Below are 57,671 nucleotides of genomic sequence, written 5' to 3' on the forward strand. Positions count from 1 at the left end.
GCCCAAGATGAGGGCACCTGAGGCAACATCTCGCACGGGCCCGTAAATCATGCAGCCCCGGAGGGCCCCCACCGCCCCGCACCCGACCCGACACCCCCGCCCAGCGCACCCCCGCAACCCCCGGCCAGGGAGGCGGACCTCAGCCGTCGTTCTCGGCCAGGCGCTTGCGTTCAGCGGCCGCCTGGGCCACCCGGCCGCGAGTGGCGAACCAGCCGGCGACCAGACCGGCCGCGAGGATCGGGATGATCATCACCGTGCGCCGGCCGACGCCGCCGTCGTACCACATGAGCACGATCACGCCGAGCAGGAAGGCGATCGTGACGATGTCGGTGACCGGCGTGCCGGGAAGCCGGAACTTGGGGCGCTCCAGCAGGCCCCGCCGGGACTGGCGCACGAAGGCCAGGTGGCAGAGCATGATCATGCACCAGGCGCTGACGACGCCCAGCGCGGCGATGTTGATGACGATCTCGAACGCGTCCTTCGGCAGCCAGTAGTTGAGGCCGACGCCGAGCACGCCGACGCACGACGTGAGCAGGATGCCACCGTACGGCACCTGATGACGGTTCATCAGGCCGGTGAACTTGGGGGCCGAGCCGGACATCGCCATGGAGCGCAGGATGCGCCCGGTGGAGTACAGGCCGGAGTTGAGGCTGGACATGGCCGCGGTCAGGACGACCAGGTTCATCACGTCGCCGGCCGCCGGGACGCCGACGTTCGACAGGACGGTCACGAACGGGCTTTCGTTCGCGGAGTAGCCCTTCCACGGCATCAGGAGCGCGAGCAGGACGACGGAGCCGACGTAGAAGACGCCCACGCGCCACATGATGGAGCGCACAGCCTTCGGCACGATGCGCTTCGGGTCGCTGGTCTCGCCCGCGGTCACGCCGACCATCTCGACGGCGGAGTAGGCGAAGACGACGCCTTGCAGGACGACGACGACGGGGAGCAGACCGGCCGGGAAGATACCGCCGTTGTCGCTGATGACGCTGAGGCCGGGGGTGTGCCCGTCGACCTTGTGGCTGGTGGCCAGCAGGAAGATGCCGATGCACATGAAGGCGATGAGCGCCGCGACCTTGATGATCGAGAACCAGAACTCCAGCTCGCCGAAGATCTTCACCGAGATGAGGTTGACCGCGAGGACGACGGCGAGCGCGATGAGCGCCATCACCCACTGCGGAACGCTGGTGAACAGGGACCAGTAGTGGGTGTAGAGCGCAATGGCGGTGACGTCCGCGATGCCGGTCGTGGACCAGTTGAGGAAGTACATCCAGCCGGCGACGTACGCGCCCTTCTCGCCGAGGAATTCGCGCGCGTAGCTGACGAACGAGCCGGAGGACGGGCGGTGTACGACCATCTCGCCGAGAGCGCGCACGACGAAGAAGGCGAACAGGCCGCAGACGGCGTACGCGATGGCCAGCGCGGGCCCGGCGGAGGCGAGCCGACCGCCCGCGCCGAGGAAGAGGCCGGTGCCTATCGCGCCGCCTATCGCAATCATGTTCACATGGCGGTGCTTGAGGCCCTTGCTATACCCGGCGTCCCCGGCGTCCACCGGTGGCGCACTTCCCCCGTCCGGAGGTTGTGGCGTGTCGTCCTGGACGGTTTCGGTGCGCACAGTTGTGTCTCGCCTTCGGTCAGGTGATGTCGTGCTGTCACCCGTGCCCCGCGCGTCACACGGGGCGGGTCAGCGGCACACCTTCCCCCCGTGGCCGCACACCTGTCTGTGTGCTGGATCACACTGCGGCGGCGCGCTCGATGGGTTGCGGGCATATGTCGAGAATCGGACGCGCGGAACCTCAAGGACGCCTCAAGTGCGAGCAGGCCGCAGTGGACGCTCGGACCCGTGTGACCGTTAGCGAGATCATTCCGCCAGGGCCCCTTGGGGCGGCGACGTCCCCACGGTGCTCGATCTCCCCATATCGGCCCGCCAGTTCACCGGTGGGCCAACACGGAAGGACCGACCCACACACCCCGCCGCCCGGCACCCGGCCGGGCGCTGCTGCGCAAGTACCGGGCGGCGCTGGCACCCGGCGGCGCCGTGCTGATCTGCGAACTGCTGCTCAACGACGAACGCACCGGCCCGCTCGCCGCCGCCACGATCCTCCTCGCAGCCCGAAAGGCATGCCATGCCCACGCGTACGTCTCCGCCCGGCTATGACCGGGCCCGGCACGGAGCGCACCGGCTCAAGTCCGCCGACGTCATCGCCGACCCGACCCGCTACAAACACCTGGTGGTCGGCTACCGCGACTGACCGAGCCGCCGGGGCGGCCTCAACCCGCTGCCGCCTGCGCACTCTCGGTGTGCGGTGCCTTTCACAACCCCGGTGAGACAGCAATACTGTTCAACATGTATGAGTCCGCGACCGACCTCACCGTCGATGAGCTGGCCGCCCGCGCGGGCGTCACGGTCCGCACCATCCGTTTCTACAGCACCCGCGGACTCCTGCCCCCGCCCGAGATCGGCCCCCGCCGCATCGGACGCTACGGTCCGGACCACCTCTCCCGGCTCGCGCTCATCGAGGAGTTGCAGCACCAGGGCATGACGCTGGCGGCCATCGAGCGCTATCTGCGGCAGCTGCCGCCCGATCTCAGCGCCCATGACCTCGCCATCCACCGCGCGCTGGTCGCCACCTGGGCGCCCGACCAGGCGGAGGAGGCGACGCTGCGCCAGCTGGAGCGGCGGGTGGGGCGCGAGCTGACCGGGCAGGACCTGGACCGCCTCGCGGCGATGAACGTGCTGGTACGGACCGAGGACCCGGACGTCTTCCAGGTCGATCCGGGCCTGCTGCACCTCGGGGTGCGGCTGCTGGACGTACCGATCGCCCTGGAGACGATCCTGGCGGCCCGTACGGTCCTGCTCCAGCACACCCGCTCGGCGGCGCGCGAGCTGACGCGGCTCTTCCATGACGAGGTGTGGGGCCCGTATCGGGAGCGGGAGCCGGACGCCGAGCGGGTGGCGGCGGTGAAGTCGCTGTCGGCACATATGCAGCCGCTGGTGATGCAGGCGCTCATGACGGCCTTTCAGAGGTCGCTCAAAGAGGAACTCCGCGCGACATACGCGGAGGAGTGAGCGGAGGGTCAATACGGCAACGGGAAATCCCCATTCCCGGCCGGTGACTTCGCAGCCCTACGTACGGAAATGGCGTCTGGGTTGCATGCATGGAAAACCCTTTACCGAGTCTTTGAACAAGGTGAAATTCGGTTATTCGCGGACGTGAGATGTAGATTCCTTCACGTGTTGCGCACTATTCTGCAGACAGCACACGGCCCCGCCGTGTCCGCATTCCATCGGGAAGGCACTCCCGGCGATACGCCGCGCGCGCGGCATTCGCGTCACCGACCTCGGCGCACCCCCGGCCGGGACCGGCTTCCGTTCTCGTCCCGGCCCGCGGGTCGCCGAACTCCCCTGACGCGCGGCATCGGCTCCGGCGCCGGGGAATCGGGCCCGGCCGGCGGTGCTGCGGGAGCGCTCCCGCAACAAGTGGGCGCTGACCTGTGACGCGACGGCCGGTACACCCGTCCTCTTCAGTGCCGGCTGATGACCGCCTGCTTCCTTCTCGCTCCACCTCTGTCGCCACAGCAGCGCGGAGGAACGGCCCGCCCGCGTTCCTCCCTTCACCCTGGACCACCGATGCCCCCGATAACCGACACCGCTCCGAGCAGACCCGTCACGCAGGCGGTCGCGCAGACGCGACTGGATTCACTCACGGGTCTGCGCTGGTACGCCGCGCTGCTCATCTTCTGCTACCACTTCGCCCACGAGTCGAAGTACACGACCTCGGCGCACCGCTCCGAGATACTGAACAAGATCACGCTGGGCGGCCCCTCCGCGGTCTCGCTGTTCTTTATTCTGTCCGGATTCGTACTGGTCTGGTCGGCTCGAATCGGGGACAAACCGGGCAGTTTCTGGAGACGGCGGTTCGCCCGCATCTACCCCAGCCATGCCGTGACGTTCCTCGTGGCCGCGCTGCTGCTGGTGTGGGAGGGGAAGCCGCTGGTCTCGTCCATCGCCCTGGGAAACCTGACCCTGACTCAGTCGTGGATACCGAACCGCGCTGACTGGTGGTTCGGCTTCAACGGCGTCTCCTGGTCACTGAGCTGCGAGTTCTTCTTCTACTTCAGCTTCCCGTTCCTGGTCCCGCTGCTCCGCCGCCTCTCCGCCCGCGGCCTGTGGGCCACGCTGATCGCCGGAAACCTCGCCGTCATACTGGTCCCGTTCCTGGCGGACTTCGTGGAAGGCGCGACGGGCTGGAACTCGAAGTACTTCATCTACATGCTGCCGCCCGTGCGCCTCGTCGAGTTCGCGATCGGCATCGTCCTCGCGCTCCTCGTCAAGGGCGGCCACTGGCGCGGCCCCGGAACGGTCATCAGCTTCATACTCTCGGGCGCAGCCGTCTTCGTACTGTCGCTCGACGTTCCCTACATATTCCATTGGAACGCGTGCACCGTGATTCCTTACACCTTCCTTATAGCCGCATTGGCCCGCAACGACATCCGGGGCAAACGGTCCCTCCTCCGCCATCCCGTCCTGGTGTACCTGGGGGAGGTTTCCTTCGCCTTCTACCTCACTCACGAAATGGTCATATTCGGCCTCAACTACTTCCTGGCCCCCCGCCCCCTGTCACCACTGGCCCAGGGCACCCTGGTCATGGCGATCTCCTTGGCAGGCGCCATCGTCCTCCACACCTACGTGGAGAAACCCTGCGTGAAACTCCTCACGCCACGCCGCCGGGCCCGACCACAGCCGGCGTGAACGGCGCCTCGGCATGGGCCGCCGGCCGAAACGCGGCCCACGCCGAGGCGCCGTTCTTCGGTTCGTTCACTCGTCCGTGAACCGCTCCCCCGCCTCCGCCTTCGCGAGCAGCAGGGCCGGCGGGGCGAAACGGTCGCCGTAGGTTTCCTGGAGTCGGCGGGCGCGGGTGACGAAGCCGGGGAGGCCGCCGGGGTAGCCGTTGATGTACTGGAGTACGCCGCCGGTCCAGCCGGGGAAGCCGATGCCGAGGATGGAGCCGATGTTGGCGTCGGCGACCGAGGTGAGGACGTTCTCCTCCAGGCAGCGGACGGAGTCGAGCGCTTCGGAGAACAGCATCCGCTCCTTCATGTCCTCGAAGGGGATCGGGGCCGCGCCGGGGCGGGCGAAGTGTTCGCGCAGGCCGGGCCAGAGGCCCGTGCGCCTGCCGTCGGCGTAGTCGTAGAAGCCCGCGCCGCCGCTGCGGCCGGGCCTGCCGAACTCGTCGACCATGCGGTCGATGACGGCGTCGGCGGGGTGCTCGGTCCAGGCGCCGCCCGCCTCCTCCACCGCCCGCCGGGTCGCGTCGCGGATCTTGCGCGGCAGGGTGAGGGTCAACTCGTCCATCAGGGAGAGGACCTTCGCCGGGTAGCCGGCCTGGGCCGCGGCCTGTTCCACCGAGGCGGGGTCGGCGCCCTCGCCGACCATCGCGACGCCCTCGTTGATGAACTGGCCGATGACGCGCGAGGTGAAGAAGCCGCGCGAGTCGCCCACGACGATCGGCGTCTTGCGGATCTGCCGCACCAGGTCGAAGGCGCGCGCCAGCGCCTCGTCCCCGGTCCGGCCGCCCTTGATGATCTCGACGAGCGGCATCTTGTCGACGGGCGAGAAGAAGTGCAGGCCGATGAAGTCACGCTGCCGCTCGACGCCCTCGGCGAGGCCGGTGATGGGGAGCGTGGAGGTGTTGGAGCACAGCAGCGCGTCGGGTTCGACGATGTGCTGGATCTCCTGGAAGACCTTGTGCTTGAGGGCGGCGTCCTCGAAGACGGCCTCGATGACGGCGTCGCACCCGGCGACGTCCCGCGGGTCGGCGGTGGGGGTGATGCGGGCGAGGTGCGCGTCGCGCTTCGCCTCGGTCGTACGGCCGCGGGCGAGCGCCTTGGCGAGCAGCTTCTCGGAGTACGCCTTGCCCTTGGCGGCGGCCTCGGGGGTGATGTCCTTCAGTACGACCTCGATGCCCGCGCGGGCGCAGGAGTAGGCGATGCCCGCGCCCATCATCCCGGCGCCGAGAACGGCGACCTTGCGGACCGTACGCGGCGCGGGTCCGGCCGGGCGGCTGCGGCCGGAGTTGACGGCCTGGAGGTCGAAGAAGAACGCCTGGATCATGTTCTTGGCGGTCTGGCCGGTGACCAGGTCCACGAAGTAGCGGGCCTCGATGGTCTGCGCGGTCTCGAAGTCCACCTGGGAGCCCTCGACGGCGGCGGCCAGGATGTTGCGCGGCGCCGGGTAGGGCGCGCCGCCGGTCTGCTTGCGCAGATTGGCGGGGAACGCCGGGAGGTTGGCGGCGAGGCGCGGGCTGGACGGGGTGCCGCCGGGGATCTTGTAGCCCTTGACGTCCCAGGGCTGGTGCGACTCGGGATGGGCGGCGATGAAGGCGCGGGCCTTGGCGAGCAGTTCCTCCGGGGTCGCCGCCACCTCGTGGATCAGCCCGGCCTCCAGTGCGCGCCGGGGTGCGTACTGCGTCCCCTGGAGGAGCACCTTGAGCAGCGCGTCGGCGATGCCGAGGAGCCGTACGGTGCGGGTGACGCCGCCGCTGGCGGGCAGCAGCCCGAGGGTGACCTCCGGCAGGCCGATCTTGGAGCCCGGCGCGTCGAGCGCCACGCGGTGATGGCAGGCGAGCGCGATCTCGTAGCCGCCGCCGAGGGCCGCCCCGTTGATGGCCGCGACGACCGGGACGCCGAGCGTCTCGATGCGGCGCAGGTCGTGCTTGATCCGCATGCTCCCGTCGAACGTCCGCTGGGCCTCGTCGGGCCCGACGGCGATGAGTTCGCGCAGGTCGCCGCCGGCGAAGAAGGTCTTCTTGGCGGAGGTGAAGACGACGCCGCGCACGGTCTCCCGCTCGGCCTCCAGCCGGTCGGCGACGGCGTGCAGGGACGCCTGGAACGCCGCGTTCATGGTGTTGGCGGACTGCGCGGGGTCATCGAGGGTCAGGGTGACGACGCCGTCGCCGTCCTGGTCCCAGCGGATGGTGCTGCTCTGGGTCATGTCACGGTCTCCGTAAGAGGTTCGGGTGCGGGCGGCGGTCGGCGCCGTGCCGGGGGTCTGGCGCGGGCTCTTACAGGCGCTCGATGACGGTGGCGATGCCCATGCCGCCGCCGACGCAGAGCGTGATGAGGCCGTACCGCTTGTCCTGCCGCTCCAGCTCGTCGACGAGCGTGCCGAGGATCATCGCGCCGGTCGCGCCGAGCGGGTGGCCCATGGCGATCGCGCCGCCGTTCACATTGATCTTGTCGAGCGACAGCCCCATCTCGCGCGCGAAGCGCAGCACCACGGCCGCGAAGGCTTCGTTGATCTCGACGAGGTCGATGTCGTCGATGGTCAGACCGGCCTTGGCCAGCGCCTTGCGGGTGGCGGGCGCGGGTCCGGTGAGCATGATGGTGGGCTCGGTGCCGGAGACGGCCGCGGAGACGATACGGGCGCGGGGCGCGAGTCCGTACCGCTCGCCGACCTCGCGGCTGCCGATGGCGACGAGGGCCGCGCCGTCCACGATGCCGGAGGAGTTGCCCGCGTGGTGGACATGGTCGATCCGCTCGACCCAGTGGTACTTCTGGAGCGCGACGGCGTCGAAGCCGCCCGCGTCCCCGATCGCCGCGAACGACGGCTTGAGCGCGGCCAGCGACTCGGCGGTGGTGCCGGGCCGGATGTGCTCGTCGCGGTCGAGGACGAGGAGGCCGTTGCGGTCCCGTACGGGCACGACCGAGCGGTCGAACCGGCCGTCCTTCCAGGCGGCCGCGGCGCGCTCCTGGGACAGCGCGGCGAAGGAGTCGACGTCGTGCCGGGAGAACCCCTCGACGGTGGCGATGAGGTCGGCGCTGATGCCCTGCGGCACGAAGTCCGTGGCGAAACCGGTCATGGGGTCCGCGAACCAGGCGCCGCCGTCGGAGGCCATCGGCACGCGCGACATCGACTCGACGCCGCCCGCCAGCACCAGGTCCTCCCAGCCGGAACGGACCTTGGCGGCGGCCATGTTGACGGCTTCGAGCCCGGAGGCGCAGAAGCGGTTCTCCTGTACGCCCGCGACGGTGTCGGGCAGCCCGGCGGCGATGGCCGAGATCCGGGCGATGTCGGAACCCTGATCGCCGACCGGGCTGACGACGCCCAGCACGATGTCGTCGATGGCGGCCGGGTCGAGGCCGGGGAAGCGGCGGCGCAGCTCGTGGATGAGGCCGACGACCAGGTCGACGGGTTTGGTGCCGTGCAGCGAGCCATTGGCCTTGCCGCGGCCGCGCGGGGTGCGGATCGCGTCGTATACGTACGCTTCGGTGCTCAAGGTCTCGGGCCTTTCGGGAGGGATGAGGGTCAGGGGGCTCGGAGAAGCGGAGGCCGGCCGACGCTCCCTTCATGATCTCGGTGGTGCCGCCGTGGATCGTCTGGATCCGGCCGTTGGACCGGACCGTGGGACCGGACCGTTGGGTCCGGCCGTGGGATCCGGCCGTCGGATCCGGCCGTGGGACCCGGCCGTTGGGTCCGGCCGTGGGACCGGGCCGTTGGATCCGGGCCGTTGGATCCGGGCCGTTGGATCCGGCCGTTGGATCCGGCCGTGGGACCCGGCCGCCGGTGAACGCGCGGGGGACGTACGTACGGCCCGCCGCGCACCGCCCCCGGCGGGCCCCGCCGCTCAGTGCCGTTCAACGCCGCTCGCTATCACGTGAAGTCGCTCAGGGCCGGTCGAGGTCCGGCAGTTCCCAGTCGCGGGCCACCTCCGCGGTGTCCGCGCCGGGCTGGGCGGGCGGCCTGCGCACGGTGCCGGGCGTGGCCGAGAAGCGCGGGGCGGGCGCGGGCTGGGTGATGCCGCCGTGGTCGACGAACGTGCCGCGGGCCGCGAGGTGCGGGTGGTCGGGGGCCTCGCGCAGCGAGAGGACCGGGGCCACGCACGCGTCCGAATCGGCGAACACGGCGGCCCACTCCGCGCGCGTACGGGCTCGGAACCGTTCGGCGACGGCGGTGCGCAGCTCCGCCCAGCGGGCGAGGTCGTCGCGGGCGGGCGCCTGGTCGGCGAGGCCGAGGAGTTCCATGAACTCGGCGTAGAAGCGCTTCTCCAGCGCGCCGACCGCCATGTATCCGCCGTCGGCGGTCTCGTACGTGCCGTAGAACGGCGCCCCGCCGTCCAGCAGGTTGGCGCCGCGCCGGTCCTGCCAGCCGCCGGCCGCCAGCATGCCGTGGATCATCGCGGTGAGGTGTGCGGTGCCGTCGACGATGGCGGCGTCCACGACCTGGCCCGCCCCGCTGGTACGGGCGTGCTGGAGCGCCGCGAGCACGCCGATGACGAGGTAGAGGGAGCCGCCCGCGTAGTCCCCGAGGAGGTTGGCGGGGGCGGTCGGGGGGCCGTCGGCGGGGCCGATCATGCCGAGGGCGCCGGTGATGGCGATATAGCCGATGTCGTGGCCGGCGGTCTCGGAGAGGGGCCCGTGCTGGCCCCAGCCGGTCATCCGGCCGTAGACGAGCCGCGGGTTGCGGGCGAGGCAGTCCTCGGGGCCGACGCCGAGCCGTTCGGCGACGCCGGGCCGGTAGCCCTCGATGAACACGTCGGCGCGCTCGGCGAGTTGGAGCGCGGCGCGGGTGCCGGCCGGCGTTTTGAGGTCGAGGACGACGGAGCGCTTGTTGCGGTTGGTGATGTCGAAGGCCGGGTCGATGGCCAGGCCGGCGCCGTCGGGACGGTCGACGCGCACGACGTCGGCGCCGAGGTCGGCGAGGAGCATGGCGGCGAACGGGCCCGGCCCGATTCCGGCGAGTTCGACCACGCGCACTCCGGCGAGCGGGCCGGTGAACGGATCGCTGAGCGGACCGCCGAGCGGGCCGCCGTGTGTCGCTGTCATCCAGCCCCCAGCCATATGACACAACCGCTGTAACACTTGTGATGTTAAGAACGCGTTCCACTTTCCACAAGCCCCCGAAGCCACGCCGCGCGTACGGCGAAATCCCACCGCGGTGAGCCGCCTTGGCCGCCCCGAAGCCCCGAAGCCCCGAAGCCCCGTCACCCCGCGTCCGGTTCCAGCCCGCCGCCCGCCACAGCGGGCGGAGCGTCCGGCACGAGGTGGTCCCGGCCGCCCGCCCGGTCCGTGAGGCGGGCGAGACGGCTCGGCACTCCGAAGCCGACCAGCACGATCACCACCAGGGTCAGCCCGAAGGTCAGCACGGCGAGCGCCCGCCCCAGCTCCATGCCCTCCGCCAGCCGCGCGCCGAGCACCGGCGCGACCGCGCCGCCCAGCGCGCCCGTGTTGTAGACGAAGCCGAGCGACGCGGCCCGGGTCTCGGTGGGGAAGTGGCCGGCGATGTACTTCGGCAGAATCCCGGAGATGCCCTGGCTCAGCGCGAGCAGGAAGAACAGCAGCACCCCGAGCACCACCAGGCTGTCCCGCACCGCGAAGACCGGGAAGACGAAGGCCAGCGAGGCGAGCAGGGTCCAGGCGTACGCGCGCCGGGTGCCGATCCGGTCCCCGACGAAGCCCGCGAGGACGCACCCGGCCATCGTGCCGAACCCGGCGTAGAACATCACGTCGGCGACCTGCGCGGGGCGGTAGCCCAGCTCCGTCTTCAGATAGGTGGGCAGCAGCGCCTGGACCGGCCAGCTGTAGAGGAAGGCGCAGAACACGGTGATCATCAGGGACACGTAGAGGATCCAGCGCCGACGGCCGCCGAGCTGCGCGCCGAAGGCGAGCAGGGAACCGGCCGCGACCGCCGACAGCCAGGGCACCAGTCCGGCGCCGACGGGCGTGAAGACGCAGAACAGCGATCCGCCGGCGGCGGCGGTCAGCGCCAGGTTGAGCGCGGCGCGGCGACGGCCGGTGAACAGCGGGCGGAACGGATTGGGCCGCGCCGCCCCCGCCGCCGCCCGCTCCCCCACCCGCGCGTGCCACTCGGCGGCCTCCGGCAGCGCGCGCCGCAGCCAGAGCGCGAGGAGCACCGGCAGCACCCCGATCCAGAACATCCAGCGCCAGCCCCAGTGCGGCACCACCCACTGGTACAGCTCGGCGGCGAGCACCGCCCCCGCCGAGAAGCCGGAGATCAGGAAGCCGGAGGCGCGGTGGCGCAGCCGGGCGGGCCAGCTCTCCAGGACGTACGTGGCGGAGGCGCTGTACTCCCCCGCCATGCCCATCCCGATCAGCAGCCGCGCCGTGAACAGGCTGCCGTACCCCCACGCGAAGCCGCAGGCGAAGGTGCCGAGGGAGTAGAGCAGAATGCTGGCGATCATGGCGGGTTTCCGTCCATGGCGGTCGCCCAGCGCGCCGAGCAGCGCCCCGCCGAGCCAGCGGGTGATGAACGCCCCGGAGACCAGGCTCGCGGCCTCGACGCCGGAGAGCCCGAACTCCGCGGCGATCTCGGTGAGTACGAGCGTGATCAGGACGAAGTCGAACCCGTCGAGCAGATACCCCGTCCAGGCCGCGGCCAGGGACTTCCACTGGGCCCCGGACACCTCGCGGTACCAGGGCGGCGCCCTCACGACAGGCCGCCCTCTTCGAGGAGTTGGCGCACGGCCTTGACGGCGGAGGCGGACAGCGGGATCTGCGGCGCGGCGGTGAGCGGGCAGTCGATGACGCCGAGCAGGTGCAGCGCCGCCTTGAACGCGCCGAGCCCCGCGGAGCTGCCGCCCATCAGCGCCGGGTCGCCCGCGTCCGTGATCGCGAACAGGGCGGCGAGCCGGTCCTGTTCGGCGGCGGCCTCGCCCCAGCGACCGGCCCGCGCCTGCCGGTAGAGCCGTACGTAGCCGTGCGGATCGACGTTGCCCAGCCCCGGCACGGCACCGTCGGCGCCGGCCAACAGGGCCCCGTCGACGGTGGTTTCGGAGCCCGTGAGGACGGAGAAGCGGCCGCGCAGCCCGCGGCGGCCCGCCTCGACGAGGAAGCGGCGCAGCGCCCCGTCGTCGCCGCTGCTGTCCTTCAGGCCGGCGAGGGTGGAGTCCTCGGCGAGCGGCAGGAGCGTCTCGGCGGTGAGTTTGGTGTGCACGGCGACGGGGTTGTCGTAGGCGAAGAGCGGCAGGTCGACGGTGTCGCGCAGGCGCCGGAAGTGGCCGGAGACCTCGGCCGGGTGCGTGCGGGTGAAGAACGGCGCGGTGGCGACGATCCCGTCCGCACCGAGCGCGGCCGCGGCGCGGGCCTGGTCGATGACGCGGGCGGTGGTCATGTCGACGGCCCCCGCGAGCACGGGCACCCGGCCGTCGACCGCCGCGACGACGGCCGCGAGCGCGGTGCGGCGCTGAGCATCACTCAGATAGGCGGTCTCCCCGCTGGACCCCAGGGCGAAGACGGCGTCCACTCCGGCATCTAGGGTCCGCTCGACCAGGGCGCCGAGGGAGGCCGTGTCGATGTCGCCGGCCGGGGTGAGGGGGGTGCAGAGCGGAGGGACGATGCCGGACAGGGGGGTGGGCAGGCGCATCGCGTGGTCCAGCTTTCCGGTAGGGGGACATCGGGAGTACGGGGAGTTTCGGCGGGCGGTGGAATTCGGCGGAATCAGGGGATCGGCGGGGTACGAGTCGGTGGAATTCAGAGGTCGCGGATGAGTTCCGCAATACCCCGATTTCCGGGACATGGGACGTCCTACCTCTGTGGCTGAATCTGAACCAGGGCCGGTCGACTGTCAAGGTTTTCGGGGCGGCGTCGGCGCGCCTTCGAGCGTTTCGCCGGACAGGCCAGGACCACGGCCGATATCCGCCGGTGTCCGCGTGCGCCCGCACCCAGCATGGGTGACATGAGCGATCAGTACGAGATACGGGCCATCGACCCGCACACCCTGGAGGAACTGCGCGTCCGCGACGACGCGGGCAACGCGCCGCGCCCCGTCACCGAGGACGGCGAGGGCGGCAGCCCGCTGCGCTGTTGTCTGAGCCGCAGCAAGCCTGGCGAGAGCCTGGCCCTGGTGTCCTACGCGCCGCTGCGCCGCTGGGCGCGCGAGACGGCCGCCGAGCCGGGCCCGTACGACGAGGTCGGCCCGGTCTTCATCCACCTCGGCGACTGCGGAGGCTGGGCGGGCGACGCGTCCGGGGCCTTCCCCGACACCATGCGCGGCGCCCGCCGCGTCCTGCGCGCCTACACCGCCGAGGGCTCCATCCTGGGCGGCCGACTCATCGACGGCGAGGGCGCCGATGCCGACCTAACGATCGAGCAGGGCCTGGCCGAGCTGTACGAGAACCCGCAGGTGGCGGCGGTACACGTACGGGCGGTGGAGTTCGGCTGCTTCTTGGTGGAGACGCGGCGCGCGTGAGGGGGGCGGGGCGCGGACCGTACGGGCCGCACGCTCTGCGTGCCTTCGGGCATCAGGCGTCAGGCATCACTGTCAGACGTCAGGGCCGCACCGGGGCCAGCGCCCGGCGGGCGCGCTCGATCAGGGCTCGCGCCGCCGGGCCGGCGGCCCCCTCGCCGCGCCAGGCCAGGGCCAGACGGCCGCGCAATTCGGGGCCCGTGAAGGTGATCGTGTGCAGCGTCGCGCGGTGGTAGGCGGCGAGGGACCCGGGCAGGATCGCCACGCCGAGGCCCCGCTCGGCGAGCTGGGCCAGGACGTTGGGATCGCCCGCCTCGAAGGCGATGCGCGGCGCGAACCCCGCGGCGGCGCACGCCTCGTCGAGGCAGGTCCGCAGGCCCGTACCGCGCGGCAGGCTGATCAGCGGCTGGTCCCGCAGGACGTCGAAGGCGAGGCCGGTCCGTCCGGCGAGCGGATCGCCGTGGCTGACGACCGCGACGATCGGCTCGTCGGTGACGGTCTCGGTCGCGATGCCCTGCGGGGCGGGGCCGGCCAGCCCGATGACCGCGGTGTCGAGGCGGCCGGCCCGGAGCGCGGCGATCAGCCGGTCGGAGTTGTCCTCGATGAGGTTGATCTCGACGCCGGGGTGGTCCTCGTGGAAGTCGGCCAGCAGATCCGGCAGTCCGAGGGGCGCGCAGGACGTCACCATCCCCACGGCGACGCGGCCGCGCAGCAGCCCGGTGAGCTCGTCGACGGCGAACCGCGCGCCGGCGACGGCGGCGAGCGCGGCGCGCGCGTACGGAAGGACGGCGGCGCCCGCCTCGGTCGGGCGCACCGTGCGTCCCGAGCGGTCCAGCAGTTCCTGGCCCAGTTCCCGTTCGAGCTGCCTGACCTGGGCGCTCACCCCAGGCTGCGCTACGTGCAGCTTGGCCGCGGCCCTGGTGAAGCTCGCCTCCTCGACGACGGTCACGAGGTACTCCAACTGCCGCAGCTCCATAAGCGCTGATTCTAGCTGGCAGACGATCCAGCTCTTGGACTTCTGGCTGCCGGTGGCCGACCGTTGACCTATCAACCGGCTGCACCTCTCAACCGGTTGCACCTCAAGGAACCTCAAGGAGACGCCCATGACCACCGCACGCGAAACCGCCGCCCACCCCGAGGACCTGGCCCGGATGTTCGTGGAGCGGGCGAACGCGGGTGACGTCGAAGGGGTCGCGGCGCTCTACGAGCCCGACGCGGTGCTCGCCTTCCCGCCCGGCGGTCAGACCGTGGGGCGCGACGCGATCCGCGCGGTCCTCGAACGGCTGCTCGCGCCGCGCCCGCACTTCGAGCTGGAGGAGCCCCTGCCCACCGTGTTCAACGGCGACCTCGCCCTTACTTCGACCCGGGCGGCCGATGGCACAGGCGGCCGGGCCCAGGTGGCGCGCCGCCAGCGCGACGGCAGTTGGCTGCGCGTCCTCGACCGCCCCGAGGCGGGGTGAGCGGAATGCGCGGAGAACCCCTTCACCGCCTTCTACGAACGGGTGCGCCACGTGCCCGGCCGGCATACGCACACCCTGCCGACCGGCCACGACGTCATGGCCGAGGCGCCGGACACGCTCCTGGAGATCGTCCTCGGCACCGCGCCCCGGCCGGAGAGCGATCAACCGGGGAGCGATCGGCCGGAGAACGGTCGGCCGGGCAGGGGCGGCTGGGCAGGGGCGGCTGGGCAGGGGCGGCCGGGGCGCGAGGCGGTCCAGTAGCGTGGCCCCATGTTCGTACTGGAACTCACCTACACCGCCCCCATCGAGCGCATCGACGCCGCGTTGGAGGAGCACATCGCCTGGCTCGACGCGCATTACGCGTCCGGTGTCTTCATCGCCTCCGGCCGCAAGGTGCCGCGCGACGGCGGCATCATCCTGGCCGCCGGGGACGACCGCGCCAAGATGGCGGAGATCACCGCGAGCGACCCGTTCGTGGTGGCCGGGGTGTGCGAATACGAGATCACGCAGTTCGTGATGACGAAGACGGCTCAGGCGCTCGACGCGTACCGGCAGCAGCTGCCGTAACCCTCCGCGACACCCCGACGCGGCCTCCGCGGCTACCGGGCCGACAGCGCGAGCCGGCCGATCCGCCCCTGCTCCCCGGCCGCCCAGCAGCCGAGGTCGGGGGCGCAGTCGACGGTGTCGTACGAGCCGGAGTCGAACCCGTGCCAGGTGCGTCCGCCGTCCACGGTGATGTCGCTGCCGGCCGGGCCGACGGCGAGCGCGACGGTGCGGGTGTGCGGCAGCCAGGCAACGCCGGAACGGTACGCGGCCGGCGGCCGTGCGGACGGCGACCAGGTCGCGCCCGCGTCCCGGCTGACGGCGGCCGCCTTCGGGGACGGTTGCCCGGCTCGGTAGTCGCCGCCGACCACGATGCCGTGCGTACGGTCGCGGAAGGCGAGCGCGAAGGCGCCGCGCGCCGGGTCGCCCGCGGGCAGGGGGGTCTCGGCGACCGTCCAGGTGCGGCCCCGGTCGGCGGAGTGGAGGACGCGGGAGGCCGCCGCGCCGCCGGTGGCGATCCACGCGTCGCGGCTGCCGGCGGAGACCAGGCACTGGCCGCTCGCCGCGAACGCGGCCTCGCCCGGCCGGGCCGGGGGCATGCCGTCCGACGGCAGTACGCGCCACTCGCGGCCGCCGTCGTGCGTGGCGAGGACGCGGTACTTGCCGTCGACCGGGTCGCTGAGCGCGATGCCGTTGCGGCGGTCGAAGAAGGTCATGCAGTCGTAGAAGGCCCTGGGGTCGGCGTTACGGAAGCTCTCCGTCCAGGTAGCGCCGCCGTCCTCCGTGCGGAAGACGCGCGAGGCCGCGCCCTCGCCGATCGACAGCGCGACGGCGTGGCGGGCGTCGAACGCCTCGATGTCCCGGAACTCCAACTCGCCCGCGCCGGGCGGCGAGACATCGCGCCAGTGGCGTCCGCCGTCGAGCGTCCGCAGCACGATCCCCTTCGTTCCGGCCGCCCAGGCGGCGGAGCGGCTGACGGCGGCGAGCCCGCGCAGCCGCGCGTCCGTACCGCTCGGGGTGGCCCGCCAGGAGAGCGGGCCCGCTGTCCCGTTCCGGACGACGTCATCTGAGGCGGTCCGGGCGGGTGCGGCTTGGACAGGGCCCCCGGCACCTGCCGCCACCGCCGCCCCGCAGACCGCTGCGATCACTGCACGTCTCAATATCCCCATGGCCCTCATGGGCCGGGAAGCTAGCCGACGCCGGGTGCACCCGTCCATGGGCCGAAGGGCACGGCCGACGCACGCGGGGAAACCGCCGCGCTGCCTACTGGTACCAGCAGATCTTCACCTTCCAGTGGCCGAAGTGGTACCACTCGCAGTGCAGCGTGGGGGTGGGCTTCGGCGTGGGCGTAGGCGTCGGGGGCGTGGTGGTGGGCGGCACCGTGGTCGGAGGGGCCGTGGGGGTCGTGGGGTTCGTAGTAGGCGACGGCGTCCCGGTGGGGGTCGGCGGCCCCGTCGGGGTGGGCGCACCCGTGGGCGTGCCGGTTGGCGTCGGCTTCGGAGGCGCGCTCGACGGCGGGATCGTCGGCGCGGTCATCGTCGGCAGCGGCGTCACCGCGGAGTAGGAGGGCGCGGGGCCGGGCGGGGCCGGGGTGCGGCCGGGCTGCTCGCCGCTGCCGGAGGTCCGCTGCGCGGGCAGCCCGCCCACCCGCTCCTCTTCCCTGGAACTGTCGGTTCCGGAGCCACCGGTTCTGGAGCCGTCCGCGCTGCTGTTACCGCGGGAGCCACCGGCCCCGGCAGATCCATCGGCTCCGGAGGCCCCGTCCGTACCTCCCGTACCGTCTCCGTCGCCCGTACCGCCTGCGCTGCCTCCCCCGCCCTGCCCGGTCGCCGAGCTGGCCGCCGGGGCCGCCGCGCGCTTCTGTGGCAGAGGCCCCTGCCCGCCGGTCAGGGCGATGCCCGCCGCGACGGCGGCGCCCGCGACGGCCACCACGCCGATCCCGGCGACCGTGGCCGCGACCGGCCCGGCCTGCCCGACCTGGCCGCGCAGCAGGTGCCGTACGGACTTGGCCGCGCCCGCTCCGGTGGGCTGGCCGCCCTGTCCCGCGGCGGCGGCCGCGCCCGCCCCGGCCAGCGGGATCAGGAACTTCGCCGAGCCGCTCGCGAGCAGGGTCAGCAGCGCCGGACCGACAAGCGCGGGCAGCCTGGTGTTGGCCCGCGCCAGCAGGGCCATCCGGTTGCTGCAGTCGGGGCAGTCCGAGACGTGGGACTCCAGGCCGTTCGCCTGCTTCGCCGACGCCACGCCGCGTACGTGGGCGGGCATCCGCTCCCAGTGCCCTTCGCAGGACGCGCTCGACGGGGTGCCGGGCATGGACCGCAGGAACGCCTGGCGCATGCCCTCGCGGGCGCGGTGCAGCAGTACGGCCGTCGCCCCGCTGCCCGCGCCGATCTGCCGGCCCACGGCCTCCAGCGGCTGGTCTTCGGCCTCGGCCAGCCACAGGGCCTTGACCCAGCGGCGCGGCAGTTGTTCCATCACCTTGGCCAGCAGGTCGACGTAGGCGACGCGCTGCATCGGATCCTCGGCCGTACGGGGCTCCTCGGGCCAGGCGTGCCCGTCTTCCGGATCCTGCGGGATCTCGCGGTTCGCACGACCAACGGTGGTGGAGAGGTTTCTGACGGTGGTAGTGAGGTACGCGGGGACATTGTCGATGACGTGTCCGGCCCGCAGCCGGCGCCAGATCCGGAAGTGGGCCTCGGCCACGAGGTCCTCGGCGAGCCAGGAGTTGCCGGTGAGAGTACGCGCGTAGGCGACGAGTCTCGGGTGCTCCTGCTCGAACAGCCGCGTGTAGCCGTCCGCGTCCAGCGATATGGAACCGTCGGTCATGGTGAAACACCCCTGTCGGTGCCTCTCCTGGGGGCGGGAGTGCATGACAGGTCCGCCCGGTCTTGGAGGCATTGCATCGAGTTCGTAAGCGTAAAGGGGAAATATCCCATCCAATAATTGGGGGTGACACAGGTCACAACAGAATCGTGTGCACTGGCGTAATGAAGCGGCCGTCTAAGGGGTCGTAGAGACAAGACCCGCACCAAAAGCAAGGGAGCAGGCGTTGTCCACTGTCATCAATCAAGCCGTCCAGGTCCGCCTTATCGCGTCCGCACCGCTGGAGCGGGCGATCCCCGCCGGCCTGCGGTACGAGCCCGCCGACCCTTTCGCCGTACGCATCACCTTCCCGGCCACCGCGTCCCTCGACGGCGCGGAAGTGGCCTGGACCTTTGCTCGCGACCTGCTGGCGACCGGGCTGAACGAGCCGGTCGGCGCCGGTGATGTCCACGTTTGGCCGTGCGGCACGGACCGCACCGTACTGGAATTCCATGCCCTGGAGGGCATGGCCATGATTCAGATCGATACGACGGAACTGCGCCTCTTCCTGCGCCACTCCTACGAGTTGGTGCCCGCGGGGACCGAGAGCGGGCACCTCGATGTCGACAGCGATCTCGCGGCGCTGCTGCGGGACGCCTGACCTGATGGGCACGGCGATGACCTCGCTGACGACGGCGGCGCGCAATGTCGCCGCCGACCGGGCCACGCGCTCCGGCGGCGATCTGCACGCCGCGCGCGTCACCCGGTACGGGCTCCGGCTGCTGATCGGCGACGTGCGCGGCAAGGGGCCGCGTGCCGCCGCGGGCGCCGCGGCGCTGCTGAAGGCGTTCGACGCGGCCGCCGATGCGGCGCCCACGCTGTCCGCGCTGGCCGACGCCCTGGAGACGGCGCCCGCGTGCGAGGACGCGGCGAGCGCCGAATCAGCCGGAATACCGGAAGGGTCAGTCGTCGCGGGCCATACGGGTCATGCGGTCGACGCGGGCCATCCGGTCGACGCGAACTATGCGGGTCGTGCGGGCGGCACGGCCCATGGGCGCGACGCGCTCGGCACCGGGGGCATGGGCGGTGCGGGCCGGGTCGGACCCGGCCGGTCCGGCGACAGCGGCGAGCACTTCGCCACCGCCGTCCTCGCGCAGATCCCGGCCGACGGCGCGACGGTGCAACTGCTCAACCTCGGCCACCCCGCGCCCCTGTTGCTCGGCCCCCGGACCGTACGGCGCCTGGAGCCGAGGCGGCGCGGCCTGCCGCTCGGGCTGCGCGCGCTCAGCCCCGGCCCCGTGGCCACCGAGACGCTGCCGCTGCCCGTCGGCGCGACGCTGCTCCTGCTCACCGACGGCGTGACCGAGGCGCGCGACGCCCATGGCGTCTTCTACGACCCGGCCGCCCGCCTCGCCCGCTTCGGCGGCGCGGCCCCGGAGGAGCTGCTCGACCACCTCCTCCGTGACGTCCGATGGCATGTCGGCGGTCCGCCGTCCGACGACATGGCGCTGCTCGCGGTACGCCGGAGCCCCTCCCTGCACTGCCCGGTCCGGGCCTGCGACCGGCCCCCGCGCCGGGCGCTGGCGACCCCGTAGGCGGCGTCGCGGCACCCGGCCCCAGGGCCGCCCCTGCCCTCGGCCCTCCCCTGCCCGCCGGACTGGACGGGCTGGACGGGCTGGACGGGCTACTCGGCTATGCCCCCATGCGCCCGAGCCGGGTCATATTGGAGGTCGCCCTTGAAGACCGCTTCGTAGCCCCGCAGCAGTTCCTTCCTCTTCGTGCCGGGCGGCGCGGGCGTTTCGCATGGTCGGATTCCCCCCTGGAACGACGAACGTGAACAGACATGCTGTGCTGCCGCGAGCGCGCCAAGTCAGCCGCGGATCGGCCGACTTGAAGCGCGCCCCACGGGTCGGGGCCGCCCGGCGCCTCAGTGGCCCGTGGCGCCGTCGATCCGCTCCCGCAGCAGGTCGGCGTGGCCGTTGTGGCGCGCGTACTCGGCGATCATGTTCACGAGTATCCGGCGGAGCGAGATGGGCTCGCCGGTGCGTCGGCGGATGCCGGTCACGTCGAGGGACGCCGCCTCGGCGACGATCTCGCGGGCCCATTCGCACTCCGCGCGCCATACCGCGAAGGCCACGGTGGCATCGCCGTCGAGGTCGTCGAAGTCCTGGTTCGGTTCGTCGTCGGAGTAGTAGAGCTGAGGCACCCGCTCCCCGGCGAACTGGATCCGGAACCACCAGCGTTCGACCGCGGCGAGGTGCCGGACCAGCCCGTGCAGGCTCAGCCCGGACGGCGGGATGGCCTTCTCCGACAGCCGGTCCACCGGTACGCCGGAGCACTTGAGTTGGAAAGTCGCGCGGTGCCAGTCGAGCGACGACGTGAGCGCGGTGCGCTCGTCGCCGGTGAGCGGCGGCTCCGTCCGCGCGCCGTCGCCCCAGGTCCGCGCGTAATTCTCGACGTTTTCGACGGGAATCTCAGTCATGGTCCGAGCGTGCCAGAGACCACTGACAATTCCCCTCGGCCGCCGCCCGCCACCGCCCGCGCCCGGCCGCGCACTTGGGGTCCGTCAGGCCGTGACCGGCAGGGAACCGGCGGCGAGCAGGGCGAGGAGCAGGAACCCGGCGGCGGTGCGATAGACCATGAAACCGCCGAAGGTGTGCGCCGCGATGAACCGCATGAACCAGGTCAGCGCCGCGTACCCGACCGCCCCCGCCACGGCCGCCGCGAACAGGGCCGTCGCCACCGCGCCCGGCGCGTACCCGCCGCTGTGCGCGGCAGCCCCGCGCACCAGCCCGTACGCCCCGGAGCCGAGCACGGCGGGGACGGCGAGGAGCAGCGAGTAGCGCACCGCCGCCACCCGCCCGAACCCCGCGAACAGCGCGGCCGCCAGGCTGCCGCCCGTACGCGACGCTCCCGGCAGCAGCGCCAGGGTCTGCGCGAGGCCGATGAGGACGGTGTCGCGCCACCGCGGCTCGGGCGCGGCGCGGTCGCCCCGCGCCCAGTGGTCGGCGATCGCGAGGAGCACGCCCAGGGCGATGAGACCGAGTGCGACGAGCCGCAGGTCGTGGAAGGCGGGCGCGATCGTGTCGTGGAGCGCCGGGCCGAGCACGGCGATGGGGACGCTGCCGACGGCGATGCTCCACCCGAGGCGGGCGCCGGGGTCCGCGCGTGCGGCGGGCCGTACGAGCGAACGCCCCCACGCCCGCGCCATCGCGCCGAGGTCACGCCGGAAATAGACCAGTACGGCGGCTTCCGCGCCCAGTTGGGTCGCCGCGGCGAACGCCCCGCCGGGGGCGGGCCACCCCGTGAGCGCCGAGGCGATCCGCAGATGCGCGCTGGACGAGACGGGCAGGAACTCGGTGAGCCCCCGCACCGCCCCGAAGGCCGCCGCGTGCAACAGGTTCACGAACCGGCCTCCGGCCGTATGCCGCCGTCACCGCTCACCCCGGCTCTCCGCAGGCCCCGGGGCCCGGTCCGCCGAAGAGGCGGGGGAAGCGCGGGTTGGCGAGCGTGCCGCAGAAGCTCCCGGCGGCCGGCTGCCCGTGGAGCCGCAAGAAGGCCAGGCGGTCCTGCCCGACGACAGCGGCATCGGTCGCCGTCCGCCCGCCGCCGTGCTCTCCGGACCGCGTCAGCAGCCGTGCGACGACGCGGCCCCAATGCCCGGCCCTCTCCAGGCCGGCCGCCCGTTCGCCGGCCCGCCTCCGCAGAACGTCGCCCCGGAGCACCCGCACGCGCGCCCGTGCTCGCGCCCGCGGCAGAAGGACCGAACGCGCCCCGCCCCGCACTCCGGTCCCCCACCGAGCACCGCGCCAGACCGACCCGCCCCGCCGCCGAGCGAACAGCCGATCGACGACTCGACGCGTACGGAAAGCTCCGCTCGTACGGAGAGCTCCGCTCGTACGGGGAACTCGACGCGTACGGAGAACTCGGCTCGTACGGAGAGGTGTGACGCCCCTCCGGCCTGTACGTAGCCGCGGAAGCGCCCCGCGGCGCGCGCCCAGCCGCGCGACGGCTCCCCGGCGGGGCCCGCTCGCCCGTACGTCCGCCAACCGGCCCGCGGTCGCTCCGGCGCCGCGCTCCCTTCGGCGGGCGCTCTGCCGAGCGGCGCGTACGACGGTGCGGCGCTGCGCCGTGGCCGCCGCGCCGTCGACGGCGGCGCGGTAGGCGGTTCTTCCCTGGGCGGTGGGGCGGGCCCGGGGCGGCTCGGCTGCGGCGGCGCACCGGGGATCGTCCGGGTGGGGCGCGGTCCACCGGAGTACGGTGCCGCGCGGCGCGGCACCGCCGGGACGCGCCGGTGCCGCGCCGCGCGCACCGGCAGCACTGTCGCCGTCGCCACCGTTCGTACGGCGCCCAGTCCCCGCGCCGTCGGCGGCGGCCCGCGGGCGCGCGCCGTCGGCGTCCGGCGCACCGTTCCGGGCGGCGACGGCGGCCCGGAGTCTGGCGTAGGCGCGGTGCACGGCGCGGCGCCGCCGGGTGACGGCGAGTTCGGCGAAGAGGCGCTCGTAGCCGCGGGCGATCGGGGCGGGGTCGAAGCGGCGGGAGCCGTCGAGTGCGGCGGCGGCCATGGCGCGGCGGCGGGGCGCGTCGCCGATGAGGTCGAGGAGGGCGGAGGCGAGGGCCTGGCCGTCGCCCGTCGGCACGAGGAGCCCGTCGACGCCGTCGCGGATGATCTCGGCGGGGCCGTGCGGGCAGTCGGTGGAGACGACGGGGAGCCCGCACCGCATGGCCTCGATGATGGTCACGCCGAAGGATTCGGTCTCGGAGGCGAAGGCCGCGAGGGACGCCTGGGCGAACTCGGCCTCGATCGGGGCGTGCGGGCCCATGAGTTCGACGTGGCTGCGGAGGCCGAGCCCGGCGATGAGCAGTTCGAGGCGGTCGCGTTCCGCGCCGCCGCCGTAGATGCGCAGGCGCCAGTCGGGGCGTTTGGCGGCGACGGCCGAGAACGCCTCGATGAGGAGGTCGAACCGCTTGCCGCGGGCGAGTTGCCCGGCGGCCACGACGACCTTCGCGGTGCCGCCGGAGGGCGGGCCGGGCGGTTCGGGGACGCTGTCGGGCACGGCCAGGATCCGTACGCCCGGCAGCGCCATCCGCTCCCGGTAGGCGGCGGCGTCGGCGTCGGTGGTCGTGATGAGGGCGTCCAACGAGCGGTAGTTCCGGGCCAGTTCGCGTCGGAGCCGCTCGGGGTGGGCGTCGAGGGAGAGGTGTTCCTGTGCGATGCGCAGCGCCCGGCGGGGCCCGAAGCGGGCGAGGTGGATGTTGACGCTGGGGCGGGTGCCGATGATGACGTCGGCCGCGCAGCGGCGCAGGTAGTCCGCGGCCAGCCGCTCGGCGAGCCGGTTGTACGGGCCGAGGTGGCGCTCGGCGGCGAGGGGGGCCACCCCGGCCGCCCCAACTGCCCCGGCCGTCCCTGCTCCCTCGGCGTACGCGTCGTCGGGGCCGGCCTGGTCCGTGCCGCCCGGCGGCCGGAGGCCGGCCAGCGGCACGATCCGTACGCGCGGGTCGAGGGCGAGCCCCGGCTCGTCCCGGTGGCGGGTCATGGAGGCGATCTCCACCTGGTGCCGGTCGGCGAGGGCGGCCGCCAGGTTGAAGGTCGTGCGGTTGGCGCCCCCGATGCCGTAGGCGTTGTGCAGCAGGAATGCGATCTTCATGCGGTGTCTTTCCGGGGTCTGCCGAGCAGTCTGCGCGGTCGGGAGCCGCACCTGTGACCAGGCGATGAGGTGATCAGGAGCCCCGTACGGCCCGTCGGCCCGTCGGCGTGCTCCCGGCGCGGTGCTCACGGTGGCCGAGGCAGGTAAGCCGGCTGCGTGACCGCATTAAGAGCCGGGTAAGAGAAGCGGAACGAGCGGTGCGTACGGGACGGAGCGGACGGGGGCAGCGACGATGGGCCCGCGCCGCCTTGGCAGACTTGGCCCGGTGAATTACGCCGTGCTGCTCGCCGAGGACGACCGGGCCATCCGCCACGCGCTGGAGCGCGCCCTGGCGCTGGAGGGCTACCGCGTGACGGCGGTGGCCGACGGCGTGGAGGCGCTGGCCGCCGCGCACCGGAGCCGGCCGGACGTGATCGTGCTGGACGTGATGATGCCGGGCGTGGACGGGCTGGACGTGTGCCGGGTGCTGCGCGCCGAGGGCGACCGTACGCCGATCCTGATGCTGACGGCCCGCGTGGAGACGGCGCACCGGATCGCCGGGCTGGACGCGGGGGCGGACGACTATGTGGCCAAGCCGTTCGACGTGGACGAGGTGTTCGCGCGGCTGCGGGCGCTGCTGCGCCGGGTGGCGCCGGGCCCCACGGTCTCGGGCGCGGTGCCGGAGGTCGCGGACCTGCGGCTGGAGCCGTCGGCGCGGCGGGCGTGGCGGGCCGGGCGGGAACTGGAGCTGACCCGGACCGAGTACGACCTGCTGGAGCTGCTGGTCCGCAACGCGGGGATCGTGCTGGACCACTCGACCATCTACGACCGGATCTGGGGGTACGACTTCGGGCCGGGTTCGAAGAACCTCGCCGTCTACATCGGCTATCTGCGCCGCAAGGTCGATCTGCCGGAGCTGTCCCCGCTGATCCATACGGTGCGCGGGGTCGGCTACACCCTGCGGGCGTCCTGACCCGTGAGGCTGCGTCTGCGGCCGCGCCCCCGCCCGAGCCTGCGCACCGTCTTCGCCGCCTCGTTCGCGCTGGTGACGACGGTGGTCACGGGGCTGGTGGGCTTCCTCAGCTATGACGCGGCGGCGCATCTGGTGCGGGTCGACCAGCAGTCCGTCTTCCGGCAGGTGGTCCAGGACCTGCGCCGGCAGGTCACGCACAAGGCCCTCTTCCCCGCCGACTACGTGTCCGGGGACCCGGACCACGACGGTCCGCGGGACGATCTGATCCGCCCCACCCGTACCGTCGTCCAGGTGCTCGGGGCCCAGGGGCGGATAGCGGACACGGGGCAGCCGACGCTGCCGGTGTCCGCCACGGACCGGGCGTTGGCGGAGAACCGCCGGGCCGGGGTGGTCCGGTTCGTGGGCGGCGAGGTCGAGGGCGACGACTACCGCCAGGCCACGGTCTCGCTCGGCGGCGGCCGGGGCGCGGTGCAGGTCGCCCAGCAGCTCAGCGATACCGAGGATCTGCTCAACGACCTCCAGCAGCGCACCCTCCTGTTCGTGGCCGCGCTGATCGCCGCGTCCTCGATCGTCGGCTGGTGGCTGGCGCGCCGGATCACGGGCCGTCTGGTGCGGCTGACGGGCGTCGCCGAGGGCGTCGCGGCGACGGGGCGGCTCGACATGGAGGTGCCGGTCGGCGGGCAGGACGAGGTGGGGCGGCTGGGGCGGGCGTTCGACGACATGCTGGGGCGGCTCGCGCACTCGGAGGAGGACCAGCGCCGGCTGGTCCAGGACGCCGGGCACGAGTTGCGCACGCCGCTGACGTCGCTCCGTACGAACCTGTCCACCCTGCGCCGCTACGACCAGTTGCCGCCGCATGTCCGCGACGAGCTGCTGTCCGATCTCACGGACGAGGCGCGGGAGCTGACCGATCTGGTCAACGAGCTGGTGGAGCTGGCGGCCGGGCAGGGCGAGGCGGGGGACCCGGTGCCGGTGGCGCTGGGCGAGGCGGCCGAGCGGGCCGCCGCGTTGGCGCGCCGCCGCACGGGCCGTACGGTCACGGTGCGGACGGCGGCCCCGGCCACGGTGCTGGCCTGGCCGCCCGCCGTCCAGCGGGCGCTCTCCAACCTGCTGGAGAACGCCGCCAAGTTCGACCAGGACCGCGCCGATCCGCTGGAGATCGTGGTCTCGGGCGGGCGGGTGGACGTACGGGACCGGGGCCCCGGCCTCGACGAGGCGGACCTCCCGCACATCTTCGGCCGCTTCTACCGGGCCTCGACCGCGCGCACCCTGCCGGGCTCGGGGCTCGGCCTCGCCATCGTCCGCGAGGTCGCGGCGGTGCACGGCGGCACCGTGCACGCCGCGAACCGCGAGGGCGGCGGCGCAGAGATCGGCTTCACGCTGCCGATGACGCCCCCGGACCACCTGAGCCCGCCCGAACCCTCCTGAGGGGCGCCGGGCGGGCTCCGTGAGCTGCCGGGGGGCTCAGCCCAGGCCCGGCAGGCTGCGCAGTTCGCCGATCCGCAGCGCCTTCGCCAGCAGGACGAACAGGCCGGCCATGACCACTCCCCCGGCGGCCAGCGCCAGCACGGGAGCGCTGGAGACGTGGGCCGCGGCCAGACCGGCCGCTCCCGCGAGCACCGCGGCGAGCGTCAGCTTGCCGTACGTGCGGCAGAGCCGCTTCCCGTCGAGCCGCCCTTCCAGCCTGCGGCGCAGCAGGAGCGCGGTGATCAGGAGGCCGACGCCGTACGAGACGCCGTAGGCGGCGGCCATGCCGGTCACGGCCCAGCGCACGGGCAGCAGCTGGTGGCAGGCGGTGGCGAGGGCGACGTTGACGCCGGATATCCATACGGCCATCCAGAACGGCGTACGGGTGTCCTCGACGGCGTAGAACCCGCGGAGCAGCAGGTACTGCGCGGAGAACGGGATCAGGCCGAGGCCGAACGCCTGGAGCATGTTGCCCGCGGGCTCCGCCGAGGCCGCGTCCCCGCTGCCGTGGCCGATCAGCAGGGCCGCCAGCTGGGGCCCGAAGACCAGGAAGAAGAAGGCGGCGGGGACGATGACGACGCCGCTGACGCGCAGCGCGCGGGAGAGGTCGTCGCGCATGTCGTCGATCCGCTCTTCGGCGGCGGCACGCGTGAGGCGGGGGAGCAAGGCTGTGACCACTGAGACAGTTACAACTGCTTGGGGCAGGGTCCATATGTTCTGGGCGTAGAAATAGGCGGAGTTGCCCACTCCGCCCTGCGGGCTCTTCAGGTCGGCGGCGTTGGCGTAGTTCGTGACGACGGTCATGGCCACCTGGTTAACCAGGATGAATAGCAGGGTCCAGCGCGCGGCGACGGCGCTCCTGCGCAGCCCGGCCCCGCGCCAGTCGAACCGCGGCCGGAAGCGGAAGCCCGCCTCCCGTACGTAGGGGACCAGGGAGAGCGCCTGGAGCGCGATGCCGACCGTGGTGCCGATGCCCAGCAGCCGCACCTGGGCGGCCGTGATGTCCTGGACGCTGTCGGGCGCGGTGACGAAGCCGAGGTAGAGGCCGAACATGGCGATCAGGACGAGGTTGTTGAGCACCGGCGTCCACATCATCGCGCCGAATTTGCCCCGCGCGTTGAGGACCTGGCCGAGTATGCCGAACAGCCCGTAGAAGAAGATCTGCGGCAGCAGGAACCGCGCGAAGACCACGGTCAGCTCGTACGCCGCGTGCTGGTCCGGGGTGTCGCGCATATAGATGCTGACGATCTCCGGGGCCGCCCACACGGCGAGCGCCGTGCCCACCGCGAGCACGCACACTACGAGGGTGACCAGCCGCTGCTCGTACGCCCGCCCGCCGTCGGGCTGCTCAAGGCGGGCCCGTACGAGCTGCGGGACCAGCACCGCGTTGAGCGCCCCGCCCATGATCAGGAAGTAGAGGCTCGCGGGCACGGTGTTGGCCGTGGTGTACGTGCTGGCGAGCAGCCCCGATCCGAGCGCCGCCGCCTGGAGGAGGAGCCTGATCATCCCCGTCGCGCGGGAGATCACCGTGCCCACCGCCATCAGCGCGGACGAGCGCGCGAGCCCCTGCCCCTTGGGTTTTCCGTGCTTCATGCGGATCAACATACGGGGAGGCGCTGACAATTCAGTAATCTTGATCATGAAGCCGGGGACGCTCCGGCGCCGCGCCGACCGCGCCGCGGTCCCGCTACTCCGCGGCGACCTTCGCTCCGGCCGTGACCAGGCCCGCGGCCTCCTCGGCAGCGGAGGAGGAAACCGGCGACCGCTCCCGCGCCGGCCGGGGCACCGGAGTCTCCGCGTGCGTGCCGCCCGGTCCCTCCGGGCCCCGCGGCTCGTCCGCCCGCTCCGGTTCCTGCTTGCTGCCCTCGATGGTGAGCATGATCACGCCGGTCGCCGCGACCGCCGCGGCGGCGAGCGCCAGCAGGCCGCCCGGCAGCCCGTACCGGAACCGCTCCCCCATCGCCACTATCCCGACGGCCGCCGCGACGGCCGGATTGACGACCGTGGCCGTGGCGAGCGGCGCCGCGAGCCCCGCGCCCCGGTACGAGGCCTGCGAGAGCAGCAGCCCCGACACCGCCAGGACCACGACCGCCGCCAGGCTCGGCGCGAGGACCGACAGCGTCCCGCCGTCGGTCCAGCCCTCGGCGACGGTCTTGGTGAAGACGGACGCCATGCCGAAGACCGCGCCCGCCGCCACGGCCAGCGCCACGCCCCGGACGACCGGGCGGCGCATCCAGCGCGTCGCGAGCACCAGCAGCGCGGCCAGGACGAGCACGCCGACGGCGAGCACCGGGCGCTCGGCGGTGTCCAGGGACTCCCCGGGGCGCGCCTCGCCGGTCAGCGACATCAGCCCGGCCAGCCCCACGGAGGCCAGGATCGCGCCGCGCCAGCCCGCGGCGGCGACCCGGCGGCGGACGACGAGGGCGCCCATGGGGAGCGCGAAGACGATCGTGAGGGCCCCCAGCGGCTGCACCAGGCTCAGCGGCCCGTACGCCAGCGCCGCCACGTGCAGCGCGGCCCCGGCGCCGGTCAGGATCACCGCGCCCCACCAGCGAGGCTGGCCGAACGGAGCGTACGTACCGTGCGGGCCGGTGGCGGCTACGCGCTCCTGGACGATGGCTCCGGCCGCATAGCAGACGGCGGAGACCACGCAGAGCAGTACCGAGAGCACGAGTGGGCTCATGTCTCGCCTCGCCGGGTCCGTCGGTCAACGTTCATATCTCCAACAATGACGCGCGGCCGATGCTTCCTGCGTCGTCCGCACGGAGGGACTTGCCCCTACTCTTTCGGCAGTACGGAAGCGGGCCGCGACCCATCTTTAGTCCACTCGGAACCGTCCTCCGCTCGAATGATCATGGGGATTCCGGGGACCGCGGGCGCCCCCTAGGGATCACCCGGACCGGCCCCGGCGGCTTCCCCTCCGACGAGTCGCGCCCCACGCCCGTCGACCGAACGGCGGCGTACACCGTGTACGTGTGACCCGCGCCACTTAGGCTCTGCGTGAAACCGCCCCGCCGCCCCACCCCGCAGCCGCCCGCCCCATGTGACCCGTACACATCAACTCATGCGCGTATCCATACGTACGCGCACATCGACGCAGACGAGCCCGGAGGGACCCCATGCCGGAGCTGTTCATCGGCGGTCAGTGGACCGCGGCCGCCGCGGGCCGCACGCGCGAGATCCGCTGTCCCGCGGACGGCACGCTGGTGGCGACCGTGGACGAGGCGGGCCCCGAGGACGCGGCCGCCGCCGTGGCGGCCGCCCGCGAGGCGTTCGACCGCGGCCCCTGGCCCCGCACCCCGGCCGCCGAGCGCGGCCGGCTGCTGCTGCGCGTCGCGTGCCTGCTGGAACGCGACAAGGACGCGTTCGCCAGAGCCGAGTCCCTGGACACCGGGAAGCGGCTCGTGGAGAGCGAGTACGACATGGACGACATCGCGAACTGCTTCCGCTACTTCGGCAACCTGGGCGCCGCCGGCGGCGCCGACCGGGTCGTCGACGCCGGCAGCCCGGAGACCGACAGCCGCGTCGTCCACGAACCGGTCGGCGTCTGCTCGCTGATCACGCCCTGGAACTATCCGCTGCTCCAGACGGCCTGGAAGGTGGCCCCGGCGCTCGCCGCCGGCAACACCTTCGTCCTCAAGCCCAGCGAGCTGACCCCGCACACCGCGATCCTGCTGATGCGGGCGCTCACCGAGGCCGGGCTGCCGGAGGGCGCCGCCAACCTGGTGCTGGGCGCGGGGGCCGCCGCGGGCGCGCCCCTCACCTCGGACGAGCGGGTGGACCTCGTCTCCTTCACCGGCGGCCTGGCCACCGGGCGGCGCATCATGGCCGCCGCCGCGCCGACGGTGAAGAAGATCGCCCTGGAGCTGGGCGGCAAGAACCCCAACATCGTCTTCGCCGACGCCGACTTCGACACCGCCGTCGACTACGCGCTCATGGCGGTCTTCCTGCACTCCGGGCAGGTCTGCTCGGCCGGGGCGCGGCTGCTCGTCGAGGACGCCCTGCACGACGCGTTCGTCGACGAGGTGGTGCGCCGGGCGCGGGAGATCCGGCTCGGCGGCCCGTTCGACGAGCACGCGCGTACCGGCCCGCTGATCTCGGCCGCGCACCGGGACAAGGTCGAGGCGTACGTGGCGGCCGGACTGGCGGAGGGCGCGGTGCTGCGCCTGGGCGGCGCGCGCCCCGAGGACCCGGCGCTGAGCGGCGGCTTCTACTACCCGCCGACCGTCCTGGACGAGTGCGCGCCGGGGATGTCGGTGGTGCGCGACGAATCGTTCGGCCCGGTGCTCACCGTCGAGCGGTTCCGCGACGAGGAGGAGGCCGTCGCCCTCGCCAATGACACCGTCTACGGGCTGGCCGGGGCGGTCTGGACGCAGAGCGCCGAGCGCGCGCACCGGGTCGCCGAGCGGCTGCGGTGCGGCACCGTGTGGATCAACGACTTCCATCCGTACGTACCGCAGGCCGAGTGGGGCGGCATGAAGCAGTCGGGGGTGGGCCGGGAGCTGGGGCCGGCCGGGCTGGCGGAGTACCAGGAGGCCAAGCACATCTGGCGGAACACGGCGCCGCGCCCGCAGCGGTGGTTCGAGTGAACCCATCCGGCGGTACGTACGACGACTCATCCGACGCCCCGCACGGCCCCTCCCGCGACGCCGACCCCGACACCGGCCCCAACGCCGCCCGCGACTCCTCTCACGACGCCTCCCACGACGACGACTCGCTCGCCGAGCTCGGCTACCGTCCCGAGCTCAAGCGCACCCTGGGCAACTTCCACACCTTCGCCGCCGGCATCAGCTACATCTCCATCCTCACCGGCACCTTCCAGCTCTTCTACTTCGGTGTGAGCCACGGCGGCCCGGCCTACTGGTGGTCCTGGCCGATCGTCTTCTGCGGGCAGCTCACGGTGGCCCTGTGCTTCTGCGAGCTGGCCGCCCGCTACCCGGTCGCGGGCTCGGTCTACAACTGGGCGAAGAAACTCGGCGGCCCGCACGTCGGCTGGCTCGGCGGCTGGATGATGATGACCGCGACCATGGTGTCGCTCGCCGCCGTGGCCCTCGCGTACCAGGTCACGCTGCCGCAGATCTCCGGCTGGTTCCAGTTCGTCGGCGACGGCGCCGGGAAGACGGACGCCGCGGCCAACGCGGTACTGCTGGGCACCGTGCTCATCGCGTTCACGACCGTGGTCAACGCCTTCGGCGTCAAGCTCATGGCGCAGATCAACTCGGCGGGCGTCGCCATCGAGCTGGTCGCCGCCGTCGCGCTGATCGTGCTGCTGGCCGCGCACATCACCCGCGGCCCCGCCGCCGTGACCGAGACGAACGGGCTGGGCGGCGGCGGTTCGCTCGGCTACCTCGGCGCGTTCCTCACCGCCGCGCTGGCCTCCGCGTACGTCATGTACGGCTTCGACACGGCCTCCTCCCTCGGCGAGGAGTCCGTGGACCCCGGCCGCAACGCGCCCCGCGCGATCCTGCGGGCGCTCATCGCGTCGTTCCTGATCGGCGGGCTCATCCTGCTCTTCGCCCTGCTGGCCGTGCCGGACCTGCACGCGCGGGAGCTCTCCGTGGACGGCCTGCAGTACGTGGTGCTCAGCACCCTCGGCTCGACGGTCGGCCAGATCGTGCTGTGGTGCGTGGTCATCGCGATCACCGTGTGCGCGCTGGCCGTGCACACCGCGGGCATCCGGCTGGCGTTCGCGATGGCGCGGGACACCAATCTGCCCGCCGCCTCGCTGCTCGCCCGGGTCAGCCCGCGCTTCCAGACCCCGGTGCTGCCGGCGGTCGTCATCGGGATCATCGCGGTCGCCATCCTGGTGATCAATGTGAACCAGCCGCAGATCTTCTCGGTGATCACCAGCATCGCGATCATCATGATCTATCTGGCGTATCTGCTGGTCACCCTGCCGATGCTGGTCCAGCGGCTGCGCGGCCGGTGGGAGCCGGTCCGGGGCAAGTTCTCGCTCGGACGGTTCGGGCTGCCCGTCAACGTCCTGGCCGTGCTGTGGGGCGGCGCCATGTCGCTCAACCTCGCCTGGCCGCGGGCGGCGGTCTACAACGCGACCGGCCCGCAGCACTGGTATCTGCGCTGGGGCGCGTTCCTGTTCATCGGCGTGGTCGGCATCGGCGGCTTCGCCTACTACTGGTTCGTCCAGCGCGTACGTACGGGCGTGCTCGCCGGGCACGCCGCGGAGACGCCCGCCGAGCCACCCGCCCCCTGACCCGGAGTCTGGAGTACGGCCATGCCGCGAGAGAACCCTGTGGACCCGGCGCGCGACCCGGCCGACCGGGACGAGTTCGACTATGTCGTGGTCGGCGGCGGCACGGCCGGCGCGGTCGTCGCCGCGCGGCTCTCCGAGAACCGGGACGTCACCGTGTGCGTGCTGGAGGCCGGCCCGTCCGACGTCGGCGACGAGAACATCCTGCGGCTGGACAGGTGGATGGGGCTGCTGGAATCCGGCTACGACTGGGACTACCCGGTGGAGCCGCAGGAGAACGGCAACAGCTTCATGCGGCACGCCCGCGCCAAGGTGCTCGGCGGCTGCTCCTCGCACAACTCCTGCATCGCCTTCTGGGCCCCGGCCGAGGACCTCGACGAGTGGGCCGCGCAGGGCTGTACGGGCTGGGGCGCGGCGGACTGCTTCCCGCTCTACCGGCGGCTGGAGAGCAACGACGCGCCCGGCGACCACCACGGCCGTACGGGCCCGGTCACCATCCGCACGGTGCCGCCGCACGACCCGTGCGGCGCGGCGCTCCTCGCGGCCTGCACGGAAGCGGGCATCCCCACGACCCCGTTCAACACCGGAAAGACAGTGGTGCGCGGCGCGAACTGGTTCCAGATCAACGCCCGCGCGGACGGCACGCGCTCCTCCGCCTCGGTCTCGTATCTGCACCCGCTGCTGGGCGGCGGCCGGCCGAATCTAGAGGTGCGTACGGGGCTCCAGGCCAGGCGGCTCGTCCTGGCGGGCGACGGTGACGGCGACCGGCGGTGCACCGGGGTCGAGTACCTGGCGCCGGACCTGATCCGGACCCGTACGGTCGCGGCGCGGCGCGAGACCGTCGTCGCGTGCGGGGCCATCGACTCCCCGAAGCTGCTGATGCTCTCGGGCATCGGCCCGGCCGGGCACCTGCGCGAGACCGGGGTGGAGGTGCACGTCGACTCCCCCGCGGTCGGCTCCCGTCTCCAGGACCACCCGGAGGGCCTGGTCATGTGGGAGGCGCGGCGGCCCATGGTGACCCGTTCCACACAGTGGTGGGAGATCGGCGTCTTCGCCGACACCGAGCCGGGCCTGGACCGCCCGGACCTGATGTTCCACTACGGCTCGGTGCCGTTCGACATGAATACGTACCGGCACAACTATCCGACCTCGGAGAACGCCTTCTGCCTCACCCCGAACGTCACCCGCGCCCGCTCCCTGGGCACCGTACGGCTGCGGACCCGTGACTTCCGGGACAAGCCGCGGGTCGATCCGCGGTACTTCACGCACGAGCACGATGTGCGCGTGATGACGTACGGGCTGCGGCTCGCCCGCGCGATCGTCGCCCAGCCGCCGATGGCCGACTGGGCGGGCGCGGAGCTGGCCCCCGGCCCCGGCGCCGAGACCGACGAGGAGCTGCTGGACTATCTCCGCAAGACCCACAACACCGTCTACCACCCGGCGGGCACGGTCCGGATGGGCGCGGCGGACGACCCGGCGGCGGCCGTCGATCCGCGGCTGCGGGTCAAGGGGGTGCGGGGGCTGCGGGTCGCCGACGCGTCCGTCATGCCGTTTCTGCCGGCGGTCAATCCGTGCATCACGACGATGATGATCGGCGAGAAGTGCGCCGACATGGTGCGGGAGGACGCGCGGAGGGAGGGCTCCCGGAGGTAGGGGCTCCCGCTTCCGCTTCCGCCGTGGCTCTCCGTCGCGGCCTGCCCGACCGGCGTCCCCGGCCGAAGCGTCTCTTTGAGACAGTCGGCCCCAGGGAACGGCGTGAACCGACCGCGGGCCGTACGGCCGGGACACCCCGGCGACCTTCGGGTACCGTGCTCCGGCCGGGTCCCGCGCACGCGGCGGCCGGTTCCGGCCAACATGGGCTTTCGGCCAAGACCATTGTCCGGGCGCCGACTGGGGTAGTTACCATCGCTCGGCAGGTGGAGCATCGGTTTCGGCGGCTTCGAGGAGGACGCATGTCGCAGGACTCGCAACCCTCCAAGGCCCATGGCAGGCCACGCAAAAAGGGTCACAAGGACTATAAGGAACTACGTCGCGCGTCGGAAGCGCATCTGGCGCGTCTGGACCTGCCCGACGGGTGCACGATCGCCACGCTCACCGAGAAGCTGAGCCGGGACCGCGGCCGGCCCATCCAGCTCATGTCGGTCGCCCTGGGCGCGCAGAGCCCCTGCGGCATGTGGCTGGCCATGGACGACATGGACCTCATCGTCGTGGAGGCCAACGTCAGCGCGCTCCACCGGGACCACATCGTGGCGCATGAGCTCGCGCACATGCTGTGCTGCCACTCGGATGCCGCCGGGGCCGACTCGATGGGCATCGAGTCGTTCGTACCGCACCTCGACCCGCAGCGGGTACGGGACGTGCTCGGCCGCACCAGTTACACCACCGAGGAGGAACAGGCTGCGGAGATGGTCGCCTCGCTGATTCTGGAGCGCGTCACCCGGCCGCCGGTCGAGTCCGTCTGGGACGTGCCCTCCGATCACGCGGACGCCGTCGCCCGTATCGAGAACTCGTTGAATCCGCCGGACTGACCCGCGCACGACGCCTTGCGGCGCATCATCGATGGCAGTGTTGTGACGGCCCGGAGGACCTGTTGCTTGGTGTCAAGAGTGTCGTGTTCCCGGCGTGCGCCGCTCTCTGCGCGCTGGCCCTGCTCTACAAGCTCCGCGATGTGCGCCACCACCGGCGGGACCCGGCGCTCATCGCCCTGATCATCGCCTTCTCCTGCAAGGGGATCTCCTTCACCCTGTCCACCCCCACCGTCTCGGCGACCGTGGACCGCGCGCTGGGCGTCCCGAACCTCGGGGCGCTGGGCATCCACCTGCTGGGCGGCGTCTGCTCCAGCGCGGCCTTCCTGATCGCGATCGTCTACTGGGTCTACCCCCGCGAGGAGGCGGGCCGGCGGGCGCTGGTGCGGCTGGTGATCGCCGTGCTGTGCGCGGCGGCGATGCTGACGCTGTGGGGGGTGGCCGGATCCCAGACCCAGGGCCGCAGCGCACACTACCTCCTCCAGAACGCGCACCGCCCACTGGTCGCCGGATACCTCCTCCTCTACGTGAGCGCCTTCGGCTCCGGCATGGTCGAGATCATGCGCCTGTGCCGGCGGTACGGGCGGGTGGCCGGCCGGCAGTGGCTGCGACGCGGCCTGTTCAGTACGGGCATCGGCGCGGGGGCGTGCCTCATCTACTGCCTCAACCGCGCGGCGTCCCTGATCGCCGTCCAGTCGGGGCTGGAACCGCTCGACTGGGAGCTCCTGACGCCGGTCGCCAACGGCATCGGCATCTTCTTCCTGGTGGCGGGGCTCACCATGCCGTCCTGGGGTCCCCGGCTCTCGGACTGGCGGCGGCTGCTCGGCAACTTCCGGTCCTACCAGCGGCTGCATCCGCTGTGGCTGGCGCTGTACGGGGCGCTCCCGCACATCGCGCTCAGCCCGGAGCCGCCGACGCGGCTGGCCCGGCTCTCCCGTTTCGTGCCGCGCGACATCAACTACCGCCTCTACCGCAAGGTGATCGAGATCCAGGACGGGCTGCTCGTCCTGCGGCCGTACATGGAGCCCGCCGCCATGGCCGCGGCGGGCCGTGACGCCGAGCGGGCGGGCCTGTCGGGCGAGGACCTGCGCGCGACCGTGCACGCTACGGCCATACAGGCGGCGCTGCGCGCGAAGCGGGACAACGTGCCGGCCGGCGCGCATCCGGTGGTGCCGGAGCCGTCGTCGGCGAAGGAGGGCGACTACGCGGGGGAGGTGGCGTGGCTGCTGAGGGTGGCGAGGGCCTACAAGTCGCTGCCGCCGACCTCCCCGGCGGCCTCGGAGCCGCCCACAGACCGAACAGCTGACGAGACCCCCGCACCACCGGAGAACAGGAGCACGCGATGAGGTACCGCACGCTGGGAACCGACGGCCCGGAGGTGTCCGCGATCGGCCTCGGCTGCATGGGCATGTCCATCGCGTACGGGGTCCCCGACGAGGCGGAGTCCCAGCGGACCCTGGACCGGGCCGCCGAGCTGGGCATCACCTTGCTGGACACGGCGGACGCGTACGGGCGCGGGGCCAACGAGGAGCTGGTGGGCCGCTGGCTGGCCGGCGGCGCGCGGCGGCGCGACAAGGTGGTGCTGTCGACCAAGTTCGGGCTGCGCCACGACCCGGAGACGGGGCGCGTGGACGGCGTGGACACCTCGGCCGCGTACGTACCGCTGGCCTGCCACGCGTCGCTGCGCCGCCTGGGCACCGACCGCCTCGACCTCTATTACGTCCACCGCCGGGACCCCGGGGTCCCGATCGAGGAGACGGTGGGCGCGATGGCCGAGCTGGTGAAGGCGGGCAAGGTGCGCTATCTGGGGTTGAGCGAGGTGAACAGCAACACGCTCCGCAGGGCGCACGCCGAGCATCCGATCAGCGCGGTCCAGTTGGAGTACTCCCTGTTCACGCGAGACGTGGTGGAAGGCGAAATCCTGGACACGTGCCGCGAGTTGGGCATAGCGGTGGTCGCGTACTCCCCGCTGGGCCGCGGCATGCTGACGGGCGCCGTGACGTCCCGAGCCGCACTGGGCGAGAACGACAACCGCCGCCGCTGGCCCCGCTTCTCCGACGAGAACATCGACCGCAACCTGGCCCTGGTACGCGCCATCGGCAAGGTGGCGGACCAGATCGACTGCACCCCCACGCAGGCGGCCCTGGCCTGGCTCCTGGCCCAGGGCGACGACATCGTCCCCATCCCGGGCACCAAGCGCACCCGCTACCTGGAGGAGAACGCCGCCTCGGCGGACGTATCCCTGACGCCCGAACAGATCGCCCTGCTGCGCGCGACCGTCCCGGCCGACGCGGTAGCGGGCGGCCGCTACCCGGAACAGGCCCTGGCGAGACTGGGCCACTGATCCACTGGCGGAAAACCCCCGCCTGAACGCACGTACGGTAACCGAGGGTTGTGCCGGATTGGGGTGCCCAGTCTTCACCCTCACAAGCGGAAAGGGGCCTCACCCAGCGAGGGAACGCGTACGGGCGGCGAGCGTACGCGGTCCCGATCTGGACAGTACGCGCAGCATGTGGTCACGCTGGGTGAATTGAGCGCGGGGAATTCACGTCACCTGGAGGTGGCCGCGTATGACCGACATGACAGAACCACCGGAGGAAGCACACGAGTGGGAGAGGGAACCGGACTCCTCGGACAGCATGCGCACCTTCGGCGCGGTCGTCCAGGCCCTGCGCGAGCACGCGGGGCTGAGTCGGGTGGAGTTCGGCGGCATGGTGCGCTTCTCCCACCACACCGTCGCATCCGTCGAGTTGGGTCGGCGCATGCCGGACAAGGATTTCGTGGAACGGGCTGAGGGCGCACTGGGGAACACGAACGCCTTATGGAAAGCGGCGAGGCATCTGACGCGCCGACCGGGGCTGGCCGCGTGGTTCCGGGAGTGGGCGAGGCTGGAGAAGGTGGCGGCGACGCTGGGCACGTACGAATGCCGCCTGGTTCCGGGGCTGTTGCAGACGGAAGCGTATGCCCGAGCGGCTTTCGCGAACCGCATCCCTCCTCTGCCGGACGAGCAGACGGAGGCACAGGTGATTGCGCGCATGGAGCGTCAGCGGCTGCTCAAGGAGCGCCCCAACACCGAATTCAGCTTCATCATGGAAGAACACATCCTGCGACGCGGCCTCGGCGGCATCGAGGTCACGATCGGCCAGTTGGATCACATCCTGGACCTCGCCACATTGCGCAACACGTCGATCCAGGTCATGCCTACGTTCAGCCCTCGGCACGCGGGCCTCGACGGCCCGCTCTCTCTTCTGGAAACAGCTGACGGCAGACGGCTCGCATACTCCGAAGGCCAGGAGAACGGCCGGTTGATCGCCAGCCCGAAGGAGGCCGCCGTTCTGCACCAGCGGTATGCGACACTCCGTTCACCGGCCCTCAGCCCCCTGGATTCCGTGGGCCTGGTGGAGCGGATCAGAGGAGCGCTATGACCACGACGGAACCCACCTGGTTCAAGTCCAGCTACAGCGGCACCGCGGGCGACAACTGCATAGAGGTCGCCGTCACCGAACAGGCCGTCCGCGTAAGGGACTCCAAAGACACCACCCGACCCCACCTCACCATCGGCCCCCACGAGTGGGCGCAGTTCGTGCGGTACGCCGCCAAGAACTGACGGCCGCGCAATTGCACGGGGCTCCATTCCGGCCCACATCACCTGGGCTCCGTGGGCCTGGCGGCGCAGATCGGAGGAGGATCATGAACGTGACCGAACCGACCTGGTTCAAGTCCAGCTACAGCGGCACCGCGGGCGACAACTGCATAGAGGTCGCCGTCGCCGAACAGGCCGTCCGCGTAAGGGACTCCAAGGACACCACCCGACCCCACCTCACCATCGAGCCCCACGAGTGGGCGCAGTTCGTGCGCTACGCCGCCGCGAGTTAAAGGTCTGCCGCGCCGGACGCCTACTTGCGTACCCCCCTCGCCGATCGCGCCTCGCGGCGGGTAAAGTCCAAGCCCCTTTGGGACGTTTGGAGGACGCGTGAGCGGCACGGTCGAGCACAGGTTTGTCGAGGTCAACGGAGTCAGGCTGCACGTCGCCGAGCAGGGGCGGGGGCCGCTGGTCGTGTTGTTGCACGGGTTTCCCGAGAGTTGGTATTCGTGGCGGCATCAGTTCGGGCCGCTGGCGGATGCCGGGTATCGGGTGGTGGCTCCCGATCAGCGCGGGTATGCGCGCAGTGAACAGCCCGAGGGCGTCGAGTCGTACAACTTGCTGCATCTGACCGGCGATGTGGTGGGCCTGATCCACGCGCTGGGCGAGGAGCGGGCGGTGGTCGTCGGGCACGACTGGGGTGCGCCCGTGGCCTGGGCGACCGCGCTGCTGCGGCCGGATGTCGTACGGGGCGTGGCCGGGCTCAGCGTGCCGCCGGCGCCGCCTGCCGGGCTGGGGTCGCTGGAGGACAGCCGGGAGCAGTACGGCGACGGGTTCTATCAGCTCTACTTCCAGCAACAGGGCGTCGCGGACGCCGAGTTGGCTCGGGATCCCGCTTCCACGTTCCGCCGCATCCTGTACAGCGGGTCGGGCGACAACCCCGGCACCGAGGTGCCGCGGCCCTGGGTCATTCCCGATGGCGCTTCGCTGCTGGACACGATCCCGGAGCCGGAGCAGCTGCCCGGCTGGCTCACGCCGGACGACATCGAGGCGTTCGCGCGGGACTACGCCGAGCACGGGGACAGTGCTTTCACCGGGCCCCTCAACTGGTACCGCAACATTCAGCGCAACCACGAGTTGACGGCCGTCTTCCGTGGCCTGCGTATCGACGTGCCCGCGCTGTACGTCTACGGCGACCGGGACATGGTGACGTCCTTCCACGGCATGGAGGCGTACCTGAAGAACCTGACCGCGGTCGCGCCGAAGCTGCGCGGCAGCGTGCTGCTGCCCGGCTGCGGGCACTGGACCCAGCAGGAGCGGCCCGACGAGGTCAACGCGGCGCTGATCGACTTCCTGGGGAGTCTGCCGGAGCCCGGCACGTCCTGAGCCGTGCGCTGAGAACCCGCGGCCGGCTCCGGCCGCGGGTGGGGGGTGGCGACCGTGCGTTACAGAACTCCGGTGCGCAGCGCGAACGCCACGGCGTGGGTGCGGTTCTTGAGGTTGTGGCGGGCGACGAGCTGGTGGATGACGCTCTTTATGGTGCGTTCGGAACAGCCGATCCGGCCCGCCACCTCCTTGGTGCTCAGGCCGTCGGCCAGCAGCCTGAGCACATTGACCTCCCTGGGCCCGAGGCCCGCGACATTGAGCCCGTGCGGGATGAGGGCGTTGTCCCTGATCGCCTTGATCTGGCCGATCAGCCGTTGCTGCACCCCGTCGCCGCCGGGCTTCGAACAGCCGCGCGCGGCCGATACGACGGCGCGCGCGATGGCGTTGAAGCTGCTCTCCTTCCGGTAGAGCAGGCTGACCAGTCCGAGGCTGATCGCGCGGAGCATGGAGTGTTCCGGGAATTCGTTGGCCACGAGCACCACCGGGAGTCTGCGCCCTTCGCCTCCGCTCTCCCGGTGCACCCGCGCCACTCTGGTGAGCATGTCCCCGGTCACCTCGTTGGCCAGCACGAGCAGGACCTCGGCGGCGTGGCGCGAATCCAGGGAACGCGCGGAAATCTCGTCGTAAGAGTTCAAGCGCACGATGGCGCCTTCTTCGGTTATCGGGTCATCGGCGAGCACGGCTACGGCAATCGACATTCTCAAGGACTCCCCTTACGCGCGCCCTGCGCAATCCGCCCGTCGTCCCCTGCGGGCGGACGGCCCTCTGCGGAGGGCGGTGTCATAACACAAGGGGATAACTGTTCAACGGACATAAGACTGCACTCCCGGACACGCACGGATCACATGGTCCCGATCAACGTAACCCGATGGAATCCTGTATTCCATATACAGAGTGTCAAGTCTTGGCCCGAGAAGTCGCGTCAGGATGCCTATTTCCAGCCATCCCCCGCCACCCCTAACCGATGGGGACGCGGGGGCCGCGGCACCGCCGCGGCCCTCCATTCCCTACCCGGGAACGCGCCGTCCGGAAACTCGCTGTCCAGAAACTCACCGTCCGGTAAGCGACTCGATGACCGGTGTGAACTCCGTCATGGCCGACTCGTGCACGCTGACGTATGAGAAGCCGAAACGCTCCCGCCTCTCCAGCAGCTGTTCCGCGATCTCCTTCGCCGTTCCGATCAACACCGTTGGCGCGTCGGCGACCTGTTCCGCCGTCAGGTGCGGCATCCGGCGGCTCAGCGTCTCCGCCGCCTCCCGCCGCCGGTCCGTCACCGTCACGGCCTGGACCAGGATGTTGCGCTCGATCTCCCGGGCGCGGTCCCCGGCGGTCTTCTCGAAGTAGGCCACCCGCTCCGCGACCGTGTCCGCGTCAAGAAGCTGCAAGGTGCCGCGCGTCGCGCCGCGCTTGAGCACGGCCCCGGTGAACGCGACGATGTCGGCGTGGCGCGCGGCCAGCCCCAGCACTCTGTCGCCGTTGCCGCCGATGAGCAGGGGCGGCCGGGACGGCGGCTGGGTGTCCCCCAGTTCGCGGGGGTGGTCCAGCAGCCGCGTCAGCTCGGCGGCCGTCCGCTCCAATCCGTCCACCCGGCTGCCGGCCGTGCCCCATTCCACACCGGCCTTGTCGAACTCCGAACGCACATATCCGGTGCCCAGCCCCACTTCGAGCCGCCGGTCGGTGAGCCGGTCGGTTGTCATGACCTCGCGAGTCAGCAGAACCGGGTTCCAGAATGCGCTGTTCAGCACGAAGGTTGAAACTCGCACGCTTTCCGTCACCGCGGCCGCCGCGACCAGCGCGGGGAACGGGGCCTGCACCCCGAGATGGTCCGGAACGGTGAGCACGTCGAATCCGTGCGCCTCGGCGGCACGGCACTTGTCCGTCCACTCCTGATGGCTGGTGGCTGAATTCAGATTGACGCCGAACCGAAATTTCCTCATGTCTTCGCTCCGTTCCTTCCGGCCGGCCCGTCGGCACCCTGACCGAATACCGATTCCGGCAGCAGCGCCCGGAAATCGTTGAGGATTGCAGTGATTCCGTCCGCCAGACGCCCGGCGGCGTCGGCGCCGACCCGGTCGCCCCGGTAGGCCAAGGACCCCCGCAGGGCCGCGCCCCGTTCCGCGAACGTGATGGTCACCGGGAACTTGCTGGTCTCCGTGCGCCGCGCGACGAAATCCACGGGGCTCATCCGGGCGTCCCCCAGCCACCCTGACCAGTTGGACAGACTGACGCTGTTGAGCAGCACGTCCGCGTAGGGCGTCCGCCCCGGCGACCGTCTCGGCGCGAGACCGCGCACCACGTCCTCGAACGAGGCGGCCCGGTGCTCGAAGGCGTCGATGGTCTCTTCGCGCAGGGCGCGCAGCAGATCGGCGAGCGTCATGCCGGCAGTGCACCGGGAGCGGAGCACCAGCGTGTTCAGGCACGGCCCGATGACGTCCTGGAACGCGGACGGCCCGCGGTGGGCCACCGGGATGCCGAAGGTGAGGTCCGTGAGCCCGGTCCAGCGGTGCAGCGCGGCGGCGACCGCGGTCGCCTGAATCATGAAGGCGGAGACCTTCTCCGCACGCTGTACGGGCAGCAGCTCGGGCGCCACGCCGGGGTCGAGGTCCAGCCCCAGATTCCCCAACGGCTCAGCGATGGCAGGCGGATTGATGCCCAGTGAGCTCGGAGCGCCCTTCAACTGGCGGCACCAGTAGGCGACATCGTCAGCCGCGCCCGACCCCCCGTTCTCGGCAGCCACCAGATCGCGGTACTGCTGCCGGGGCGGCGGCGGAACCGCGTCCGAGTCCACCGGCGCGTAGCAGCGCTCCAACTCCCTTACGAGGACCGGCACCGACTCGCCGTCGAGCACGAGATGGTGGACGCACAGCGACAGCACGTGACGCCGCGGACCGACGGTGAACAGCGCGGCGCGCAGCAGGCGTCCGTCTGCCGGGACGAGGGCGGACGCCGCCTCGTCGGCCCACGCGCCGAGCCGCGCCTCCCGCTCGGGCCCGGCCAGTGCGGTGAGGTCGGCCCGTTCGACGTCCGGGATCCACGGCGGGGTCACCTCCTGGAACAGCCGGCCGTCACGGTCCAGGAAGCGGGTGCGCAGGATCTCGTGCCGGGCGATCACGGCGGCGAGCGCGTCGCGCAGCGCCGCCGGGTCCAGCTCCCCGTCCACCTCCCAGGACAGCGGCACGTGGTACGTCGCGTGGACCGGGTCCAGGCGCTGGGCGAGCCAGATGCTCTCCTGGAACCCGGAGGCCGGGAAGGCGCCGTCTGGCTCCGGGCGCGCCGGGGCCGCGTCGGCCGGGGCGGGCGGTGCGTCAGCGGCGGCGGCGCGCTCGATGACGGCCGCCAGCTCGCCGAAGCCGGGGTGCGTGAAGAGGTCGCGGATCGACAGATCGACGCCGAAGCGCCTGCCGACCCGGGTCAGCAGCGTGGTCGCGAGCAAGGAGTGCCCGCCCAGTTCGAAGAAGGAGTCCTCGGCCGAGACCACCGGTACGCCCAGCACGCTCTGCCAGATCATGGCGAGCGCGACGGCGGTGGGCGAGGCGAGCCCGCGCACCGCCGGGGGCGACGGTGCTTGGGAGGGCGCCGTCGGGTCCGGGGCCGTCTCCTGCCGCCGGTCGGCGTCAGTGACCGTGGCCCGTACCGACCGGACCGGCGCTTCGGCCCCGGTCTCCGTGGGCGGCACGCTCACGGCCGGAAGCAGCGCCAGCCCCTCCCCCACGGTGCGGTGCGGGGCGGCGACCATGTCCGCGACGACGGCCAGGTGGTCCCGCGCCAGCGAGGCCAGCAGTTCCGGGCCGAGGGAGCCGTCGGAGTCCTTCCACAGCATGCGGCTGCCGTGGCTGTCCTCCATCAGCATGGCGGTGAGCCGGTAGTCGGGCACGTCCGTGAGCTCCAGCAGCCTCAGCTCGCACGGCGCGTCCCCGCCGTCGAACCGCAACCGCCCCACGTCCGGCCCGCCGCGCCAGGAGCCGTCCTCCTCGAAGTGCCCGAACTGGAGGTACTGGAAGACCACTTGATGCGTACGGTCGCGGCCCGCCGGGCCGGTCAGGTCCGCCGCCCGCAGGATCGCGGGCAGCGGCAGGTCCCCGTGGGCGGCCCCGGCCCGTACCCGCTCCCGCAGGTCGCGTGCCAGCTCCGCGTACGTACGGGAGCCGTCGATCCGTTGCCGGAACGGCAGGACGTTGACGAAGAAGCCGACGCGCCCGTCGAGGTCCGGGGCCGACCGCCCGTGGTAGGGGGCCGACGCGATGAGGTCGTCCGAGGCGGTGTGGCGGTGCAGCGTCACGAACAGCGCGGCGAACATGACGGTGAAGTAGGTGACGCCCAGTCGGCGCGCCAACGCCCGTACCTGGACCGACAGTTGCGGGTCTATGGGCTGCCGCAGCTGTCGATAGCCGTCCGCCTCGGCCCGTACGGGCAGTGGCCGGGCCGGCGCGTCGCCGCCGCTCAGAACGGCACACCAGTACTCCCGCAGCGGCTCGCCCCCGCCGCCGAGGGCCATGTCCCACGAGCGCTGGGCGTGGGCGATGTACGGGCCGAGGGCATCCGGCTCGCCGAGCCGCTCCCCGCCGTAGGCCCGGCGCAGCTCGTCCAGGAGCAGGGGGACCGAGGCGCCGTCGAGTACGAGGTGGTGGACGGTGAACAGCAGCAGCGTGCGGTCCGGCCCGTGCAGCACCTCGACCCGCGCCAACGGTCCGCGGTTCAGGTCGAAGGGGGCCCTTGCCGCCACGATGGCGTCGTAGCGCTCTTCGGTCACCGTGCGGACGGTGAAGGGCACGGGCTCCGCGTCGGCCCAGGACAGCCGGGTTCCGGTGCGGGTCTCGACGACGCGGGCCCGCAGCATGGGGTGACGCCGCGTCAGTTCGGTGACTGCCGCGCGCAGTCGCTCCGTGTCCAGGTCGCCGCCGACGTCGAGAGCCAGCGGGATGATGTGCTCCCACCGTTCGGGGTCGCGCTGCCAGGAGACCCACATGGCCTCCTGTACGGCGGACAGCGGGATCTCGTCGCGCGGCGCGGCCCACCCGGTGCCGCGGCCCCGCTGCGGCCGGTCGCGGGTCGTGTCGTCAGCCATGGGTCGTCCTCCAGGCGTGGGTCATGACGCTTGCGCGGTGAGCGCGCGCTTGTCGGTCTTGCCCGACGGGGTCAGCGGCAGCGCGGGCACCCGCACGAAGCGGCGGGGCACCATATGAGCGGGCAGCGACTCCCTGGCGCGGGCCGTGAGCCGTTCGGCCAGCACATCCTGCCCGCCGCTCCCGCCGTCGCCGTCGCCCTCGGCTTCGCGGTCGTCGGCGCCGGGGACCGGCGCGTAGAACGCCGTGAGCATGCGCTCGCCGATGCGGCTGGTGACCGCGAGGACCACGAGGTCCTGCACGCCCTCGGTGCCGTGCAGCGCGCTCTCGATCTCGCCGGTCTCGATGCGGTACCCGTTGATCTTCACCTGGTCGTCGGCCCGCCCCGCGAACTCCCAGGTGCCGTCCGGCAGGGCCACGGCCAGATCGCCGCTGCGGTAGTAGCGCCGGAACTCGCCCGTTCCCGCGAGGTCCAGGAGGGGGTACCGCTCCGCGGTCAGCTCCGGACGGCCGAGGTAGCCGATGGCCAACTGCGGTCCGGCCAGGCAGAGTTCTCCGATACGGCCGGGTGGGGTGTGACCGCCCCACTCGTCGAGCAGCACCACCTCGAACCCGTCGAGCGGGCGACCGATGTTCAGCTCGGGGTCGGGGATCACGCGCGCCGCCGTGGAACCGTCCGCCGACGCGTCGCGGGCCCCCTCCGGCAGCGCGTCGATCTCGCTCTCGGGCAGCCGCCGACAGGTCGCGAGGACGGTGGTCTCGGTGATGCCGTACGAGTTGAAGAAGTCGGTCCCCGTGCCGTGCACGCGGCGCCAGGCGCGTACCGCCTCCAGGTCCACCGCCTCACCGCCGAAGTTGATGTAACGCAGCGCCAGGTCCGGCCGCTCGCCCGTCTCCTCAACCCGGGCCACCGCCGACCGCGAGAGGTAGCGGAACACCGAGGGAACCTGGTTGAGGACGGTGACGCGCTCGGCGACGACGAGGTCGAGCATCGCGTCGGGCGAGCGGGCTACCTCGGTCGGCACCACGACCAGCCGGGCGCCGTGGGCGAGCGCGCCCCACATCTCCCATACGGAGAAGTCGAAGCACGGGGAGTGGAACAGCGTCCACACATCGTCGCCGCGCAGGTCGAATACCTGGTCGCAGGCGTCGAGCAGCGCCGTGACGTTGCGGTGGGAGACCACGACGCCCTTGGGGTCGCCGCTCGACCCGGACGTGTAGATCACGTAGGCCGGCGCGTCCGGGGCCGATTCCGCCGCCGGCTGCCCGGCCTGCGGCTCGGGAGCCCGCCGGCGGGCTTCCTCGACGTCGATGACGGTGGCGTCCGGCAGTACCGCCGAGGCGTCCTGATCGGCCACCACCAGATCGAGGGACGCGTCGCGCGCCATGTACCGCACCCGCTCCGGCGGATAGGCCGGGTCCAGCGGTACGTACGAGCAGCCGGCCTTCAGGACCGCGATGGCGGCGGCCACCACGTTGTTGCCGCGCCGCAGAAACAGCCCTATCCGGGCGCCGGGGGCGGGCCGCTGCCGGGCGATCGCAGCTGCCAAGCGATCCGACAGGTCATTGAGTTGTCGGTACGTCAGGGATTCCCGACCGTCCGTCACGGCTTGCGCGTCGGGGGTGCGCGCGGCCTGTTCCTCGAATATGCGATGCAGAGTGAGCTGTGCGAACACGTGCTGCTTTCCTCCTCGTTACGGACTCACTGCGGCTCGTTACGGCCCGGTGCGCTGATCCGACGGCTATGCGCGCAGGCTCAGGGGCCGCAGGTCGGTCCACACGGCGGTGATGTGGGACAGGCACTCGCTCTTGGAGCCGGACACGCCCACGGGCTCCCAGCCGTCGGGGGCCGCGCGGTCCTCGGGCCAGACGGAGTACTGGTCCTCGTGATTGCGGACCACGGCGTACCGGCGGTCGTCATCCTCGAACATGGGAAACGCGGTCCTCTCTGCTGAGCCGGGCGCCGGGTGCGGCGGCGCCGGTGTCTGTCCGTACGAGCGGGCCGGGCTGTTCCGGCCCTTCGGGTCCGGCGGTCCCGGCGAGTCCGAGCAGCGTGCCGCGCATCCGCGACAGCATCCCCGCTCCCTCGGGCGCCGTGAGGAAGAAGTGGTCACCGGGCGACTGGAGATGCGTGAAGCCGCCGGTGGTGAGCGGCTCCCAGGCCGCCACCTCGGCCTCGGACACGATGGTGTCCGCCGTGCCGCCGAACGCGCTGACGGGGATGGTCAGGGGCGGCCGCTCGCGGTACGCGTAGGTGTAGTCCAGTTCGAAGTCGGCGCGCAGGGCGGGCAGCGCCAGCGCTCTGATCTCCGGCCGGGCCAGCACCGCCGGTGACGTGCCGCCGAGCCGGTCGATGAAGGCGAGCAGGTCATGGTCCGTCAGGTCGTGTACGGACACGCGGGCGCTCCCCAGGTGAGGGGCCTTGTGCGCGGCCACCATGAGGGCGGCCGGGCAGCCACCGGGCAGGTCCCGCAGCCGGGCGGCCACCTCGTACGCGACGAGGGCGCCGAGGCTGTGCCCGAACAGGACGAGGGGGCGGTCGCACTCGGCGCGCACCACCTCGGCCAGCGCGTCGGCCAGGGGCTCCATGCGACGGTACGGCGGTTCACGCAACCTGCCGCCGCGTCCCGGCAGTTGGACGGCGCAGACCTCCACGTCCGAGGAGAACGCCGTCGACCACGGGTAGTACATGGATGCCGAGCTGCCCGCCCCCGGCAGGCACACCAGGCGCACCTTCGCGTCCGGGCGCGGCGGGAAGCGCAGCAGCCAGGGGCTCTTCACCGGACCTCCCGGGTGTCGGCCGCCGCGGAGTTCCGGTGGAGCGCGAGCGGAGCGGACTGCCGTATGTGGTCGGCGAGTTCACTGATCGTCGGGTGGTGGAAGACATCGCCGACGCGCAGGACGATCCCGGCCTCGCGGGCCCGGTGCACCATCTGGATGCTCTTGAGCGAGTCGCCGCCGACGGCGAAGAAGTCCTCGTCGACGTCGTCCTGCGGGCGGCCCAGCACCTGCGTCCAGATGTCGGCGAGCGTCCGCTCGACAGCGTCCCGGGGGCCCACGCGATCGTGCGCGGGGGTCGCGGCGGGCGCCGGCAGGGCCGCGCGGTCGACCTTGCCGCTCGCGTTGAGCGGCAGGGCGGGCAGGACCACGAGGTGGGCCGGGACCATGTAGCCGGGCAGCCGGTCGCGCAGGTCGGCGCGGAGCGCCGCCACGAAGGCTTCGTCGTCGCCCGAGCCGAAGCCGTCGCCCGAGCCGGAGCCGTCTCCAGCACCCGAGCCATCGCCCATGCCGAAGCCGTCTCCACCGCCGAAGCCATCGCTCACACCGGAGCCGTCGCCGGAGCCGTCCGCCGACGCCGCCCCCCGCCGTACGAGGTAGCCGACGAGTTCGGCCCCGGCGGCGCCCTCCGGGGCAGCCGTGGCGATCACGACCGCTTCCCGTACGCCCGGGTGGGCGCGGAGCACGTTCTCGATCTCGCCGGGCTCGACGCGCACGCCCCGCACCTTGACCTGGTGGTCGTTGCGGCCCAGGAAGTCCAGGCTCCCGTCGGCGCGCCAGCGCACCAGGTCGCCCGTGCGGTACAGACGCGCCCCCGGCGTCGCCGCGTAGGGATGCGGTACGAACCGGTCGGCGGTCAGGGCCGGCTGCCCCAGATAACCGCGGGCGAGCACCTCGCCGCCCAGGTACAGCTCGCCGGGCACGCCCACCGGAACCGGCCGCAGCTCGCGGTCGAGCACGTACGTCTCGGCCCCCGCGACGGGCCGCCCGATGGGGACCCGTACGTCCTCGGCGAGCTCCGCGCCCGCGGCCGGGGCCGCGCACTGCCACTCGGTCACCTCGACCGACGCCTCCGTGGGCCCGTACGCATTGTACAGCAGCATCGGAAGCCGCGCGAGGGCGCGGTCGTGTGTCGTACGGGGCAGTTCCTGGCCGCTGCAGAGCACGCGCCGCAGCGACGCGCAGCGGTCGAGGCCGGGCTCGTCGAGGAAGGCTTCCAGCAGCGGCGGCACGAAGTGCGCGGTGGTCACCCGCTCCCGCTGGATCAGCTCGACGAGGTAGGCGGGGTCGCGGTGCCCGCCCGGCGCGGCCACGACGAGGGTCGCGCCCGTCGTCAGCGGCCACAGCAGCTCCGTCACGGAGACGTCGAAGGTGCAGGGCGTCTTGTGCAGCACCCGGTCCGAGGGGCCGAGGCCGTGGGTGGCCTGGATGGAGCGGACGCGGTTGGCCAGGCCCCGGTGCGGGACGCCCACCGCTTTGGGCGCGCCCGTGGATCCGGAGGTGTGGATGACGTACGCGAGGTGATCGGGCCCGACGGGGCCGGCCGCCAGCGGCGTACCGTCCTGCGGCCCGCCCTGCGGACCGTCCTGCGATCCGCGCGTCCAGGCGAACGCGTCCACGGCCGTGACGGGCGCTCCGGCGTCGGCGAGGAGCGGCGCGAGCTCGCCGGTGGTGAGGAGGTGTGCCGCGCCGACCGCGCGCAGCATCTGTACGAGCCGGGCGGGCGGGTCCTCCGGGGACAGCGGCAGATAGGCGCTCCCGGCGGCCAGGACCGCCAGGGCGGATGTCACCAGGCCGGTGCCGCGCGGCAGGCAGACGGCGACGGGGGTGTCCGATCCCGCGCCGCGCTCCACCAGATGGCGGGCCAACTGCACCGCCCTACAGGCGAGTTCCGCGTAGCTCAGCCGGTCCCCTTCGAAGACGACCGCGGTGGCGTCGGGGGTGCGCCGCGCCTGCTGGTCGATCGCCTCGTGCACCGGACCGTCCCAGGCGTACGCGGCCGGACCCCGGCTCCACTGCCCGAGCAGCAGACCGGCCTCCTCCTCGTCCGTCAGGGAGAACCGGGACAGCGGCGTTCCGGGGTCGTCGAGCGCGGTGCGCAGGACGTGCCGGTACTGCCGGGCGATGCGCCGCACGGCTTCCGCGTCGAAGAGTTCGGTGCGGTAGCGGAAGATGCAGTCCGCGCCGTCGTCGTGCGGGCGGATCTCCAGCCAGAGGTCCGTGAAGGTGGTCCGCGGGCTCACGGGGAAGACGTCCGCGTCCACTCCGGCCAGGTCGGGCGTGGTCAGCGGCTGCTGTACCGCGAACATCGCCTGGAACAGCGGGTCGTGGCTCCGTTCGCGCTCCGGGCCCAGCTCCGTCACGATCCGCTCCAGCGGCACGTCCTGGCGGGGGAAGGCGTCCAGCGCGGCGCGCCGGACGCGGCGCAGCACCTCTTCGAAGGCGGGGTCGCCGGTCAGGTCGACGCGCAGCGGGAGGGTGTTGACGAACATGCCGATCAGCGGGGTGAGTTCGGAGCGGGCGCGCCCGGCGCTGGGGCTGCCGACGACGAGGTCCTCGGCGCCCGAGAGCCGGGAGAGCTGGAGCGCGAACACCGACAGCAGCACCATGAACGGCGTGGCCTTGTTGCGCTGCGCGGCGGTCCGTACCGCCTGCCAGGTCTCGTGACCGATCGTCATGGTGTGCGACGCCCCGTCGAATCCCTGCACGGCGGGGCGCGGGTAGGTGGTGGGGATCTCCAGCAGCGCGGGCGCGTCGGCCAGCCGGGTCCGCCAGTGGTCGAGTGCCTTCTCGGCCTCGGGTCCGGCGAGTTCGCGGTGCTGGCGGGCGGCGTAGTCGCCGAACTGGAGGGGCAGCGGCGCCAGGACCGGTTCGCGTCCGGCCGTTCGGGCCGCGTACAGCTCGGACAGCTCCTCGAAGAGGCGGGCCATGGACCAGCCGTCGCAGATGGTGTGGTGGCAGATGACGGCCAGGGCGTGGTCCCGCTCGCCGAGGCGTACTGCCAGGGTCTTGATGAGCGGCCCCCGCGCGAGGTCGAAGACCCGCTCGGTCTCCGCCTCGATGAGCGCGCGGGCCCGTTCGGTGCGCCCGGCCTCGGGTTCCCGCGTCAGGTCGGTGACGGACAGCGGGACCGTGAGGCCGGGTGCCACGTACTGCTGGGGCTCCCCCGCCGCGTCGGCCCGGAACACGGTGCGGAGCGCCTCGTGCCGGTCCACGATGCGGTTCAGGGACCAGTGCAGCGCCGGCAGGTCGAGTTCCCCGCGCAGCCGCAGGGCCGCGACCAGGTTGTAGGCGCTGTTGCCGGAGTCGAGCTGGTCGAGGAACCACAGCCGCCGCTGGGCGAAGGACGCGGGCAGGAGCTTCCCCGCGCGCGGGCCGTCCGCGCGTGCCTCGGATGCGGTGGGATCCGCCTGCTGGAGGATGGCCTGGTCGGTCATGCGAGCCCCCCGGCTTCGCCGCCGCCGCTCGCCTTCGCCGCCGCGTCGGCGGCGGCGAGGAGCTCCTCGACGGCGCGGGCGAGCCCGCCGACCGTCGGGGTCTCGAACACGTCCTCCAGCGGCAGGGCCACGCCGAAGGAGTTCTCGATGAGGGAGACGAGTTCGACGGCCGCGAGCGAGTCCCCGCCGTGCTCGAAGAAGTCCGGGTCGGTGACGTCCTCGGCGACGCCGAGGACCTGGCGGAAGAGGACGAGCAGGGCGGCGTCCACGTCCGCCGGGCCGTCCGCCGCGGGGTCGGCGGCGGGCGCGGCCGGGGCGTCCGAAACGCTTTCCGCCCTGGTCGCCGGCGCGGGCCGCACCAGGTGGGTCCGGCGCTCGAAGGGGTACGTGGGCAGCGGCACGCGGCGTCGGTCCGTACCGTCGTGCAGGCGGTCCCAGTCGATCGCCGTCCCGCCTCGCCACGCGCGGCCCACGGTGTCGAGCAGCGCGGCGAGGACGTTGCCGCCCTGCTGCTTCGGTCCGATCTCCACGAGGAGCCGGCCGTCTCCGCTCGGGGCCGTGGGGGTGTCGCCGCCCGCCGGCAGCCGTTCCCAGAAGCCGGGGTCGGCGGCTTCTCGCGGCATGACGGGCAGTCGGGAGGCGGGGTGCAGCCAGCTGACCTGCGGGGTCCGCCATTGGGCCGATTCGACCGCGTGGCGCAGGGCGGTCCCGCCCCGTGCCGTCGCCGCGGCGACGGCCAGTGCGTCGGCGAGCGGCACCGCTCCGGCCACGGTCGCGGCGGCCAGTGCGCCCATGCCGCTTCCCGTCACGGTCGCGGGGGTGACGCCGCAGTCCATGAGGGAGCGGGCGAGCGCGTACTCGACGGCGAAGCCGGTCACGTACTCCAGCTCCGGGGTCGGCGCGGCGTCGGGCTCGGTGTCCGTACGCGGCGTCAGCGCCCGCCGCGCGGCGGGGCCGAGGGACGCGGGCAGCGCCTGGCAGCACGCGTCGACCGCGTCCCGGAAGGCGGGGAGGGCCGCGTACAGGGGGCGGGCGTCACGGACGTACCGCGCGCCGCCGCCCGGGAGGGAGAAGTCGGCCGGAAGTTCACCGGCGGCGTCGCCGGTCGGTACGGCCGGGGCCGACAGCGCCTCGACCGCCTCCGCGTGGTCCGAGCAGACGACGTACCGGCGGTGTTCGAACGCGTGCCGGCCGACCTGGAGCGTCCGGGCGACGGCGGCGAGCGGCAGGTCGGGCTGGCGCCGCAGGTGTTCGGCCAGCCGCTCGGCGGCGGCGTCGAGCGCGGCGGGCGTCCGCGCCGAGAGGACGAGCAAGTGCGCGCCTTCCACGGCGAGTTGTGCGGCGGGCGCGGGAACGGGCGCCTCTTCCAGCACGACATGGGCGTTGGTGCCGCCGATGCCGAAGGAGCTGACGCCGGCGCGGCGCGGGAGCCGGGTGGTCTCCCACTTCCGGGTGCGGGTGGTGACGCTGAAGGGGCTGCTCGCGAAGTCGATGGCGGGGTTCGGCGCGGTGAAGTGCAGGGTGGCCGGGAGCGTGCGGTCCTCCAGGGCCAGCACGGTCTTGATGAGGCTCGCGACTCCGGCGGCGGTGTCGGTGTGCCCGATGTTCGTCTTGACCGAGCCCAGCCCCACGGTCCCGTCCGCGGCCGTCTCGTCCTCGGCGTACCCCTCGCGGAACGCCTGGGTCAGCGCGGTGACCTCGATGGGGTCGCCGACGGGGGTGCCCGTGCCGTGCGCTTCGACGTACGAGATGTCGGCGGGGTACACGTCGGCGGCGATGTGCGCCCGGCGGATGGCCTCCGCCTGGCCGCGTACGCCGGGGGCTGTGTAGCCCGCGCGCTCGCGCCCGTCGTTGGTGACGGCGGAGCCGCGGAGCACCGCGTGCACGTGGTCACCGTCCTCGATCGCGTCCCGCAGCCGCCGCAGGACGACGATCCCGGCGCCGTCGCCGCCGACGATGCCCCGCGCGTCGGCGGAGAACGTGCGGCAGTAGCCGTCGGCCGACAGGGTGCCGCCCTCGCGGTGGGGGTAGCCGAGGAGCGGGGCCCGTACGGTGACGCCGCCGGCCAGCGCCGTGTCGCACTCTCCCGCCAGCAGCGCCCGGCTCGCCTCGTGCACGGCGACCAGGGACGTCGAGCACGCGGTCATGACGGCGATGCTCGGGCCGGTGAGGCCGAGGAGGTACGACACGCGGGTGCACAGGTGCTCGGGGTCGTTGGCGAGGCTGAGGGCGAGGTCGTCGACGCCGGGGAAGCGGTCGGGCCGGGACCGTACGACGGAGGCGTAGCCGTTGCGGCCGGCCCCGGCGAACAGGCCCGTGGCGCCCGGCACCGCGCGCGGGTCGTACCCCGCCCGCTCCAGCGCCTCCCACGCGCATTCCAGGAAGATCCGGTGCTGGGGGTTGAGCAGGTCGGCGTCGCGGCCGGTGATGCCGAAGAACTCGGCGTCGAAGTCGCCGATGTTCTCCACGGCGCCGTGCCGTCGTACGTAGCGCGGGTCCTTGGTCCGCTCGGGGTCCTCGCCCCATTCCGCGAGTTCCGCGTCGGTCAGGGTCCGTACGCCGTCGACGCCGTTCACGACGTTGTGCCAGTACTCCTCCGGGGTCGTGGCTCCGGGGAAGCGGCAGGCCATGCCGACGACGGCTATGCGGGTGTCGTCGTCCTCGGCGAGGCGGTCGCTCGCATCGGGCCCGGCGTCGGGGTCGAGGTCGTTGATGTGCTCGGCGGTCACTGTCGTTCAGCCCTTCCGTGGGAGGTCCGCGTCCGCATGGCCGTCAGCCGGGCCGCGCCGCGGCGGCGTCCGGCGGTGCGCGCCTCGCCGCCGGCCCGGGCCGGGGTCTCGGCGCCGGTACGGGGCGGGGGCGGGGTTTCGGCGCCGGTCAGCTGCCGGGCGAGGGCGGCGATGGTCGGGTACGCGTAGAGGTCGGCGATCCGTACGGGGCCGCCCAGTTCCTCGGCGAGCCGGTCGCGGACCGACGCCAGCAGCAGCGAATGGCCGCCAACGTCGAAGAAGTTGTCGTCGGTCCCGAAGGAGTCGTGGCCGAGCGCCGCCGCCCATACGGCGCTGATGCGGCGCTCCAGGGGCGCTTCGGCGCGGCGGCGGGAGGCGGGCGGCGCGGCGAGTTCCAGGGCGTCCTGGGGCAGCGCCGTCCGGTCGATCTTGCCGTTGGGGGTGAGCGGCAGCGACGGCAGGGCGAGGTATCGGCGCGGGTGCATGTGGCGGGGCAGGCGCCGTGCCATGTGGTCGTGGAGCCCGGCGAGTTCGGGGGCCGGGGAGCCGTCGGCGGCCACCAGGTAGGCGACGAGTTCCGTGCCGGGGGACGCGTCCGGGGAGGCGGCGATCACGGCCGCTTCCCGTACGCCGGGGTGGGCGCGGAGCACGTTCTCGATCTCGCCGAGTTCGATGCGTACGCCCCGGATCTTGACCTGGTGGTCGTTGCGGCCCAGGAAGTCCAGGCTCCCGTCGGTCCGCCAGCGCACCAGGTCGCCCGTGCGGTACAAGCGTGCGCCCGGCGTCGTCGCGTAGGGATGCGGTACGAACCGGTCGGCGGTCAGGGCCGGCTGGCCGAGGTAGCCGCGGGCCAGGCCCGCGCCGCCCAGGTACAGCTCGCCGGGCACGCCCACCGGAACCGGCCGCAGCTCGGCGTCGAAGACGTACGCCTCGGTGCCGGCGACCGGCCGTCCGATGCCGGGGAGCGCTCCGCGCGCCTCGCCGGCCGCCGCTTCCCCGCCCGCCGCCGTGACCGCTCCCGAGGCGGCGATGACCGTGTTCTCGGTGGGGCCATAGTTGTTGACGAGTCGGAAGGGCAGCGGGTGGTCGCCGGTTCCATGCAGCCGGTCGCCGCCGGTGTGCACGGTCCGCAGCGCCGAACCGGCGGGCCACGGGGTGCCGATCATCCGCTCCAGGAGCGGCGTCGGCAGGAAGGCGCTGGTGACCCCGTGTTCGGCGAGCCAGGCGCGGAGCGCGGACGGGTCCGGCACGGTCTCGGCGTCGGGTATCTCCAGGGTGGCGCCGGCGGTCAGGGCCGACCAGACCTCCCAGACGGAGGCGTCGAATCCGGGGGCGGCGATGAGCGTGCCGCGGTCGCCGGGTCCGAGGCCGAACTCCTCGCGGCTCCAGGTCACGAGGTTGGCGAGCGCGCGGTGCTCGACCATCACGCCCTTGGGGCGGCCGGTCGAGCCGGAGGTGTACATGACGTAGGCGAGATCGGCGGGCCCGGTCGGCGGGGCGGGCGGCGCCGCCGCTGCCGGGACGCGGACGCCGTCGAGGGTGAGGATGCCCGTACTCCTCGCGCCGCTGCCGCCGGCGAGCTCCCCGGCGTGCTCGGCGTCGGTCAGGGCGAGCAGCGGACGCGCCTCGTCGAGGATGGCGGCGAGCCGGGAGGCGGGGTGCGCGGGGTCGAGGGAGATGTACGCGGCGCCGCACTTGAGGACGGCCAATTGCGCGGTCACGAGCTCCGCGCCGCGCGGCAGGCAGACCGCCACGAGGGCGCCCGGTCCGGCGCCCGCCGCCAGCAGCCCGGCCGCTGTCTCGTCGGCGGCGCGGTCGAGCCCGGCGTAGGTGAGGGAGCCCTCGGCGGTCCGTACGGCGACGGCGTCGGGGCGGGCGCGGACCTGGTGCGCGAAGAGCTGGTCGACGCGCTCCCCCGTGGCCTCGCGCGCGCTGTCGGCCGCGCCGGACCAGTCGGTGAGCAGCGTCCGCTCCTCGTCGGCACCGAGCACGGGCAGCCGCCCGATCGGGCTCTCCGGCGCGGCGAGCGCGGCGGTCAGCAGGCGTACGTACCGCTGTCCGGTCAGCTCGGCGGTGCGGCCGTCGAAGACGTCCGTCTGGTAGCCCACCCATGCCTCGGCGCCGCCCTGCCGGCGCCACGCGAGGTGCAGCGCCATCTCGTACTTGGCGGTCTCCATCGGCAGCGGCAGCGGGGAGGAGTCGAGGCCGGGGAGGAGCGCGCCCGATTCGGGCAGGTCCTCGTAGGTGACCACGGTCTGGAACAGCGGGTGCCGGGACGTCGAGCGGTCCGGCTGCAGCTCCTCGACGAGCAGTTGGAAGGGCAGGTCCTGGTACTCGTGGCCGGCGAGGAAGGTGTCGCGCACCTGCTGTACGAGCGTGCTGAAGGCGGTGTCCGGCGCGCAGCGCACGCGCAGCGGCAGCATGTTCACGAACAGCCCGACGGTCCCCTCGACCTCCAGCTCCGTGCGGCCGCTCACCGGCACCCCGATGACCACGTCGGGCGTCGAGGCCATCCGGGACATCAGGACCGCGTAGGCGGCCAGCAGGGTGATGAACCGGGTGGAGCGGCAGCGGGAGGCGACGGCTTCGAGCCGCTGCCCGAGCCCGGACGGGACGGCGAACGGGCGGCCCTCGCCGTCGAAGCTCTGCGTCGCGGGGTGCGGCCGGTCGGTCGGCAGGGGCAGTTTGAGCTGCGCGCCGTCGAGTTCGGAGCGCCAGTAGTCCAGCGCCTCGCGGCTGCGCGGCCCGTCGAGGAGCCGCCGCTCGGCGGCCACGTACTCCTGGTACGAGCGTCCGGGCGCGGGGAGCGGGTCGGCGGCGGCGTCGCCCCCGTCCAGCGCGGCCTGGTACAGGGCGGACAGCTCGCGGTCGAGGACGCCGAGGGACCAGCCGTCGACCACGATGTGGTGGAAGGCGAGGACCAGCGCGTGGTCGTCGTCGGCGAGCCGGATCAGGTCCGCCCGGAACACGGGGCCGTCGGTCAGGTCGAAGGGGGCGAGGGCGGCGCGGGCCACGGCCTCGTGCATGGCGGCTTCCCGCGTCGCGGCGGGCGACCGGCTCAGGTCGGTCAGGGCCAGCGGCACGCTCCCCCGCGGGGCGATCCGCAGCACGGGCGCGCCGTCCACGGTGGGGAAGGAGGCGCGCAGCACGTCGTGCCGCGCGACCAGCCGGTCGAGGGCCCGCTGAAGGGCGGGTACGTCCAGAGGTCCGCGCAGGCGCGTGGCGCGCGGCACGTTGTACTCGTTGCCGTCGGGCCGTAACTGCCAGAGGAACCAGAGGCGTTGCTGGGCGGAGGAGAGCGCCGAGAGCGCTTCGGCGCTCATGTGGCGGCGCCGTTCTCGGGGGCGAGCGCGGCGGGGGCCTGCTCGTCGTGCCCCAGCTTCCGCAGCACGAATTCGGTGAGGTCGTCGACGGTGGGCCGCTCGAAGAAATCGGCCATCGGGACCTCGACGCGCAGCGTGCGCGAGATGCGGGCGATGGCCTGCGACGCCGTCAGCGAATGCCCGCCGAGCTCGAAGAAATTGTCGCCGTCGCCGAGTTCTTCGAGGCGGAGGACCTCTTTCCAGATCCGTCCGATCGTATTGCGCACGTCGTCGCGTGAGATGTGTTGCGTTGGCCGTGAGATGTGTTGCGTTGGCTCGGCCTCGGAAACCATGATGGCAAGACCCCTTCCGGCCCTGGCGGGTGCGGTGGTTTCCCGGCGTAGCGCGCGAAACCTCTGTCCTCGCCACAAGATGCAGGTCGGCGGGGAGGGGAGCCAAGCGGGGTACCCGAAGGGGAAGCGGCCGTTGCACTGTTGGGCAGTGAGGGGCCCGCCGGTCGGCGGCCCCCTCACTCGCTCCCGCTCGACGGCGGGATTCAGGAATCGGGAATCAGGGATTGGGAATCAGGG

45 protein-coding genes are annotated in these 57,671 nt (G+C 72.7%); 21 read left to right on the forward strand and 24 right to left on the reverse strand.

Annotation, left to right across the window (positions count from 1 at the left end; translation table 11 throughout):
• Window positions 1-139: 139 nt before the first annotated feature.
• On the reverse strand, window positions 140-1,549 hold the full coding sequence (locus tag AB0I49_RS33125; protein WP_363230885.1) for an amino acid permease: 1,410 nt from the start codon (window positions 1,547-1,549) through the stop codon (window positions 140-142).
• A 574-nt stretch (window positions 1,550-2,123) separates the two neighbouring features.
• On the opposite strand from AB0I49_RS33125, the gene AB0I49_RS33130 reads away from it, so the two are divergent.
• From AB0I49_RS33130 to AB0I49_RS33140, 3 genes are all read left to right on the forward strand, one after another.
• Window positions 2,124-2,249 carry a hypothetical protein gene (locus tag AB0I49_RS33130; RefSeq protein WP_363230886.1) on the forward strand — a complete coding sequence of 42 codons (126 nt, stop codon included), beginning with the start codon at window positions 2,124-2,126 and terminating at the stop codon, window positions 2,247-2,249.
• Window positions 2,250-2,344: 95 nt separating this feature from the next.
• Window positions 2,345-3,067 carry a MerR family transcriptional regulator gene (locus AB0I49_RS33135; RefSeq protein ID WP_363230887.1) on the forward strand — a complete coding sequence of 241 codons (723 nt, stop codon included), beginning with the start codon at window positions 2,345-2,347 and terminating at the stop codon, window positions 3,065-3,067.
• A 561-nt stretch (window positions 3,068-3,628) separates the two neighbouring features.
• A complete protein-coding gene (locus AB0I49_RS33140; RefSeq protein WP_363230888.1) occupies window positions 3,629-4,750 on the forward strand; it encodes an acyltransferase in 1,122 nt (373 codons plus the stop codon).
• A 66-nt stretch (window positions 4,751-4,816) separates the two neighbouring features.
• Here AB0I49_RS33140 and AB0I49_RS33145 read toward each other — a convergent pair whose 3' ends face one another.
• The 5 genes from AB0I49_RS33145 to AB0I49_RS33165 form a co-directional block, all read right to left on the reverse strand.
• Entirely contained in the window at window positions 4,817-6,991 is a 2,175-nt protein-coding gene (locus tag AB0I49_RS33145) for a 3-hydroxyacyl-CoA dehydrogenase NAD-binding domain-containing protein (protein ID WP_363230889.1), read from the reverse strand.
• Between the two features lie 70 nt (window positions 6,992-7,061).
• Window positions 7,062-8,276: an acetyl-CoA C-acetyltransferase gene (locus tag AB0I49_RS33150; protein WP_363230890.1), complete on the reverse strand. Its 1,215-nt coding sequence runs from the start codon at window positions 8,274-8,276 to the stop codon at window positions 7,062-7,064.
• Window positions 8,277-8,664: 388 nt separating this feature from the next.
• Window positions 8,665-9,822 (reverse strand): CaiB/BaiF CoA-transferase family protein, encoded by a 1,158-nt coding sequence (locus tag AB0I49_RS33155; RefSeq protein WP_363230891.1) that lies wholly within the window; start codon window positions 9,820-9,822, stop codon window positions 8,665-8,667.
• 158 nt (window positions 9,823-9,980) lie between these two features.
• Window positions 9,981-11,447, reverse strand: a complete 1,467-nt coding sequence (locus tag AB0I49_RS33160) for a sialate:H+ symport family MFS transporter (RefSeq protein ID WP_363230892.1) — start codon at window positions 11,445-11,447, stop codon at window positions 9,981-9,983.
• On the reverse strand, window positions 11,444-12,379 hold the full coding sequence (locus AB0I49_RS33165; RefSeq protein WP_363230893.1) for a dihydrodipicolinate synthase family protein: 936 nt from the start codon (window positions 12,377-12,379) through the stop codon (window positions 11,444-11,446). The genes AB0I49_RS33160 and AB0I49_RS33165 overlap by 4 nt, the downstream gene beginning before the upstream one ends.
• Window positions 12,380-12,691: 312 nt before the next feature.
• Here AB0I49_RS33165 and AB0I49_RS33170 point away from each other — a divergent pair, with 312 nt between their 5' ends.
• On the forward strand, window positions 12,692-13,204 hold the full coding sequence (locus AB0I49_RS33170; RefSeq protein WP_363230894.1) for a DUF1203 domain-containing protein: 513 nt from the start codon (window positions 12,692-12,694) through the stop codon (window positions 13,202-13,204).
• A gap of 79 nt (window positions 13,205-13,283) precedes the next feature.
• Here AB0I49_RS33170 and AB0I49_RS33175 read toward each other — a convergent pair whose 3' ends face one another.
• Window positions 13,284-14,177 carry a LysR family transcriptional regulator gene (locus AB0I49_RS33175; RefSeq protein WP_363230895.1) on the reverse strand — a complete coding sequence of 298 codons (894 nt, stop codon included), beginning with the start codon at window positions 14,175-14,177 and terminating at the stop codon, window positions 13,284-13,286.
• Window positions 14,178-14,304: 127 nt separating this feature from the next.
• Between AB0I49_RS33175 and AB0I49_RS33180 the strand changes: the two genes are divergently transcribed.
• Genes AB0I49_RS33180 through AB0I49_RS33190 form a run of 3 tightly spaced genes read left to right on the forward strand, consistent with a single transcriptional unit; the run spans window position 14,305 to window position 15,228 of the window.
• On the forward strand, window positions 14,305-14,661 hold the full coding sequence (locus AB0I49_RS33180) for a nuclear transport factor 2 family protein (protein ID WP_363230896.1): 357 nt from the start codon (window positions 14,305-14,307) through the stop codon (window positions 14,659-14,661).
• A 51-nt stretch (window positions 14,662-14,712) separates the two neighbouring features.
• Complete coding sequence (locus AB0I49_RS33185; RefSeq protein WP_363230897.1) at window positions 14,713-14,922, forward strand: hypothetical protein; 210 nt, start codon at window positions 14,713-14,715, stop codon at window positions 14,920-14,922.
• A 9-nt stretch (window positions 14,923-14,931) separates the two neighbouring features.
• Window positions 14,932-15,228 (forward strand): YciI family protein, encoded by a 297-nt coding sequence (locus AB0I49_RS33190; protein WP_363230898.1) that lies wholly within the window; start codon window positions 14,932-14,934, stop codon window positions 15,226-15,228.
• Window positions 15,229-15,260: 32 nt separating this feature from the next.
• Here AB0I49_RS33190 and AB0I49_RS33195 read toward each other — a convergent pair whose 3' ends face one another.
• Both AB0I49_RS33195 and AB0I49_RS33200 read right to left on the reverse strand, forming a co-directional pair.
• Entirely contained in the window at window positions 15,261-16,352 is a 1,092-nt protein-coding gene (locus AB0I49_RS33195; RefSeq protein ID WP_363230899.1) for an oxidoreductase, read from the reverse strand.
• A gap of 115 nt (window positions 16,353-16,467) precedes the next feature.
• Complete coding sequence (locus AB0I49_RS33200) at window positions 16,468-18,027, reverse strand: sigma-70 family RNA polymerase sigma factor (protein WP_363230900.1); 1,560 nt, start codon at window positions 18,025-18,027, stop codon at window positions 16,468-16,470.
• Window positions 18,028-18,250: 223 nt separating this feature from the next.
• On the opposite strand from AB0I49_RS33200, the gene AB0I49_RS33205 reads away from it, so the two are divergent.
• Together AB0I49_RS33205 and AB0I49_RS33210 are read left to right on the forward strand one after the other, a co-directional pair.
• Entirely contained in the window at window positions 18,251-18,664 is a 414-nt protein-coding gene (locus AB0I49_RS33205; protein ID WP_363230901.1) for an SsgA family sporulation/cell division regulator, read from the forward strand.
• Window positions 18,624-19,598 carry a PP2C family protein-serine/threonine phosphatase gene (locus AB0I49_RS33210; protein ID WP_363230902.1) on the forward strand — a complete coding sequence of 325 codons (975 nt, stop codon included), beginning with the start codon at window positions 18,624-18,626 and terminating at the stop codon, window positions 19,596-19,598. The genes AB0I49_RS33205 and AB0I49_RS33210 overlap by 41 nt, the downstream gene beginning before the upstream one ends.
• Before the next feature lie 332 nt (window positions 19,599-19,930).
• Here the strand turns inward: AB0I49_RS33210 and AB0I49_RS33215 are convergent, their stop codons facing one another.
• From AB0I49_RS33215 to AB0I49_RS33225, 3 genes are all read right to left on the reverse strand, one after another.
• Window positions 19,931-20,485 (reverse strand): DinB family protein, encoded by a 555-nt coding sequence (locus AB0I49_RS33215; RefSeq protein WP_363230903.1) that lies wholly within the window; start codon window positions 20,483-20,485, stop codon window positions 19,931-19,933.
• Between the two features lie 84 nt (window positions 20,486-20,569).
• Window positions 20,570-21,409 carry an undecaprenyl-diphosphate phosphatase gene (locus AB0I49_RS33220; RefSeq protein ID WP_363230904.1) on the reverse strand — a complete coding sequence of 280 codons (840 nt, stop codon included), beginning with the start codon at window positions 21,407-21,409 and terminating at the stop codon, window positions 20,570-20,572.
• 34 nt (window positions 21,410-21,443) lie between these two features.
• Window positions 21,444-23,651, reverse strand: a complete 2,208-nt coding sequence (locus tag AB0I49_RS33225; RefSeq protein ID WP_363230905.1) for a glycosyltransferase — start codon at window positions 23,649-23,651, stop codon at window positions 21,444-21,446.
• A 265-nt stretch (window positions 23,652-23,916) separates the two neighbouring features.
• On the opposite strand from AB0I49_RS33225, the gene AB0I49_RS33230 reads away from it, so the two are divergent.
• Together AB0I49_RS33230 and AB0I49_RS33235 are read left to right on the forward strand one after the other, a co-directional pair.
• Window positions 23,917-24,603 carry a response regulator transcription factor gene (locus AB0I49_RS33230; protein ID WP_363230906.1) on the forward strand — a complete coding sequence of 229 codons (687 nt, stop codon included), beginning with the start codon at window positions 23,917-23,919 and terminating at the stop codon, window positions 24,601-24,603.
• 3 nt (window positions 24,604-24,606) lie between these two features.
• Window positions 24,607-26,031: a HAMP domain-containing sensor histidine kinase gene (locus AB0I49_RS33235; protein ID WP_363230907.1), complete on the forward strand. Its 1,425-nt coding sequence runs from the start codon at window positions 24,607-24,609 to the stop codon at window positions 26,029-26,031.
• A 36-nt stretch (window positions 26,032-26,067) separates the two neighbouring features.
• Here AB0I49_RS33235 and murJ read toward each other — a convergent pair whose 3' ends face one another.
• Together murJ and AB0I49_RS33245 are read right to left on the reverse strand one after the other, a co-directional pair.
• Entirely contained in the window at window positions 26,068-27,663 is a 1,596-nt protein-coding gene (murJ, locus tag AB0I49_RS33240) for a murein biosynthesis integral membrane protein MurJ (protein ID WP_363230908.1), read from the reverse strand.
• Between the two features lie 94 nt (window positions 27,664-27,757).
• A complete protein-coding gene (locus tag AB0I49_RS33245; RefSeq protein ID WP_363230909.1) occupies window positions 27,758-28,753 on the reverse strand; it encodes a DMT family transporter in 996 nt (331 codons plus the stop codon).
• 436 nt (window positions 28,754-29,189) lie between these two features.
• Between AB0I49_RS33245 and AB0I49_RS33250 the strand changes: the two genes are divergently transcribed.
• From AB0I49_RS33250 to AB0I49_RS33295, 10 genes are all read left to right on the forward strand, one after another.
• Window positions 29,190-30,659: an aldehyde dehydrogenase family protein gene (locus AB0I49_RS33250; RefSeq protein WP_363230910.1), complete on the forward strand. Its 1,470-nt coding sequence runs from the start codon at window positions 29,190-29,192 to the stop codon at window positions 30,657-30,659.
• On the forward strand, window positions 30,656-32,281 hold the full coding sequence (locus AB0I49_RS33255; RefSeq protein ID WP_363230911.1) for an amino acid permease: 1,626 nt from the start codon (window positions 30,656-30,658) through the stop codon (window positions 32,279-32,281). Before AB0I49_RS33250 ends, AB0I49_RS33255 begins: the two co-directional genes overlap by 4 nt.
• A gap of 21 nt (window positions 32,282-32,302) precedes the next feature.
• Window positions 32,303-33,931 carry a GMC oxidoreductase gene (locus AB0I49_RS33260; RefSeq protein ID WP_363230912.1) on the forward strand — a complete coding sequence of 543 codons (1,629 nt, stop codon included), beginning with the start codon at window positions 32,303-32,305 and terminating at the stop codon, window positions 33,929-33,931.
• A gap of 299 nt (window positions 33,932-34,230) precedes the next feature.
• Entirely contained in the window at window positions 34,231-34,806 is a 576-nt protein-coding gene (locus AB0I49_RS33265; protein ID WP_363230913.1) for a toxin, read from the forward strand.
• Between the two features lie 62 nt (window positions 34,807-34,868).
• Entirely contained in the window at window positions 34,869-36,149 is a 1,281-nt protein-coding gene (locus AB0I49_RS33270; protein ID WP_363230914.1) for an MAB_1171c family putative transporter, read from the forward strand.
• Entirely contained in the window at window positions 36,146-37,147 is a 1,002-nt protein-coding gene (locus AB0I49_RS33275; protein ID WP_363230915.1) for an aldo/keto reductase, read from the forward strand. Before AB0I49_RS33270 ends, AB0I49_RS33275 begins: the two co-directional genes overlap by 4 nt.
• Window positions 37,148-37,373: 226 nt before the next feature.
• The gene (locus AB0I49_RS33280; protein WP_363230916.1) at window positions 37,374-38,228 is read left to right on the forward strand and encodes a helix-turn-helix transcriptional regulator; all 855 of its coding nucleotides are present in this window, start codon (window positions 37,374-37,376) and stop codon (window positions 38,226-38,228) included.
• Complete coding sequence (locus tag AB0I49_RS33285; protein WP_363230917.1) at window positions 38,225-38,410, forward strand: DUF397 domain-containing protein; 186 nt, start codon at window positions 38,225-38,227, stop codon at window positions 38,408-38,410. The genes AB0I49_RS33280 and AB0I49_RS33285 overlap by 4 nt, the downstream gene beginning before the upstream one ends.
• Window positions 38,411-38,493: 83 nt before the next feature.
• Window positions 38,494-38,679: a DUF397 domain-containing protein gene (locus AB0I49_RS33290; protein WP_363230918.1), complete on the forward strand. Its 186-nt coding sequence runs from the start codon at window positions 38,494-38,496 to the stop codon at window positions 38,677-38,679.
• A 97-nt stretch (window positions 38,680-38,776) separates the two neighbouring features.
• On the forward strand, window positions 38,777-39,772 hold the full coding sequence (locus AB0I49_RS33295; protein WP_363230919.1) for an alpha/beta hydrolase: 996 nt from the start codon (window positions 38,777-38,779) through the stop codon (window positions 39,770-39,772).
• A gap of 59 nt (window positions 39,773-39,831) precedes the next feature.
• On the opposite strand, the gene AB0I49_RS33300 is transcribed toward AB0I49_RS33295, so the two are convergent.
• The 10 genes from AB0I49_RS33300 to AB0I49_RS33345 form a co-directional block, all read right to left on the reverse strand.
• Window positions 39,832-40,470, reverse strand: a complete 639-nt coding sequence (locus AB0I49_RS33300; RefSeq protein ID WP_363230920.1) for a LuxR C-terminal-related transcriptional regulator — start codon at window positions 40,468-40,470, stop codon at window positions 39,832-39,834.
• 351 nt (window positions 40,471-40,821) lie between these two features.
• Window positions 40,822-41,709: a TIGR03621 family F420-dependent LLM class oxidoreductase gene (locus tag AB0I49_RS33305; RefSeq protein WP_363230921.1), complete on the reverse strand. Its 888-nt coding sequence runs from the start codon at window positions 41,707-41,709 to the stop codon at window positions 40,822-40,824.
• The gene (locus tag AB0I49_RS33310) at window positions 41,706-44,837 is read right to left on the reverse strand and encodes a condensation domain-containing protein (RefSeq protein ID WP_363230922.1); all 3,132 of its coding nucleotides are present in this window, start codon (window positions 44,835-44,837) and stop codon (window positions 41,706-41,708) included. The genes AB0I49_RS33305 and AB0I49_RS33310 overlap by 4 nt, the downstream gene beginning before the upstream one ends.
• Before the next feature lie 21 nt (window positions 44,838-44,858).
• Window positions 44,859-46,511, reverse strand: a complete 1,653-nt coding sequence (locus tag AB0I49_RS33315; RefSeq protein WP_363230923.1) for an amino acid adenylation domain-containing protein — start codon at window positions 46,509-46,511, stop codon at window positions 44,859-44,861.
• A 66-nt stretch (window positions 46,512-46,577) separates the two neighbouring features.
• A complete protein-coding gene (locus AB0I49_RS33320) occupies window positions 46,578-46,766 on the reverse strand; it encodes an MbtH family protein (RefSeq protein WP_363230924.1) in 189 nt (62 codons plus the stop codon).
• Window positions 46,753-47,616 (reverse strand): alpha/beta fold hydrolase, encoded by an 864-nt coding sequence (locus AB0I49_RS33325; RefSeq protein WP_363230925.1) that lies wholly within the window; start codon window positions 47,614-47,616, stop codon window positions 46,753-46,755. The genes AB0I49_RS33320 and AB0I49_RS33325 overlap by 14 nt, the downstream gene beginning before the upstream one ends.
• A complete protein-coding gene (locus tag AB0I49_RS33330; RefSeq protein WP_363230926.1) occupies window positions 47,613-51,050 on the reverse strand; it encodes an amino acid adenylation domain-containing protein in 3,438 nt (1,145 codons plus the stop codon). Before AB0I49_RS33330 ends, AB0I49_RS33325 begins: the two co-directional genes overlap by 4 nt.
• Window positions 51,047-53,779 carry a beta-ketoacyl synthase N-terminal-like domain-containing protein gene (locus AB0I49_RS33335; RefSeq protein ID WP_363230927.1) on the reverse strand — a complete coding sequence of 911 codons (2,733 nt, stop codon included), beginning with the start codon at window positions 53,777-53,779 and terminating at the stop codon, window positions 51,047-51,049. Before AB0I49_RS33335 ends, AB0I49_RS33330 begins: the two co-directional genes overlap by 4 nt.
• On the reverse strand, window positions 53,776-57,102 hold the full coding sequence (locus AB0I49_RS33340; RefSeq protein WP_363230928.1) for an amino acid adenylation domain-containing protein: 3,327 nt from the start codon (window positions 57,100-57,102) through the stop codon (window positions 53,776-53,778). Before AB0I49_RS33340 ends, AB0I49_RS33335 begins: the two co-directional genes overlap by 4 nt.
• Window positions 57,099-57,434, reverse strand: coding sequence for a phosphopantetheine-binding protein (locus AB0I49_RS33345; protein WP_363230929.1), 336 nt, complete (start codon window positions 57,432-57,434; stop codon window positions 57,099-57,101). Before AB0I49_RS33345 ends, AB0I49_RS33340 begins: the two co-directional genes overlap by 4 nt.
• Between the last annotated feature and the right edge of the window lie 237 nt (window positions 57,435-57,671).

It is taken from the genome of Streptomyces sp. NPDC050617, assembly GCF_040654795.1.
In the GTDB taxonomy this organism is placed as follows: Bacteria; Actinomycetota; Actinomycetes; order Streptomycetales; family Streptomycetaceae; genus Streptomyces.

Excerpts from the sequence above, each read along its gene's own strand:
- AB0I49_RS33130 (WP_363230886.1), top strand. The coding sequence starts at position 2,124 with ATGCCCACGCGTACGTCTCCGCCCGGCTATGACCGGGCCCGGCACGGA.
- AB0I49_RS33135 (WP_363230887.1), top strand. The coding sequence starts at position 2,345 with ATGTATGAGTCCGCGACCGACCTCACCGTCGATGAGCTGGCCGCCCGC.
- AB0I49_RS33140 (WP_363230888.1), top strand. The coding sequence starts at position 3,629 with ATGCCCCCGATAACCGACACCGCTCCGAGCAGACCCGTCACGCAGGCG.
- AB0I49_RS33145 (WP_363230889.1), bottom strand. The coding sequence starts at position 6,991 with ATGACCCAGAGCAGCACCATCCGCTGGGACCAGGACGGCGACGGCGTC.
- AB0I49_RS33155 (WP_363230891.1), bottom strand. The coding sequence starts at position 9,822 with ATGACAGCGACACACGGCGGCCCGCTCGGCGGTCCGCTCAGCGATCCG.
- AB0I49_RS33165 (WP_363230893.1), bottom strand. The coding sequence starts at position 12,379 with ATGCGCCTGCCCACCCCCCTGTCCGGCATCGTCCCTCCGCTCTGCACC.
- AB0I49_RS33170 (WP_363230894.1), top strand. The coding sequence starts at position 12,692 with ATGAGCGATCAGTACGAGATACGGGCCATCGACCCGCACACCCTGGAG.
- AB0I49_RS33175 (WP_363230895.1), bottom strand. The coding sequence starts at position 14,177 with ATGGAGCTGCGGCAGTTGGAGTACCTCGTGACCGTCGTCGAGGAGGCG.
- AB0I49_RS33180 (WP_363230896.1), top strand. The coding sequence starts at position 14,305 with ATGACCACCGCACGCGAAACCGCCGCCCACCCCGAGGACCTGGCCCGG.
- AB0I49_RS33190 (WP_363230898.1), top strand. The coding sequence starts at position 14,932 with ATGTTCGTACTGGAACTCACCTACACCGCCCCCATCGAGCGCATCGAC.
- AB0I49_RS33200 (WP_363230900.1), bottom strand. The coding sequence starts at position 18,027 with ATGACCGACGGTTCCATATCGCTGGACGCGGACGGCTACACGCGGCTG.
- AB0I49_RS33210 (WP_363230902.1), top strand. The coding sequence starts at position 18,624 with ATGTCGACAGCGATCTCGCGGCGCTGCTGCGGGACGCCTGACCTGATG.
- AB0I49_RS33215 (WP_363230903.1), bottom strand. The coding sequence starts at position 20,485 with ATGACTGAGATTCCCGTCGAAAACGTCGAGAATTACGCGCGGACCTGG.
- AB0I49_RS33225 (WP_363230905.1), bottom strand. The coding sequence starts at position 23,651 with ATGAAGATCGCATTCCTGCTGCACAACGCCTACGGCATCGGGGGCGCC.
- murJ (WP_363230908.1), bottom strand. The coding sequence starts at position 27,663 with ATGAAGCACGGAAAACCCAAGGGGCAGGGGCTCGCGCGCTCGTCCGCG.
- AB0I49_RS33245 (WP_363230909.1), bottom strand. The coding sequence starts at position 28,753 with ATGAGCCCACTCGTGCTCTCGGTACTGCTCTGCGTGGTCTCCGCCGTC.
- AB0I49_RS33250 (WP_363230910.1), top strand. The coding sequence starts at position 29,190 with ATGCCGGAGCTGTTCATCGGCGGTCAGTGGACCGCGGCCGCCGCGGGC.
- AB0I49_RS33260 (WP_363230912.1), top strand. The coding sequence starts at position 32,303 with ATGCCGCGAGAGAACCCTGTGGACCCGGCGCGCGACCCGGCCGACCGG.
- AB0I49_RS33265 (WP_363230913.1), top strand. The coding sequence starts at position 34,231 with ATGTCGCAGGACTCGCAACCCTCCAAGGCCCATGGCAGGCCACGCAAA.
- AB0I49_RS33275 (WP_363230915.1), top strand. The coding sequence starts at position 36,146 with ATGAGGTACCGCACGCTGGGAACCGACGGCCCGGAGGTGTCCGCGATC.
- AB0I49_RS33280 (WP_363230916.1), top strand. The coding sequence starts at position 37,374 with ATGACCGACATGACAGAACCACCGGAGGAAGCACACGAGTGGGAGAGG.
- AB0I49_RS33285 (WP_363230917.1), top strand. The coding sequence starts at position 38,225 with ATGACCACGACGGAACCCACCTGGTTCAAGTCCAGCTACAGCGGCACC.
- AB0I49_RS33290 (WP_363230918.1), top strand. The coding sequence starts at position 38,494 with ATGAACGTGACCGAACCGACCTGGTTCAAGTCCAGCTACAGCGGCACC.
- AB0I49_RS33300 (WP_363230920.1), bottom strand. The coding sequence starts at position 40,470 with ATGTCGATTGCCGTAGCCGTGCTCGCCGATGACCCGATAACCGAAGAA.
- AB0I49_RS33305 (WP_363230921.1), bottom strand. The coding sequence starts at position 41,709 with ATGAGGAAATTTCGGTTCGGCGTCAATCTGAATTCAGCCACCAGCCAT.
- AB0I49_RS33310 (WP_363230922.1), bottom strand. The coding sequence starts at position 44,837 with ATGGCTGACGACACGACCCGCGACCGGCCGCAGCGGGGCCGCGGCACC.
- AB0I49_RS33320 (WP_363230924.1), bottom strand. The coding sequence starts at position 46,766 with ATGTTCGAGGATGACGACCGCCGGTACGCCGTGGTCCGCAATCACGAG.
- AB0I49_RS33330 (WP_363230926.1), bottom strand. The coding sequence starts at position 51,050 with ATGACCGACCAGGCCATCCTCCAGCAGGCGGATCCCACCGCATCCGAG.
- AB0I49_RS33340 (WP_363230928.1), bottom strand. The coding sequence starts at position 57,102 with ATGAGCGCCGAAGCGCTCTCGGCGCTCTCCTCCGCCCAGCAACGCCTC.
- AB0I49_RS33345 (WP_363230929.1), bottom strand. The coding sequence starts at position 57,434 with ATGGTTTCCGAGGCCGAGCCAACGCAACACATCTCACGGCCAACGCAA.